Source organism: Paenibacillus sp. Marseille-Q4541 (assembly GCF_018310695.1).
Taxonomy (GTDB): Bacteria; Bacillota; Bacilli; order Paenibacillales; family Paenibacillaceae; genus Paenibacillus.
Window position 1 is genome coordinate 1 of sequence record NZ_JAGXCY010000036.1, and the last position, 44,601, is coordinate 44,601.

General features: G+C 43.9%; 32 protein-coding genes and 1 pseudogene. 7 read left to right on the forward strand and 26 right to left on the reverse strand.

Annotation, left to right across the window (positions count from 1 at the left end; genetic code table 11):
* Positions 1–328: 328 nt before the first annotated feature.
* The 16 genes from KFT32_RS22865 to KFT32_RS22940 all read right to left on the reverse strand — a co-directional run bounded on the left by KFT32_RS22865 (position 329) and on the right by KFT32_RS22940 (position 22,313).
* Positions 329–1,012, reverse strand: coding sequence for an MBL fold metallo-hydrolase (locus KFT32_RS22865; protein ID WP_211749752.1), 684 nt, complete (start codon positions 1,010–1,012; stop codon positions 329–331).
* Positions 1,009–1,650, reverse strand: a complete 642-nt coding sequence (locus tag KFT32_RS22870) for a TetR/AcrR family transcriptional regulator (RefSeq protein WP_211749753.1) — start codon at positions 1,648–1,650, stop codon at positions 1,009–1,011. The genes KFT32_RS22865 and KFT32_RS22870 overlap by 4 nt, the downstream gene beginning before the upstream one ends.
* A 335-nt stretch (positions 1,651–1,985) precedes the next feature.
* Positions 1,986–2,831, reverse strand: a complete 846-nt coding sequence (locus KFT32_RS22875; RefSeq protein WP_211749754.1) for a hypothetical protein — start codon at positions 2,829–2,831, stop codon at positions 1,986–1,988.
* Positions 2,832–2,926: 95 nt separating this feature from the next.
* A complete protein-coding gene (locus KFT32_RS22880) occupies positions 2,927–5,089 on the reverse strand; it encodes an alpha-amylase family glycosyl hydrolase (protein ID WP_211749755.1) in 2,163 nt (720 codons plus the stop codon).
* A 303-nt stretch (positions 5,090–5,392) separates the two neighbouring features.
* Complete coding sequence (gene lpdD, locus KFT32_RS22885; protein WP_211749756.1) at positions 5,393–5,767, reverse strand: prenylated flavin chaperone LpdD; 375 nt, start codon at positions 5,765–5,767, stop codon at positions 5,393–5,395.
* A 157-nt stretch (positions 5,768–5,924) separates the two neighbouring features.
* Positions 5,925–6,614: a nitroreductase family protein gene (locus KFT32_RS22890; RefSeq protein WP_349304941.1), complete on the reverse strand. Its 690-nt coding sequence runs from the start codon at positions 6,612–6,614 to the stop codon at positions 5,925–5,927.
* A 51-nt stretch (positions 6,615–6,665) separates the two neighbouring features.
* The gene (locus tag KFT32_RS22895) at positions 6,666–7,025 is read right to left on the reverse strand and encodes a 4Fe-4S dicluster domain-containing protein (RefSeq protein WP_211749757.1); all 360 of its coding nucleotides are present in this window, start codon (positions 7,023–7,025) and stop codon (positions 6,666–6,668) included.
* Positions 7,022–8,638 (reverse strand): FAD-dependent oxidoreductase, encoded by a 1,617-nt coding sequence (locus KFT32_RS22900; RefSeq protein ID WP_211749758.1) that lies wholly within the window; start codon positions 8,636–8,638, stop codon positions 7,022–7,024. Before KFT32_RS22900 ends, KFT32_RS22895 begins: the two co-directional genes overlap by 4 nt.
* A 48-nt stretch (positions 8,639–8,686) precedes the next feature.
* Positions 8,687–9,742 carry an ABC transporter substrate-binding protein gene (locus tag KFT32_RS22905; protein ID WP_249436081.1) on the reverse strand — a complete coding sequence of 352 codons (1,056 nt, stop codon included), beginning with the start codon at positions 9,740–9,742 and terminating at the stop codon, positions 8,687–8,689.
* Between the two features lie 80 nt (positions 9,743–9,822).
* Positions 9,823–10,701: an ABC transporter permease gene (locus KFT32_RS22910; protein ID WP_211749759.1), complete on the reverse strand. Its 879-nt coding sequence runs from the start codon at positions 10,699–10,701 to the stop codon at positions 9,823–9,825.
* A gap of 15 nt (positions 10,702–10,716) precedes the next feature.
* Positions 10,717–11,457: an ABC transporter permease gene (locus KFT32_RS22915; RefSeq protein ID WP_481856365.1), complete on the reverse strand. Its 741-nt coding sequence runs from the start codon at positions 11,455–11,457 to the stop codon at positions 10,717–10,719.
* A 338-nt stretch (positions 11,458–11,795) separates the two neighbouring features.
* Positions 11,796–14,996, reverse strand: a complete 3,201-nt coding sequence (locus tag KFT32_RS22920; protein ID WP_211749760.1) for an alpha-mannosidase — start codon at positions 14,994–14,996, stop codon at positions 11,796–11,798.
* A complete protein-coding gene (locus KFT32_RS22925; RefSeq protein ID WP_211749761.1) occupies positions 14,984–17,320 on the reverse strand; it encodes a glycoside hydrolase family 3 N-terminal domain-containing protein in 2,337 nt (778 codons plus the stop codon). The genes KFT32_RS22920 and KFT32_RS22925 overlap by 13 nt, the downstream gene beginning before the upstream one ends.
* Positions 17,321–17,548: 228 nt before the next feature.
* Complete coding sequence (locus KFT32_RS22930; protein WP_211749762.1) at positions 17,549–19,780, reverse strand: helix-turn-helix domain-containing protein; 2,232 nt, start codon at positions 19,778–19,780, stop codon at positions 17,549–17,551.
* Between the two features lie 228 nt (positions 19,781–20,008).
* On the reverse strand, positions 20,009–21,424 hold the full coding sequence (locus KFT32_RS22935) for an alpha-L-fucosidase (protein WP_211749763.1): 1,416 nt from the start codon (positions 21,422–21,424) through the stop codon (positions 20,009–20,011).
* Between the two features lie 283 nt (positions 21,425–21,707).
* The gene (locus KFT32_RS22940) at positions 21,708–22,313 is read right to left on the reverse strand and encodes a DJ-1/PfpI family protein (RefSeq protein ID WP_211749764.1); all 606 of its coding nucleotides are present in this window, start codon (positions 22,311–22,313) and stop codon (positions 21,708–21,710) included.
* A gap of 188 nt (positions 22,314–22,501) precedes the next feature.
* Between KFT32_RS22940 and KFT32_RS22945 the strand changes: the two genes are divergently transcribed.
* The 6 genes from KFT32_RS22945 (at position 22,502) to KFT32_RS22970 (ending at position 31,438) form a co-directional block, all read left to right on the forward strand.
* Positions 22,502–23,392, forward strand: a complete 891-nt coding sequence (locus KFT32_RS22945) for an NAD(P)-dependent oxidoreductase (RefSeq protein ID WP_211749765.1) — start codon at positions 22,502–22,504, stop codon at positions 23,390–23,392.
* 229 nt (positions 23,393–23,621) lie between these two features.
* Entirely contained in the window at positions 23,622–26,108 is a 2,487-nt protein-coding gene (locus KFT32_RS22950) for a GH39 family glycosyl hydrolase (RefSeq protein WP_249436083.1), read from the forward strand.
* Positions 26,109–26,271: 163 nt separating this feature from the next.
* Entirely contained in the window at positions 26,272–27,582 is a 1,311-nt protein-coding gene (locus tag KFT32_RS22955; RefSeq protein WP_211749766.1) for an MFS transporter, read from the forward strand.
* Between the two features lie 70 nt (positions 27,583–27,652).
* Positions 27,653–29,953 carry a glycoside hydrolase family 3 protein gene (locus KFT32_RS22960; protein WP_211749767.1) on the forward strand — a complete coding sequence of 767 codons (2,301 nt, stop codon included), beginning with the start codon at positions 27,653–27,655 and terminating at the stop codon, positions 29,951–29,953.
* A 223-nt stretch (positions 29,954–30,176) separates the two neighbouring features.
* Complete coding sequence (udk, locus tag KFT32_RS22965) at positions 30,177–30,818, forward strand: uridine kinase (protein ID WP_211749768.1); 642 nt, start codon at positions 30,177–30,179, stop codon at positions 30,816–30,818.
* 155 nt (positions 30,819–30,973) lie between these two features.
* Positions 30,974–31,438 carry a hypothetical protein gene (locus KFT32_RS22970; protein ID WP_211749769.1) on the forward strand — a complete coding sequence of 155 codons (465 nt, stop codon included), beginning with the start codon at positions 30,974–30,976 and terminating at the stop codon, positions 31,436–31,438.
* A gap of 96 nt (positions 31,439–31,534) precedes the next feature.
* Here KFT32_RS22970 and cstA read toward each other — a convergent pair.
* The 6 genes and pseudogenes from cstA to KFT32_RS23000 all read right to left on the reverse strand — a co-directional run bounded on the left by cstA (position 31,535) and on the right by KFT32_RS23000 (position 39,960).
* Positions 31,535–33,372 (reverse strand): annotated as a pseudogene (gene cstA, locus KFT32_RS22975) (carbon starvation protein CstA).
* 158 nt (positions 33,373–33,530) lie between these two features.
* Positions 33,531–34,265, reverse strand: coding sequence for a LytR/AlgR family response regulator transcription factor (locus KFT32_RS22980; RefSeq protein WP_211749770.1), 735 nt, complete (start codon positions 34,263–34,265; stop codon positions 33,531–33,533).
* The gene (locus KFT32_RS22985; protein ID WP_211749771.1) at positions 34,240–36,018 is read right to left on the reverse strand and encodes a sensor histidine kinase; all 1,779 of its coding nucleotides are present in this window, start codon (positions 36,016–36,018) and stop codon (positions 34,240–34,242) included. The genes KFT32_RS22980 and KFT32_RS22985 overlap by 26 nt, the downstream gene beginning before the upstream one ends.
* 163 nt (positions 36,019–36,181) lie before the next feature.
* Complete coding sequence (locus KFT32_RS22990; RefSeq protein WP_211749772.1) at positions 36,182–37,438, reverse strand: L-lactate MFS transporter; 1,257 nt, start codon at positions 37,436–37,438, stop codon at positions 36,182–36,184.
* 129 nt (positions 37,439–37,567) lie between these two features.
* Positions 37,568–38,296, reverse strand: a complete 729-nt coding sequence (locus KFT32_RS22995; RefSeq protein WP_211749773.1) for a LytR/AlgR family response regulator transcription factor — start codon at positions 38,294–38,296, stop codon at positions 37,568–37,570.
* A 2-nt stretch (positions 38,297–38,298) separates the two neighbouring features.
* Entirely contained in the window at positions 38,299–39,960 is a 1,662-nt protein-coding gene (locus KFT32_RS23000) for a sensor histidine kinase (RefSeq protein ID WP_211749774.1), read from the reverse strand.
* A gap of 372 nt (positions 39,961–40,332) precedes the next feature.
* On the opposite strand from KFT32_RS23000, the gene KFT32_RS23005 reads away from it, so the two are divergent.
* Positions 40,333–40,584 (forward strand): GlsB/YeaQ/YmgE family stress response membrane protein, encoded by a 252-nt coding sequence (locus KFT32_RS23005; RefSeq protein WP_211749775.1) that lies wholly within the window; start codon positions 40,333–40,335, stop codon positions 40,582–40,584.
* A 193-nt stretch (positions 40,585–40,777) separates the two neighbouring features.
* Here the strand turns inward: KFT32_RS23005 and pcp are convergent, their stop codons facing one another.
* The 4 genes from pcp to KFT32_RS23025 form a co-directional block, all read right to left on the reverse strand.
* Positions 40,778–41,425, reverse strand: coding sequence for a pyroglutamyl-peptidase I (gene pcp, locus KFT32_RS23010; protein ID WP_211749776.1), 648 nt, complete (start codon positions 41,423–41,425; stop codon positions 40,778–40,780).
* 23 nt (positions 41,426–41,448) lie between these two features.
* The gene (locus KFT32_RS23015) at positions 41,449–42,174 is read right to left on the reverse strand and encodes an ABC transporter permease (RefSeq protein WP_211749777.1); all 726 of its coding nucleotides are present in this window, start codon (positions 42,172–42,174) and stop codon (positions 41,449–41,451) included.
* Positions 42,171–43,019, reverse strand: coding sequence for an ABC transporter ATP-binding protein (locus KFT32_RS23020; protein WP_211749778.1), 849 nt, complete (start codon positions 43,017–43,019; stop codon positions 42,171–42,173). Before KFT32_RS23020 ends, KFT32_RS23015 begins: the two co-directional genes overlap by 4 nt.
* Positions 43,020–43,240: 221 nt before the next feature.
* Entirely contained in the window at positions 43,241–44,488 is a 1,248-nt protein-coding gene (locus KFT32_RS23025; protein WP_349304942.1) for a LytTR family transcriptional regulator DNA-binding domain-containing protein, read from the reverse strand.
* Between the last annotated feature and the right edge of the window lie 113 nt (positions 44,489–44,601).

Below are 44,601 nucleotides of genomic sequence, written 5' to 3' on the forward strand. Positions count from 1 at the left end.
TTCAGCGTGTTGCTTACTGGCTAACTTTCTTGGCCGGAATTAGAATATACCATGCCGATAAAAATTATGCAAGTACTTTTTTTAAAAATAATTAAGCACTCCATTTCAGTTATTGACTCACATTATGCCTAGATAAGATAAGTAATATCCTACATAAAAAGAATAAAGGGATATGTCTCTCATACACGTCCCCTTTCGTCCTCACTAAACGTATTCTTCTATATAACAATAAACTATTAGAATCCTATTACCTCTATTAAGTCATCTCTCACTCTATTACTCGCAAGGGATAAGCTAGCCTCCATTCCTGATGAGACCTCGGATCAATTTATTTATTATCATTAGACCATTTCTCTATATAAGAAGCGATCTGAATAGCAGGGTGATAGACCGGTCCACTATGACACACTTCTAGCCGTTCAGGTTTTAGCTTCTCAACGATACGGCTGCTACGGATTGCTTCTTGCATATCGGCTGTAAACATTGGCATAGGTCTCTTCAGTTTTCCTTTTTTGGATGTGAACAAGTCGCCTCCTAGCAATACACGATCCTGCTCATGAAAATACACAACATGCCCTGGGGAATGACCTGGTGCTGAATAAGCCTGAAGCGCTCCGAAAGAAGAAAGTTGACCTCCCTCTTCTATATGAAGGGGACTAACTACATTTTTAGGTAGGGTCTGTTCTGCCTTTTTTCTCCTTGGGTATGGTAAATCTCCTTCCATATAAGGAATCTCTGTTGGATGGACGTATACAGGAACCTTCGTATGCTCCAATATTTTAAGTACTGACCCAACATGATCAGAATGCCCATGCGTTAGCAGGATTTGCTGTATAGGGCCTTTTCCAAGTTGCTCTACAAAAGCGAGTATATCTTTAGCCATGCTACCTACCCCTGCATCTACTAAAGTAACCCCCTTACCATCTTGGTTCGCTACAACCCATACCCGAAACTCAAGCACCATCCAACTTTTTAATGTCCAAATGTGATCTGAAATTTGTTCAATTTTCATGATTCATTCGTCCCTTCTCTCAATTTCTCGGCAAACCCAAGTAGTAGCGTCTCAAATGCAACGTTAAAAGTAGCTTCCAAACGTCTATGTAGCTCTTCCATGCTTTCTTTAGAGTGAACATAAGTCCCTATGATCCCATGAAGCATGTAATAGTATATCCGGGTGAATGCGAGTACTCTTTCATCCTCTTCGTGTAAAGAAAAGTTTTGCTGAATTGCCTTTTGCAGTATCCGAAAAAGATCATTACGAAGCTCGGTCAGTGGAATCGCCGACTGTTCAATATCTACTCTTTCTGCATTCGCACCAAAAAAGAGAGTAAACATGTTCCGGTGCTGCAAGCAAAATGTAATGAACAAACTGCTCAACTGGATGACCTTCTCCTTAGGCAAAATAGCTTGATTGTTCAGTACATTTTTCATCGTAACTTGTAGTTCAGAGAGCGGAGGGATGGACAACTCGTGAAGTAAGGCTTCCTTGTCTTTGAAATAGATATAGATTGTGGTGTGAGAACAACCTGCCGTTTTGGCAATTTCACGCATCGTAACGGTCTCATAACCCCGTTCTGAAAATAGGGTGGCTGCTGCCGCTAAAATAGCCTGTTTCGTTTCCTCTGATCGTTTAGCCTGACTTCTTACCATATAGAATAGATAACTCCTCTCTATTTGTAACCACTGGTTAGTAACCGATGGTTATATTGTAACCAACGGTTACAAAATTGTAAATAGACTACAATACAAAAAACGAGCAGATTGAGTTTCCTAATCTGCTCGTTTTTTATTAGGTTTAGTTGTAGTTAAGCAATGAAAAACAAACGTTAGTTTGAGTAAAGAGAATGTATAAGAAGTTTTCTTGCTATGAATCTTCAAATGTATTAGACCCGGGTAATCGTCCCAAAAATAATCATTTTATTTCTCTTCGCTCGTGTGAACCACAGAAATAATAAGACTAAATTGCCAAGAAGACTCAGCTGGCTTCAGTAACTCGGCTGCTTCATCGCTCTTATCGCTTCATCATTGAATCCATGCTGCACTAGAAAACGTTCCATAATGAACCAGGATGGATTATCTGCATTCATTCCTATATTACGGGCCATAGCGAGAGTAGCAGGAATGCTTGCTCCTTCTAAAAAAATTTGAACTGCTGCTTCATCTTCACAATCAATCTGTTCTAATTGTCGTCTTTCTTCATCTAATGCATTACCGAACGAATCTGGTAAAACAACATGAATGGAGTCCCTTGTTGTAACAACAGCCTGATTTTTTCGCTCTTCCTGAAAAGCACGTATATATTCATAAGGGTGTTCAATATGCTGAAGCTCAAAAACTGCACTGATCATTGTTTTTACATCTTCTGTGTATTGTTTTTCTTCAGGTGTATCCCGATAGGGATTTGTTTCTTCTTCCCGCTTCCATTGAGCCACTTGATCCAAATAGGCAGCTTCACTCGCGAAATGATTAAAAAACAATGCACTGTCTTCTAACAGGATACTAAGGAAGTCACGGAAATTACGGGCAATGAGCTTGTTTGTATGTCCAAAATCCATCGGGCTGATACAAACTATCGGTGCTTCATCCAGTGTATCCACTGTACCGAAATCGGTTAGAAAACCATAATGTATACCGTCACAACCATTTGATCCAAACACAATCACATCACAGGGAGTACAGTAATATCGAAGTCCCCCAATTTCCGTAATAAATCCTATGATCATATCAAATCTCGTTTCGTGCTTACGATCCAGAGCGATAAAACGTCTCAGATCATCCGGAATGTCATATTTACCAAAATTGATCCGGATATCTTCATCCTGTTCCTTCATAATAAAGGTACCCTCCATTAATAGCTTTGTGTAATCAATACGGGAAGGGTACCTTGTTCTCCTGCTTCTTGCGTTACTCCTTGAAGCAACAAAGTTTACAGCTTATTTTTTTTACATTCTCTGAGGACAATGGCAGTAAGAGGTTCGAGCGTAATTTCGTTTTCGTTTAAATGCATACCTTTCGGGTTAATCAAGGTCTGTATACCGGATCTTGTCTGATCCACAATAACATCAAAACCAGAGTAATCTTGCGTTAGCCTCAGACTTCTGGACCGTTCATCTGCATTTATAAACACATGATAATATTGTGTGAGGTCACTAGAGGCACAAGTATATGCAATCACTAGATCTTTTTCCTTAATGTCAGGAGAAGAAATTAGAGTCACATTTTGATCCACTAGAGCTTGGTTTCCTAACCGAAATGCATCAGATGACTTGCGCAATTGGATAAGACCCTGCATATGCTCACGAGTTATGTTGTTTACAGGAAAACTTGTGCTAACCGTCGCTTTTGCCCAGTCAAAATGGTTAATTGCATCAGTGGAATCGTAAGAGTCATCAATAAAATAACCCAAAAGTTCCCCTTTTCTATTCGTAAGCTCGTGGAACTTATGCTCCGGCTGCTTCGCACCTTCCCATTGCTTCGTTCTCCCATACTCCTGACCTCCATGTAAAAATACAGTTCCCTGTGAGGTCAACAGTAGTACATTACCAATCCGGATTCGCTCATGAATTTCAACATCATTCTCCGCTATTGTAGGATCTTTATGAATAGAGATGGCGATAACGTCATAAAGGGTAAGATTATCGTGTGCCTCAATATACTGCACCACATCGCCAGGACTGTCCGCCGGAATATTGGAAGGCTGAGCCTTTATATTTTGAAAGATCAGGTTTACGTCTCTCGCCCCACCTGTAAGGAAACGTGGCTCTCCTTCCGATCCAAAACCTGACTTAAGTTCATTACGAATCTCATCTGAGAAAACACCTACATTATCGGTTTTGTCCATCCAGTCCTGATCTGCTGCGAGTCCTCTTAGAGACTCATCGTGTTTGTCTCCTGCAAACGTCCGCCATCCTTCTCCAATAAACAGCGGCTTTGGATGGATGCGGGCAGCTTCATCGAATGCTTTTTGTACAGCAGGATAAGTGGCATCGCCCATCATGTCCCAGCGTAATCCGTCAATCTTATATTCGCTGAACCAATATTTGACCGAATCTACCATCAGTTTCTCCGCCATAGTTCGGTCTGTAGCGAGGTTGTTGCCAAAACCACCGATGAATTCGCCATCCGCATCTTGCCAAGCATAGTAGCCAGGCACAATATCGTTAAGGAAATTGACGAGTGCCATATGCGTATAAACAACATCTAAAATCACTCCCATACCGGCTTGATGGATGGCGTGTATCAGTGATTTCAGTTCCTTAATGCGGAGAAGGGGATCCGCTGCATTTTCGGAATAAGCTCCGTCTGGTGAAAAATAATTATGCGGGTCGTATCCCCAGTTGTACTCGTTATCGATGGAAGAGTAATGAAGCTCCCTTTCTCCCATTCGTGTCTCATCACCAAAATACCAGGCCATAACGGGCAGCAGCTGTACATGTGTTACACCAAGAGATCGAATGTAATCTAGTTTGTTTTCAAAAGCCTTATATGTACCCCACCTCGCAGAAAGTTCACCTTCTATAGATGGATCAGAAGTGAAATCACGCACATGGATCTCCCAAATGATCGCATCTTCTCTTTTGTAATACCCTTCTATATGTGCAAAATCATACTTGTCAGGTGCTGTATTAGATAGATTCACTATAGCGGCTTTTCCAATCTTGTCCCCATCGCTACCTACATCTCCCTTCGTATCTACTCGGGAAGGAGCCATCGATTTGGCATAAGGATCCAGCACTTTACGGGCGATCCCTTCATTGGTTACCTCGTACTGATAGAAGTACCCACAAAGATCATCTGTATCTAGCTGAGATGGCTGAAGCCGAGCAACCCACACGCCACGATCTTCTCTCACAAGAGGGAACTGACCTATGAGCTTGGTGTCATCGTCTTTATCGTAAAAGAAAACAGTCACTGCATCAGCTAGCGGTGCCCATAATTTTAAAGTAACACTGCCTGAAATATAAGTAGCTCCCAAATCATCTTCGTTATAGGAGTACATCTGATCGAAAGCTTTCCAATCTATTGACTTAGGCGCTATAGCCGATTTTATTCCACCCTGATTTATGAAATTACCATCTTTCTTTGCCATTTGTATAAACCCCCGCTGTATGACTTTTGGATCTGCCCTCGTGCACGCCTCATATAGGTATTTCCTAAATCAACTTAAAAAGAACTTCAAATTTGAAAACGAATAATAAGACCGCTCACATCATATGATAAGTGCAATCGTTTGCGCAAATAGGTGTGGATTGCCATGATCTCTTTGTAACTAAGGAGCCCCAAGAAAATGTAGTTTGATTTTATCATCTTGGGATGAGCGAGCAAATCATTGTAAACGAATACATTCGTATCATACCGAAAGATACCAAGTCCATGCAAGAGAGAAATCCATTCAAGATAATTTATTTGAATATATTAGATTTGGGTTAAGCCGCAGTTGTTCTATCAGTTCATCGCCTAATTGGACGGCCAGTTCAGTGAGAAGTGGGATTTCTTCTTTTGTAATCTGATCTAGGTGGGCTCCACAACAAATAGCAAAGTTACCTTGAAATGATTTGCGCAATCGCATAGCAACCTCCTCCGTAATATAAAACTCCTTGTGCGTCTGAAGTTGTACGGTTTGAAGGGGTTCCAAACGCGCTCCCGCTGTTATTGTTCCAAGATGAGGACGATCGCCGCCTGTAATTAGCACGACTAGATCCTCGCCCATACCTAGAGCACGTAGCTGTAAATGGATGCGGCCGAGTTTTTTTTCGAGTTCAATCATGAGGTAACTACTCCTTTGCCCTTCTATCTTCATCATCTACTATCTTACTTATCTAAAATGAGCCTACCTGGTTCAACTTATGTATTCTGCTATAAAAATCACAAACAAAGGCAGCACCTCGGGATAAACCGAAGCCCTGCCTTCATTTATTAAATAATTATACCTCTGTTAACCCTGACTTTTTTCCTTGCTGGACTCTAATCTCAAGTATGCTTTCCCCTAAGCTTCGGCGACCATTTGGCTTCTCCTTATCTCGAAATTTCTCATCCAGTGCGTCAGGAGTCGCTCGGTAGCCGAGGGCAACGACCGCATGCGGCTCAATATATTCAGGCAGTCCCAGAATGTCCACTGCCTTTACTCGATCAAATCCACCAACAGCCCTTGTAGATAGGCCTAACAGATTGGCTTGTATGGCGAGGAAACCCCAGGCTGTCCCTGCATCAAATTTATGGGCCCCGTTGATATCTCCACTTTCATCTCGGCGTTTGTCTGATGCAATCAAAATAAGAACCGGAGCTTTGTCCGTCCATAGGCGATTTCCCGGCAAAATAAACTGCCGAAACAAGTCATGCTCTTCCTCTGTGTGTGCTATGACAAAACGCCAGGGCTGGAGATTATTTGATGAAGGCGCCCAGCGGGCTGCTTCCAACACCGTATATAATGTCTCCTTTGACACCGGTTTATCTGCGAAAGACCGAGATGACCAGCGATGGATAAACAGTGGATCTACTGGGTATTCTGCATTCCGATACAAGGAGATGCCTTCCAAAACTAACTCGCTAAGTTCTGTGTTTTGTTCTCTATGAATTTCTTCATTAGACTGTAATTTGGTTTCCTTAGTGCTCACTATAACCAACTCCTTAGATTAGATTCTTATTAATGATCCTTGCCGCTACGCTTATTCTTTTGTTCCTGGTATGATGCGGTATTGTTCCGTAAAAACTTCAAAAAAAGGAGTGGTATCCCGTTCGGCCATCGTTGAAAGAGCACCCTTGTTCCATCCAATCTCCGACCTCCAGCTGCCCAGGAGTCCCGATTCACGAAGTTCCCCCTCATTGACGACAATGGATACTTCGGCCTGAGGAGCTACATACAACGCATCGACTGGGCAATAGGCTTCACATATAAAGCACGTCTGGCAATCTTCCTGCCTTGCAATATAGGCTAGCGAATTGTTCATTTCAAACACATTTGTCGGGCATACCTTAACGCACATTTTGCAGCCTATGCAGCGATCTGTACTTACGAGTTCAATCAAGAGCTTTGCCACTCCTTTGCTGTCAACATTTCATGAGCATGAGGGACATGCTCTACACCCTGCCGGATGTCATCAATGCCGGATAGAATAATGCGGTGAGTTTGGCGCGGGTCCAATTCGGGGTATTCTTTCAGCGCTTGAAGTCCTCTTGTTTCTTTACGGACTAGCGCTGCTGTATATATCCATCTTGCAACAGCGAGCATCCCTGCTGCCTCTCTTGATTTAACCCTCTCTTGGACAGTGGAAGATTTCAATCGATTTAATGAAGGAAAAAGATGATTCAATCGGTCAAGTGACGCCTTAATGATCGGTTCACTTCGAAAGAAATTAATTTCAAGGGGTAAAATTTCTTGCTGAACGGACGATATGGTTTGCTGAATGGATAGCTCACTTCTCTGTTCAGTTGTTGTACTTGTTAGTCCATACCTGCCTGCTGAACGAAGTGTACGAGTGTCTGCTTGCCGAGACTCCGCAAGGGCATAGGCCGCGGCACCTTCACCAGCCCAAGTTCCGCTGCAAATGGCCCATGAGGCGTTATAAGAACCTCCTCCAGAAACAGCACCCATGACTTTTTCCCTCGATGCTGCATCTCCTGCAGCATACAGTCCAGCAACCGTCGTACTACATTCCTCCCCAGTTAAACGTATCCCTCCTGTACCTCTCATTGTCCCTTCATACCGCAGTGTCAAAGGAAACTTGTCGCGAAAAGGGTCGATGCCGGCTCGTTCCATTGGCATAAAGAAAATAGGGTGGGCATTCCGTAAAAACTGACGCTTCTCCTCTGTATCAGCGAGATCGATGGAAGCATATAACGGACCTTCAAGGAGCAGCTTTTGCATACTGCCGAAGGTACGATCACCTGATTGAAGGCGAACACTATTTTTATCATAGAGGCTGGACCAAGCAAGCATACGTCCTCTCGTTACACTTCCATCTGCAAAGCTAGGAGCATATTGCCTGCTAAATTCCATCCCCGATAGGTCGGCTCCCGTCTCGGCTGCCATTAAGAGACCTTCACCTGTGAGTACATTGCAACCAAGGCTTTTGCTGAGAAACGTGCATCCTCCTGTAGCAATGACAACAGCATTAGCCCGAACTTCATAGTTAGAGCCGGTTAACCGATTGACGCCCCGCGCTCCTCCAACACCGTGCTCGTCAATCAGTAGCTCCAGTGCGGGGGACTGATCTAAAATTGTAACGCCTGCTCTACGGACAATTTTCCTCATCAATTTCATGTACTCCGGTCCGTGCAAATGAGTTCTGAGCGACGTTCCATCCGAGTCCTTTGGAAAAGGGTAGCCCCACTCCTCAACAAGTTTTAGGTTATGTTCCACTTGTTCCAGTAGGCGATAAATCCAGTGTATTTCAGATAAATATCCCCCTGCCTTTAGCCGAGTTTGAACTGCCTTTTCTCTAAGTTCTGTAACAGGTGGAATGACAAGCAGTGTTGTCCCCCCTGGGGCCGTAGCTCCACTGGAACCGAGGTACCCTTTATCTGCAAGAACCACCTTTGCCCCTTTCGCGGCTGCACTCCAGGCTGCCCAGGCACCCGCTGGGCCACCGCCTAGCACAAGTACATCTGCGGTCAATTTCACTTCTTGCCGTTCCGACATGTGTGTCCCTTCCTTCATCAGAGCATGGAATACTTCCTGTCTTCGTTGTTACTTGAGTACCCAATCGTTCATTTCAAAGTTCTTTTTCGCCAGGTTTTCGTCTACTAGAAAGTTCTTAGTCCCATCGAGCAGTTTCAGTCCTTCATCTGTAAAAGGCTCTTTCTTAATCTCGCTAATCGGGTTAGTAATTTTCACTACATCCACCGATTGCCCTTGCAGCTTAGCAATGAACTCGTAGTATTCCTCTTCATGCTGCTTCAGGTCAGCCAGTGCTTTTTCACGGGCCTCATTCCATACCTTAGGAAAATCAGAGAAACTAGCAAGATACTCTTCCGAAGCTACGGTGGCGCTGCTTCCTCTCAAATCCGGATGTTTGGAAGCATCATCGAGATGGATGAATCCGTCCTCGATCTGTTCTAGCGCTCCCTGATTAGCATTGTTCGTCATTGCATCTACATCACCTCGGGCAAGTGCTGCCTTGGCATCGGGAATCAACATATGAACAAGTTTAACGTCAGTTACGCCAGCCTCATTCAGCAATCCCACCACATAACGATGCATGAATGACCCTTTTTGAATGGCAATTGTTTTTCCCTTTAGCTCCGAAAGAGACTGCGGCCCTCCCTTTTTACCAATCAGGTACCCAATGGAATTGGTGGAGCCCTGTGTAATAAGCCGGGTCTTAGCTCCCGATGCATAAGCAATAATGGCAGGCGTATCGCCCAGGCTTCCTAGATCAAGTCGACCGCTGATGAGAGACTCCGTCAAATCAGGTCCGTTAGGAAAACCGGTTAATTTTACTTCTGTAATGCCATGTTTCTTAAGCTCCTCCTGAATAATCCCCTTATGAAGTCCCCAGCCCTCGGCACCTCCTGGTAAGTTAAGATCATTCGTTCCAATATATCCGTAGTTGAGCACTGCCTTAACGTTCCCTTCAGCTCCTGTAAGCTCTGCTTTTGAGGTTGGCTGAGCTCCTGTCCCCTCTCCTCCTGCATTACTGCATGCTTGGAGTAGCAACAAACTAAAGAGAAATCCTACCAGAAATAACTTTCGGGATAACAAATTCTTTCTCTTTTTCTGATTTAAACTTTGATTCATTATCATGTGTCATGCCCCCTCTCAAATGCGAAAAAACAAATAAGAACTAAAGAACTTTACGTAAACTTTGGTGATTATTCTTAATTTCAGCCTTGATAGCTATCCCGATAATGTAGATATTTTTTCTCCACAAGACGCATCAAGGAATCAATAAGCTTACCGACGACTGCAAAAATGATAATGCCAACAAAAATGACCTCTGTATCCGAATTCTGCTTCGCTTGATTGATGAGGAAACCTACCCCTGATTTCGAACCAATCAGTTCTGCTACAACGAGCCCAATCCACGATACCGCCAGTGATAAACGGAAACCAAGCAGAATATTGGGTAAAGCTGCAGGGAGAATGAGCCTTGTCAGTTTGTTTTTCAGACTGAATTCAAGCACCCTTCCTACTTCATAGAGTTTGTTATCCACATTACGTATTCCCGTGAACGTATTGATATAAAGCGGAAAGAAAGCTCCACTTACAATGATGACCACTTTAGACACTTCTCCAAATCCAAACCAAAGAATAATAAGAGGCGCTATAGCAAGGTGCGGGACCAGCCGCAGGACTTGAATACTTGGGTCAAGCAGGTAAGCTGCTTTCCTCGAGAAACCTGTAAGCGTGCCAATCGATAGTCCGAGGATAGACCCTGCAAGAAATCCGATCAATGCACGATACATACTAATACCTAAATGATGAAAGAGTTCTCCTGTAGCAAAGAGACGCATGAATGCCTCCCCAATGGAAATCGGTGCGGGCAAAAACACGGAAGAAATATAGCCTTTTCCAGCTGCATATTGCCAAATTGTAATAACAAGCAACGGAATAAGCATTGCCGCGGCCAAATCAGTCCCTTTTTTGCTCTTGCGAGTATTCCTAGGTTGATGTTGTTTGAGGCGCTTTGCTGTGATTGTATTCCGTAACTTGTTCTGTTCCTCACCTCTTTGCTGCAGTATGGGATCTGCTCGCTCGCTCATCTTCATCGTTCCTTTCTATCCCTCATAAGTATCCTTCCAGCGCAGCATACGAGCTTCCACCCATCGGACGAGTCCATCTGTAACCAGCCCAGCACAAGCAAAAACAATAATGCCGACAAAAACGACTGGTGTGTCAGCAAACTGTCTAGCGTCAGACATCATATATCCAATCCCTGAAGTGGAGGCAATTAGCTCCGCTACGACAAGTCCCAGCCAGGAAAGACCGATAGACAACCTTACACCGAGCAGAATATTCGGTAGAGCGCCTGGAATAACAAGTCTTACGATCTGTTTCCATTTGCTGAAACCGAGTACCTTTGCTACCTCGAATAATTTGTTATCTCCTCCGCGAATCCCCATGAAGGTATTGATGTAGAGTGGGAAGAATGCACTCTTGGCAATGAGTAATACTTTTGACTCCTCTCCAATTCCAAACCAGAGAATAAAGAGGGGAACGACAGCGAGACTTGGAATCATTCGGATCATCTGAATCGATGGGTCAAGGAACCTTTCAGAAGGTTTAAACAGACCTACCATGAGCCCAAAAATAAATCCCAAACTTCCTCCGAGAAGAAAACCGGCTAAAGCCCGCATGGCACTGATTCTAAAATTCCCCCACAGTTCTCCAGAGACTGTAAGCTCAATCAGTGCCTTACCAATCGTCAAAGGGGTAGGAAATAAGAGTTCAGAGATCAAACCATAAAATCCAAGAATCTGCCATACACCAAGTACGGCTAAAGGAATAATAAGACCTATCCCAAGAAGACCCCATCTTCCAGGCTTCCGATCTAGTGTGTTCGCTGTAATGCTGCTACTCAACTCATTTCCCCCTCAAACCTAAAAAAACGGAAACATCTTGTCTCCCTATATGGGCAACAGGATGTCTCCGCAGGTACGGTCGACTTGTTTTTGAAGGCTATATTTCACTCAAAAAAAAAGAGGTATCGCAGCGTTATACACGTGCAATACCTCTGTTGTGAACAGTCGGCATAACTATTTCTTATTAATCCAATGGGTATTTAATACATTAAAATTATCACTATTTCCATTCTTTGTCAAACGCTATTTAATTGGACATGTGAAGAGTATCGTTTCTATCGATTCAATTTCACACTAACGATCTGATATGGTTTGAAGTCAAGCTGAATTACCCCATCCCGAGCTTCAAGTTCATACACCTCTTCTTCGAGCAGGTTAACGACAACTGCCCGGCTAATTCCTGATTTCATCGCTACTCGGATCGTTTCTCTGCTACCGGATGATTCATAGAATCTGAGTATGATTCCATCCCCATTTTCTGCAACCTTCACGGTATCAAGCACAACTTGCTTAGCATCAAGCTCGATAAACTGTTCTGGTGTAGTAGCTCCTGCATCTATTGGACTTTCTGCAACATCTACTAATATCGCCTGGACTGGCTGATTCAGTTCTGCAGCAGATCTTACAGTATGTGCAGTCCGCCAATCACCCTCATGAGGCAATAAGGAATACGTGAACTCATGCTCTCCTTGATCTGCTGTTTTGTCTGGCCATCTTGGGGCACGAAGCAAGGATAACCGAAGGGTCCCTTCCTTGATGTCATATCCGTATTTACAGTCATTCAACAAACTTACTCCATAGCCATGCTCCGATAAGTCGGCAAAACGATGCCCACATACTTCATATTGTGCTTGTTCCCAGCTTGTATTTGCATGTGTTACACGTTCTAATGCCCCGAACGGGATTTCATAAGTCGCTTTATCTGCTACCAGATCGACCGGGAACGCAACCTTGAGCAGTTTGTGTTCTTCTTTCCAGTCTACCCATGTTTTAAAATCAACCCGTTTCTCATGATGATAGAAAATGATGTCCTGTTTGAGGGTAGATTCATGTAGCTGCCATGTAAACCGCAGGATATCCGATGTGGCTCCTTGCAGTACAACTTCGGATTGCAACAGCACCGCAGGATCTGCTCGCTTCTGCTCATAATTAGGATCGATATCCCATGCATCCCACAGTAAAGGTTTGTCGCCGAATAACTGCCATTCGTTCATAACATGACCAGGTTTGACGATCTCCCGCTCTGCCGCTTTGTCATACCAACTAGTAATTTCTCCTGCTTCGTTAAACTCAAGGCGATAATAGGCAGTCTCCCAAAAATCAATGGCCGTAATTCCCTTAGTCACTGAATCTTCTATAGGTTGCGAAGAGTGTTCCATAGCGGGCCGCAGCCACACCGTAGTGTGACCAAATGCAGGTATTTCTCCAGTCGTAACAGAAAGAGTCCTTTTGCCTGAAGTGTACTTCTCGTCCACAGTCCAGTTACTCGCCAGAACATTACCTTCGTTATCATAGGCAGTCACGTCTCCCTCTGCCTGATCCAGTTCCAAATGAATCACTTCTCTACGGCTCCAGCCTAGGCTGTTAAAGACAAGATAAGGTTTGCCTATCTGTTGTTTATCTACATCTGCATGCTTAGTAAGAACAGTAAGTGCCTCCTCAAGCACCTCATATCCATATTGGAAAATATGCTCATATTCCGCTGCAGAAGTTACATAGCTTTCCGTGATTGCCGTTCCCGGGATAATATCGTGGAACTGGTTCAGCATGATCAACTTCCAGCCGTCTGCAAGTTTTACTTTAAGCTCTTGTTGCTTGGATACATCCAGGTAGGAAGAAGCGATGGTCATCCAAATTTCTGCCTCACGATAAAGTGCCTCTGCTTTCCGGTTACTTCTCTTGTTCCGAGCATGGGTTGTATACGTTCCCCTGTGTAATTCTAAATAGAGATCGCCGTGCCATGCCGGCAGCTCTTCTTCAACTTCGCGAACTTGATCAAAGAAGGCGGTGGCAGTACTGAACCTGCTCTCCGGAAGTCCGGTCATATAAGGAGCACGGCGGATATTTTCCACCATATCCCTTGTTACACCGCCCCCACCGTCACCGTGTCCGTACAGCAGCATCTGTTCATCCAGCTTATCTTTCTGCCGGTAAGAATCCCAGTGTTCCCTGATATCTTTCGGAACCGTGTCCTCATTCAATCCATGGTTCAGATAGGAGGTAACAGAGGTGCCATCAATACCTACCCACCGGAACAAATCATAAGGGAATACATTCGTATCATTCCAATTCAGCTTGGTCGTCATAAAAAATTCTACACCCGAAAGCTTCAGTAGCTGCGGTAAGGAAGCACAGTAACCAAATGTGTCAGGCAACCATTCAATATGCGATTTCTTGCCGAATTCCTCTTGATAAAATTGCTGTCCATACAAAATTTGTCTAACAAGCGACTCTCCACTTGGAATATTAAGATCCGGCTCTACCCACATTCCCCCAACTAATTCCCATCGTCCTTCTGCTACCCTCGCCTTGATCTGTTCGTATAGCTCCGGATAATGCTCTTTGGCGAAAGCATAGAGAAGCGGCTGGCTCTGGGAGTAGGTGAACTCGGGATATTCCCTCATCAAAGTATTCATTGTTGAGAAGGTTCGACTTACTTTCCGTACCGTTTCCCGGACAGGCCACAGCCAGGCGATATCAATATGAGATTGGCCTACCATATGCATCTTGCCACGGAGAGCTGCTGGTAGATCTGTCTGCTCTACTATCTCGAGCAGTTCCTGTTCCATTCGCTCTATCTGTTCTTTAAAGGACTGCTTAGTAGCATGAATATCCTCTGTTACTACCCTAGAAGTCTGTTCTTCCAGTAAAGATTCCACCTGATCCTTCAGCTGGTGAAGCGCTGCTACGATGCGAACTCGTCTTGCATCCTCCTCTGGCAGCTGAAAAGCAGACTGAGAAGCGACTCTAGCACTGAATAGCAGCTGCTGAATTGGCTCGTCTACGAGCACTAGTTTCAAACGGATATATGGAATAGGTGGAGCAATTGTCGCCTGCCCATTCAGCGGATCATGTGGCTCTGGAATAGGATCATACAGTTCAATCTCAATAAGCGGCTGGGTACCAATCTCAGCAAAGTGGAGCGGCACATAGCTGTGATTCTTGTCGATCCCATGATGCGGTGTGCCATTCACTCGCAGCATACCCTCACCACACCCACCTGCATCCACGATGAGCCCATAGCTATGACCTTCCCAATAAATAGGAATATCCAGCTCCTTTTTCATAAAGTAGGTCGTACCCTGCACACTATGTAGAGGATCGAGCTTGAACGCTTCAGGTTCCTGTTGATTCTCCCACTCATAATTTCCGGGTCCTATGTAATTGGCCTTCCTTACGTCCCAGCCCTCAAGCATCTGTTGTTCTTTCCATTGAAGAGCGGACAACTTACGTAAAAAACGGTTTATCGTGTGCATACAAGCACCTCTTCCTGCACTTCGAGCTCTGCGCTCAGCCACTCGTTTGCATTTTTGCCTACCTTGATGATGAACGTTCCATCCTCCAGCAAAGGCTGCATCGATGGACCGATGAACTCCAAATGTTCTCGTTTTACCGAGAAACTTACCGTTTTTGTTTCACCTGGAAGCAGGTGTACTTTACGAAATCCTTTTAGCTCTATACGCGGACGTGTGATGGAACTAATTTTATCTGTAATATAGAGCTGCACTACCTCAGATCCTGCTATTCTTCCAGTATTCATGATATCGATGTAAACCTGCGCCATCTCTTCATCTGACCCCAGCTTCTTCTCATCAGATAATTGAGGAGTGATTCGTAGATTGCTATATGAAAACTCGGTATAACTAAGACCATAACCAAACGGATACATCGGCTCTTTATCCATCTCTAGGTACCTTCTACCGCGAGTACGTTTTCCGTTGTAATAAACAGGTAGCTGACCCACATGTCTTGGAATGGAGATTGGAAGTCGGCCAGACGGATTCACTTCACCAAACAAGATGCTTGCTAGTGCATGTCCCCCTTCTTGCCCTGGATACCAAGCCTCTACAATGGCATCGGCATGTTCCTCAATCCATGGCTCTACGATGGGACGACCATTCATATAAACAATAACGAGCGGCTTGCCAAGCTTATGGACCTCCTGAACAAGCTCCAACTGAACGCCCATCAAGGTCAGATCTGCTCGGTCAATGCCTTCTCCACATTCCATATCGCTCCAAGAGTGGTCTGTAATGACGGAAGCTCCGGTGCGAAGATCAATCGTTCCGTCTCCAAAATCACGAGCACTAGATCCCCCTACGGCCATGATGACAACATCAGCTTGTTCCGCACATGCTAGCGCCTGCTCGAAACCTTCCCTTTCTTCTCCACGAATTCGGCAGCCTGGAGCATACATGATTGACTCTTCTGCCGCTTCTCCCAGTGTAGACACTAATCCATCTAGCAATGTGACAATCTGATCAGGTTCTTGCGGAGACGTATAGTCGCCAAGTTGATTGTATCTGTGGTTGGCATTCGGGCCAATGACAGCAATACGCTGAGTTCCTTTTTGTAAAGGAAGCATGTTTTGTTCATTTTTAAGTAGCACAATGCTCTCCTCTGCTACCTGTCTTGCCAGCTGAACATGCTCTGCCGATCCAATGACTTGCCCTGCATGTGCTGAATCAACATAAGGATCATCGAATAGCCCCAGCTCAAATTTAGCGGTAAGTACCCGGCTTACGGCCAAATCCAGCTTTTCTACAGCTAAATCTCCCTTAGTGAGCGCTGAGAGCAGATGCTTACCAAACATTTCACCTGACATCTCCATATCTATACCTGCCGTAAGGGCCATCACGGATGCCTGCTCTCCGTTTTCTGCCACGTCATGCCCCCAAGCGAGCATATTGATTGCTCCGCAATCGGTAATGACAAAACCATCAAATCCCCATTCCTTCCGTAGCACATCCTCGAGCAGATAAGAATTCGATGTACAAGGAACACCATCTATTTCGTTATAGGCGGTCATAATCGACTTAGCTCCAGCTTGTACTGCTTTACGAAAAGGCATCATATCTACTTCCGTAAGTTCCCTCAGCCCCATATGAACAGGACCGGCATTTTGTCCCCCTTCTGAGCTGCCGTAAGCTACAAAATGTTTGAGTGTCGCAATGACTGTGTTTTTCTTGTCCAGCCCATCACCCTGCAACCCTTTTACTGCGGCAACCGCCAGCTCACTTACGAGATGAGGGTCTTCAGAAAAACATTCCTCGGTTCGTCCCCATCTTGGATCACGCACGATATCAAGCACAGGGGAATAGGTTGCTGCCCCTCCTTGAGCTCTTGTCTCTGCTGCTATGGCCGCGCACATCTCTTCAAACAGTTCTACATTCCATGTACTCCCTACATTCAGTGGTACAGGAAATACGGTAGCACCTATTGCCATGTGACCATGAGAGCATTCTTCACCAAACAACATCGGGATGCCCAATCTTGCATTGTTCATGACATACTCCTGAATCATGTTCAAAGCCTCTGCTCCTTCTTCGGGAGAAAGGCCGTTTGCTAGAGTTACCTCTGTCCAAGGATCCGCACGCAGCACACCATATAAAGAACCGATGCCCCCATTCTTCACCTGCTCTTTAAACTCTTCCGTAAGTTCAATTCCGTTCTCTGTCTTGTTGTACACCTTCCAACCAAACGGTTGCAGCAGCTGGCCTACCTTTTCTTCGGCTGTCATCTGTTCAAGTAGTAGCTTCACTCTTTCTTGTACCGGCAAATTGCCATTCATATATGTCATGCATAATGCCTCCCTTGTTTTCAATGAATGTGGCTTTTATTGCATACTTTCAGAGGGCGTACCCAAGTTTTCCCTACCATCTTAAGATGGTGATTCCTATCCATCAATCCGTAAATTTCTTGATCATCTCTTTTTTCAACTCAGGGGGCCTACCAGGCGATTATCGATGATAAACAGATCAAAAACCCTTGCAGACTAGTTATATATGTCTACAAGGGCTTCTATGATTTACGTTATTTTAATAGGCAGAGTCGGCTGTTTACGAAAATCGCGAGGTGAGATTCCAACTACATTTTTAAAAGCACGATTAAAAGAATTATAGTTATAGTATCCGACTTCCTGACTAATGGCTTGCATCGATTTATCTGTCTCGGTCAGTAGACGTTTGGCCTCATTCATACGTAACCCGATAAGAAAATCCACAAAGTTTTCCCCGAATTCATCTTTGAACATTTTACTAAGATATTTGGCATTCATCTGAAAACGAGCACTCAAAAAATCGAGAGACAACTCTGCATTAGGGAAATTTTCTTCTATATAGGTTCTTACTTCAATCATAAGCGATTTGTTGCTATGGGAATCTTTTTTCACCTGCATCTTCTGAATCATGGCTTCAAAAATAGACTGACAGCCTTTCTTCAGCTCGTGTAGATCATCCCATTTTCGCCCTAGCTGTTCCAGCTGATCCTTAGCATTCTTCCATATGATGCGGTAGTCCTTGGACAACTCGAGCAATTCCCCTTCCAGATGATGAAGGAAAAACTGCATTAGATTCTCAATTTCCCTCCGAGGAAGAACCGCTCTCTCCATCTGATCCATCAAACGATCTAAATGATCTTGCCAATCAGATTCCGCAAGCCGTATGGACTGAGATAATTTATAGATCGTCTTAAAATATTCCTGCCCCGGGTCAGCCGGTTTAATAATATCTTGAATGCGAATTAAGCGGTTTTTACCAAGCACCGCCTTGTATTGCAAGCATTGTTTCGCTGTATCGTAAGAAGAAGCCAGCTGTTCCAGTGTGTCTCCTGTTTCTCCTAATCCCATCGTAATACGAGATTCGGCATGTTCCTCAATCCATTGCTGAATTTCAGGTACGACTTCATTAAGCAAGTTGTCAGATGACTTGACGCCTTCAGGCAGCCAGAGCAGTAACGCGATGCGCCTGTTACTAATCCATTCAGACCACGCTTCTATATGGTGTTTAGCTAGTAATCCATGCAAATATTCTGACATTTGTATTCGGAGTTGAGGATTTTCTTCATCCGAAGGTTCCTCTCCACCTTCCTGATTATCTAATTCAATAATAAGAGCTTGAGATAACTTTCCGGCGGCAGACAAGTTGTAATTCGCAAGCTCCAACTGCCACTCTTCTTCGGAGACGAGTGCATGCTCCTCAAATATTTGATAAAAGTAATACTTTTTATGCATTACTAGTTTTTCATGATACTGCTCACGATATTGCTTGCTCTCGGTCATAAGATGTTCAAGCGTATGCTGGATAAAGGTAAACTCACCTTCTTTATCGAAGTTGGTGGCGACCCCGTCTAACTTGGCGGAGGACATCTGAATCCAAGAAACCAATTGATTCACTGGTCTATAGTTTCGTTTGGTCACATAAATAACCCAGAGCACTCCAAGCAGCACAACGACAAGTGCTACAACTACCCACACTTTGTAGAGTCCAAGAATTAGAGAAAGACCGTTGACATCTTGTACCCCACTCCGAATTTCATAACCGGTATAAGGAGAATTAAATGTCGACAACACAGCGGTCTGCTGTGGAGACTTATCTTCATCCTGGAGCAGGTTATTCCCCAAACGATCTATGATCTCAATAGAACTGGTATCTGGGTTGTATAATTGTTTAATTTCACCACTTAATTTGTTTGCGCTTACATTTACGATGTAGTATCCTGATACCCCCTGACTACCATTACGAACGCCTCTGACCAGCGTAATAACGCGGCGAGGACTCGTATCTTCAAAAGGCTGGAACTCCCGCTGGCTTGTCCACGTTTCCTCAGGCATCTGAGCCTCGAACTGCTCTATGAATGCTTTGTCCGGAAATTCATTAAGGGTGTTTGAAGCATCGCCAAAAACAAATCCATCAGAAAAACGATATAGATATACAGAATCAATCATTGGGTGATTGAATTTCAGCTCATCAAGTGCCTTGATGGTGTCTATATTATTGACTACATTCACTTGTTGCTGCTTGAAAAATTGAGAGATCCGTTTATCTGTTAGAACGCCTTGTACAACTTCATAGTCAATCGCCTTAAGCGAACGATCAAGAGTCAACACGACCTGTTCAGCCAAATATTCATTAGCTTTTACGGCCTCTCGCCGATTCTGCTCATTTAGTGTCATAAAAAACAAGGCAAATAAAATCGTAATTACGATAAAAAAGACAGGCAGATAAGATAGTAACAACTTTCGAAACCACGTTTTATTCATCCTGTGCTTGACCTCCCTTTTCTCTATACACAAGGAACGAAGCATGCTTTGTGTACACGGAACCAGACACCAATACAATGTCCCATGTAAACTTTATGTCTATGATTTAAAAAAACTGACATCCTTAAAGGACGTCAGCATTTTAATTAACAATTGGTCTTTTATATTGTTAGTATAAGGGTAGAATAAAAGCCTGCCTAGCCCTTGTTTTCATTTAAGACTTGTATACTAGTACTCAAGCTTGAAAATATGCGCAGGTGGAGCCTGTTCTTCCGTAATTGATGATGGGATACGAACTAAAATTCCAGCGTCCTTTTGCTCATAAACTAATTCTTCACCAGTAGACAGCAAGGTCACACGATGGATCTGTTTGTCTGTATAAGGAATGAGTAGATCCGCGTGAATACTCACATTTTCATCTTCGTACAAATGCGCTGCGTAGACCGAGTTTCCTTTACAAGTGAAAGCAAACCCTGCTCCGAAATAAGGTGCACAGATTCTAGTTCCGTAGATTGCTTCACTGTAAGTCTCCATCCAGGTTCCTAGTTCTTTCAAAGTTTGAACAGCACCCTTAGGTAAACGACCATCTGGTTGCGGAGCTATATTGAGTGCCAGATTACCACCTTTTGCAACAATCTCAAGCAATATATGAACGACTTCCCTCAGAGATTTATAAGTATCCTCATACCGGAAAGAGAAGGCAGAACCCAGTGTAATACAGCTTTCCCAAGGGACATCCATTACTTTTTCCGGTATCGTCTGCTCCGGCGTAATATAGTTTTCATAGGCTCCTCCTACTGTTCGATCTGCCGATAACAGCCACGGCTGTGTCTCCCGCGCACGATCTACCAGTTCACCGAGACGAATATCCTGAGGTATTTTCCCTCCATCCCGTACCCAGCCTGCATCCAGCCACAAAATATCGATTCTTCCGTAATCCGTTAGAAGCTCCATCATTTGCTCATGAGTAAACTGAACGAATTTCTCCCACAGTTCTGGATGCTGTGCCGGATCGTAGGAAGGACCTCTTCTTGTATATTCGCTGCGCTCCATTCCCTCTGGCCAATAGTATGGGGTATGCCAGTCTGCTTTGGAGAAATAAGCTGCAATCGCAAGCCCTTTATCCCGAAAAGCATCAAATACATGCTTTGTAATATCAGCATATTTATGATCTTTGTACGGAGATTCCGGCCCAGTAACTCGGTAATCTGTCGTTTTGGTATCCCACATACAATATCCGTCATGATGTTTGGTCGTAAAAATCAAATATTTGAACCCGCTCTCCTTGGCGAGATCAGCCCACTGATCAGGCTGGAAACGAAGGGGATTAAACGATTTGTTCAGATCAAAGTATTGTTGTTTCAGTTCCGCACTAGAAACATCCCAATCCACTTCATTACGTGACCATTCTTCATCTTCATCAATGAGTGCCCATGATTCTACAAGACCGATTTGTGAATAGATGCCCCAGTGCATCATTAACCCCAGCTTCTGATCACGGAACCATTCCAGTTGTTCCAAGATCGCTGGATCTTCAGGTTTCGTCCATTTCTCATCGCTACTGAAATGATGTACGCCATCTGTTACTACTTCCGTTTGATCATCCTCAAGAATGCCGACCGGTTTTTGTTCTTGTTCACTCACTTATATCCATCCCCTTCGTCTCTTGATATCATCTTTTATATTTACATCTTTCCTAATCTTTCTATCCTCTTAATCCGGTTATAATATAAAGGGGAAATCTGTACAATGTTCATCTTTCTGAGACCTCTCTTTTTTCATGAGTAGGAGGCAGTGAGCAAAAAGTACACATCTTTCAAGAATGACACATAATTCTATTAACTAATACAAAAAGACGACTCCCTTCAGGTATAAGAAGAGAATCGCCTTTCACTTTTTGATTTTAAGCTATAAAAAAATCATTCTGTTACACCTTTGCTGACTCTGTAACAAAACCCATCAATCGCTTCACTTCGTTCGTATTCTCGGCAGAGGTAAGCTTCTCCAGTAGGATGAAAGCTACATCAAAAGCTGTAGAAGGGTTATACGAAGTAATAAGGTTACCATCAATCACAATCGGTTGGTCCGGGATCACGTGAGCACCCATCTCTGCAAGCTGTGACTGCCTTTTCCCATTATTCAGATTGTATGTCGTTGCCTTTCTCCCTTCGAGAACCCCACTTTTCCCAAGCACAAGCGCGGCTACACAGATCGTAGCAATGATCTTCCCTTGACGATCAAATTCACGTACCAGCTCCAGTACATCTTCTCTGAACGCATCCTCATAAAATCCTGCTTCTTCAAACCCACCTGGAATCGCTAATGCATCAAAATCATTCACGCTGATGTTTTCGATTAGCAACTCAGGCGTAACTTTGAAGTTCCATGTACATTGCAGTGTCTCCCTCGTTCCCACGGTTACAAGCTCCGTAGTCCCATCGCCCTCCAGCTGATTCCAACCAAGTACATCGGTAAATACACTAGCTTCCACCGCTTCAAAACCATTAGGCAACAACAAACATATTCTTTTCATTATCTTTGTCCCCCTCCTTCGGTTTGTTCTACATCTAGACTAACTATATGTACCTCAATATGTAGGGACTATCATAATGATCAAAGAGCAAATCTGTCAATTGCTTTCATAGAAGGTTAGCAAAAAAAGGGCTATACTGTGAATTAATAATGAGAGAAACGTATTCAACCTTAGGAGGTATGAAATAAATGATGCTTTCACCAGAACAAACGGCTGTAGGATTTATCGGCACAGGGGTCATGGGCAAAAGTATGGCAGGTCATCTGCAAAAAGCCGGATACGCTCTTCACATCTACACACGCACGGCTGCAAAAGCCGATGATTTGATTGCCCAAGGCGCAACTTGGCATGAATCTCCTGCAAGCCTTGCAGCTTCCAGTGATGTGATTATCACGATGGTCGGATATCCAAAAGATGTTGAAGAAATCTATCTTGGAGAGAATGGAATCATATCAAACGCCCCTTCCGGTGCTTACCTGATTGATATGACGACCTCCAGCCCACAACTCGCTGCACGGATACATGAGGAAGCTTCGAGAAGAGGACTGCATTCTCTTGATGCGCCAGTATCTGGCGGAGATATCGGGGCAAGGGATGCGAAACTGTCTATTATGGTCGGTGGTGACAAGGCTGATTTTGAAGCAGTAAAGCCAATTTTTGAGCTGATGGGTAAAAACATCGTACTTCAAGGTTCTGCTGGTGCTGGTCAGCACACCAAAATGTGCAATCAGATTGCGATCGCTTCGAATATGATCGGTGTCTCGGAAGCACTCGCTTATGCAAAAACTTCAGGACTGGATCCGGAAACGGTTCTGAAAAGTATTGAAACAGGCGCAGCCGGAAGCTGGTCCCTTAGCAATCTGGCCCCGCGGATGATCGCAGATGATTTTGAGCCTGGGTTTTTCGTAAAACATTTTATTAAAGATATGGGCATCGCTCTTTCTTCAGCTAAGGAAATGGGACTTCAAACGCCTGGTCTTGCTCTAGCTAAATCTTTGTATGAGCAATTATCAGAACATGGATATGATGAAAAAGGAACGCAAATTTTATATCAGTACTATGTCAACTCTGGCAAATAAGCAATCATTGGACAAACCACCCTACTGCATGCAGTAGTAGGGTGGTTTTTTTAAGATCGATATCATCTTCCACATATTTGAACTCAAAATCTGAAAATAATAAGATGTAGAAAATAAGATGCCTCAAATTTTTAAAAAAGGATGATAATGAAACGAGAGATCTGCGCATTTTAAGGGGGTCATGTAACTGACACATACCATATATGAACTGATTCAACCAGACCATTCCTTGCCATTTGATGTTGCATTACATCAGGTAAATTACGTACCGAATCACTGGCATAACAGTATTGAAATTATTTTTGTGCTTAGCGGGAAGCTAATGGTCACCATTGGTGGGAATAAACAGATGCTCGAAGACGGGGATATTCTGCTCATTAATCAATCACACGTGCATGAAGTGGTAGGTCTCACTTCCAATATCATTGCGACGTTTCTTATCCCGATGCACTATTTAAAGGACCATGTGCAAGGAATTGATCAGATTTACTTTAACTCCTTGAATGGACATGCCCCAAAGAGCGATGAAGCTTACGAATGGATTCGCAGACTCCTTGCGGAAATAGTTCAGTTGAAATATAAAAAAGGAACGGTTTATCAGCTCGACATGCAGGTACGCCTACTCTCAGTCTTTACCTTGCTGATGAAACGATTTACTGAAAAACCGGTCAGCGGAGCAATGAACGAAAAATACAAAGATCGGATGCTTCGCATCATTACCTATATTGATGATCATTACAAAGAGTCGATTACGCTTCAGGGCTTGGCAGATCTTGAATTTCTGTCCGTTCCTTATCTCTCGAAATTTTTCAGTGAAAATATCGGCCTGAATTTTCAGTCCTATTTGACGAGTATTCGGCTTAAGCATGCCGTTGAAGAGCTATTACGGGATGACTATTCTGCTATTGCTGATATTGCATTTGAACACGGTTTTCCGAATGCCAAATCTTTTTATGCAGCTTTCAAAAGTAAATATCATCTAACGCCAAATGAGTATCGTAAAGAATATGAACAGAATACAGCAAGGGAAAAACGGGACTTCTCCACCAGTTACACCGAGTTTAATCAATCCAGTGCACTCAGCATCATTGAAGAGTATGTTAAACAACCAGCGGGTTCAATTCCAAACAGTTCTATCCCTTCCATGGCGAGTTTAACAACCGTCAGTGGCACAGCCGACTTGCTGCGTCCAGGAAAGCCTATTCGTCATACTTGGAAAAACCTAATTACGATTGGTAAAGCCAAAGAAGGACTTCATGCTGATGTCCAGCAACATCTTCGCTATGTACAACTAGCCTGCCCATTTCGGTATGTCCGTTTCCACGGTATTTTTGATGATGACATGCGAGTTTATGACGAAGTGCTAGGTGAACCTAGATATCATTTCCGGCTCATTGATCAACTCTTTGATTTTCTGCTATCCATCGGATTGAAGCCATTTGTAGAACTCGGATTTATGCCTTCCCAGATGGCAGCGGATCCTGGGCAGACTGTTTTTTATGATGGAGGTTGTGTCAGCCCTCCTACGTCGAATGAACGTTGGTGCGAGCTAATTGGTCATTTTGTACGCCACTGCCTAGATCGATATGGTCTTCAAGAAGTATCACAGTGGAGATTCGAATTTTGGAATGAGCCTGAACTCGACTACTTCTGGCCAGGAACGGAAGAGCAATATATGGAGATGTATTTGGGGACATACCAGACCATTAAATCCATATCGGATCGATTGCAGGTAGGTGCGCCCGGCAGATTACTAACGGTTCCCTATGAAGGTTTCGCTGCGAGATTTTTTCAACGATGCAAGGAAAATAATGCGACACCTGACTTTATTCCAGTTCATTATTATCCCATCATTGCTAATCTTGGGCTGAAGCAAAAGAGAGAAACAGAGGAGCATGATGACATCCATATTAAATTTCAAGATTTCACCGCTATTTCGGGAGATCCGAATTACCTCAATAAATTATTGTTAGAAGAACGGGATCTTCTGAAGAAAAACGGCCTGCACCATCTACCTGTCCATATGACGGAGTGGAACTCTACTTCGGATCATCGCGAACTCACGAATGACACGCTTTATAAAGCAGCTTATCTTGCCAAAAATATAACGGAAAACCTGGACCTCATTGATAGCTTCGGTTACTGGGTACTCAGCGATAATATTGAGGAGCATTTTGCAGATAAGGACTTGTTCCATGGCGGGATGGGTCTTATTACGCAGTATGGAATTCCTAAAGCAGCGATGCGGGCCTATGAACTGCTGGCTAAGCTCGGTAATCTGCTTATGGAACAGAAGGAAGGGTATATTGTAACCTCCGGCAATGGAGAGTATCAGATGCTGACCTATAATTACTGTCATTTTGACGAGCTATTTACAGCCGGTGATCATTCCCTTCATCATCTAACAAGTCGGTATCATCGCTTTAAGGACGAGAAAACACTAAAGATTGAACTGGTTCTTACTGGGATGCCAAAAGGTAAATACCGTGTAACGAGAACGAAAATAACGAAGCAGCAAGGTAGTCCTTACGACGCTTGGGTGGAGATGGGCGCTCCGGAAGTGCTGCATCAGGAAGATCTCGAATACTTGAAAGCTCGTTCTACTCCAGAACGCTGTGTTGAGATAATAGAAGTAACCGAATCAACATTACTCACTTCGTTACTGGAACCTCATTCAGTGGAACTGATTGAATTAAAACCGGTATTTAAGAAATAGGTCTTAGGTCTTTTTTTAATGTGAGTTATCTTTAACTTAAAACAGTTACGACCAAAATGATAAAAAATGATACAAAAGTAACAAAACTAGCCGCCTGCCTTTGTGTAAGCGGTTTCTTTATAATGTAATTGTAAGCGCTTTAATAATAGGAGGTCGAACTGATATGGCTGAAGATACAGTAAAAGGTCAAGTCTATACATCACTAGGAAAATTGAAAGCCTCCGTGATATTTGGATACTGTTGCATGATGATCGCTCTTATGACGCCAGCAACCTTGCTTCTGACTTTTAAGATTCTTGAAATTACTTCTTCTCAAACCGCATCTACTGCAGCTTTTGGTCTGGTTACTGGGGTCGGTGCTTTCTTCGCACTTATCGGAAATCCCATTGGCGGTGCGCTCAGTGACCGCACGAATATTCGGTTCGGGCGTCGTAGAACCTGGATTATTCTTGGACCGCTCGTTGGATGTACCGCGCTAGTATTTATCGGATTTTCTTCAGAAGTATGGCAGGTCGTGGTTCTTTGGTCTGTAGTACAGTTATTTTTCAACTTCGGTATGGCAGCTTATACAGCACTTGTTCCAGATCAAGTACCTGTTGAGAAACAAGGTTCCGTCTCTGGGTTAATCGGAATTGCGATTCCTGTTGCGATAGCTATTGGCATGGTTCTCATGAATGTTCTGCCTGCTACGACAACAACACCTATGAAATGGATCATTATCTCATTCATCGGGATTATCGGCCCTATCATCAGTACCTTCTTTATTAAAGACGGAAAAGTGGACATTGTTCGCCACAAAGATAACACTCCGGTACGGGAAAAATTAAAAAATATCTACCCTAGCCCTCGTAAATATCCTGAGTTCACATGGGCTATGATTGGTAAATTCCTGCTCATGATGGGGTATTGTAGTAGCGTGTACTTCACTATGATGCTCGTACAACGTATGGGCATGACAGAAAGCCAAGCAACCGGAACAGTGGCTACCGTAAATATTATTACGATGGTTGCAGCTGCAATCATGAGTATATTCGGCGGTATTCTATCTGACAAAGTAGGAAAACAAAAACCATTCCTGTATGTATCAGGCGCAGTTATGGCATTAGGTGTTCTCACCTTTGCCTTCTTCGAAAATGTGAACATCTATATTATTGCTTCTGCTATTATCGGTCTTGGATTCGGCTGTTTCTCTGCTGTAGATACCGCGCTTGTTTCGAGAATTCTACCAAGTAAAGAAAATGCAGCTAAAGATCTTGGTTTTATGAATGTGGCAAATGCTTTGCCTCAATCGATCGTTCCAGCAGTTGCTCCGTTCTTGCTTGGAGTGGGAGGATGGGAAGGATTCTACATTACACTAGGTATTTGTGCACTCCTTGGTGTAGTAGCAATCAGACCTCTTCCAGAAAGAAAAAACAGCAAGAACATAACAAACCCAGCTACCGATGAGAAAGGTCCTTTCCACACTGTATCGTAATCTAATTTCCGCAAGCCATTCTATATTGTTCAAATACTATGACAATTTGCTACTTCAGGAGGTTGCACACATGACAGATCACAAAGTTCAAGACAATGAAATTCGCTATGTTACAAATGAAGCTGGGCCGACATTAGGGTATACCGTGGAATCAGGGGTACAGATCATAGAGCAAGATGGATATTTCTTCAAAGACCTTAGTAAAGACGGCAAATTAGATAAATATGAAGACTGGAGGCTTTCTCCGGAAATACGCGCCAAAGATCTAGCTTCTAAAATGACCGTGGAGCAGATTGCGGGTCTCATGCTCTACAGTAGACATCAGTCGATCCCTGCTGCAAGTACCGCTTGGTTCAGAGGAACTTACCTTGGCGGAAAATCCTATGAGGAAAGCGGCGTTAAGCCTTGGGAGCTGACTGATGAGCAGATCGAATTCCTTGCTAATGACCATCTGAGACATGTCCTTGTAACTACGGTAGAAAGTCCTGAAGTAGCCGCCCGCTGGAACAATAAAGTGCAGGCTTTTGCAGAGGGAACAGGACTTGGTATCCCTGCTAATAACAGTTCCGACCCTCGCCACGGTACGGATGCAAGCTCTGAGTTTAACGCTGGTTCAGGCGGTCATATTTCGATGTGGCCAGAAACTTTAGGACTCGCAGCGACCTTTAATCCAAGTATAACCAAACGTTTTGGTGAGATTGCTTCCAAAGAATATCGTGCATTGGGTCTAGCTACCGCGCTATCTCCACAAATTGATATTGCCACAGAGCCACGCTGGTTCCGTTACAATGGTACCTTTGGCGAAGATTCCATACTAACTACAGATATGGCGCGTGCTTATGTAGACGGGTTTCAATCCTCAGATGAAAGTCGTGAAATTCATGGTGGCTGGGGACATGACAGCGTAAATGCAATGGTAAAACACTGGCCTGGTGGTGGTTCAGGGGAAAGTGGACGTGATGCCCACTACTACTGTGGACAATATGCCGTTTATCCGGGTAATAATTTCGATGAACACCTGACACCTTTTGTGGATGGCGCGTTCAAGCTTGATGGCAAGACAGGTGAAGCTTCCGCCGTGATGCCTTATTACACCGTCTCCATGGATCAAGATAAGAAGAACGGAGAAAATGTAGGGAACTCCTACAGTTCTTATCTAATTACCGATCTTCTTCGTGAAAAATACGGCTATGATGGTGTGGTTTGCACCGACTGGCTGATTACAGGTGATGTTGCCGGTGCCAAAGATTCCTTCCTAAGCGGTAAACCTTGGGGCGTGGAAGATTTAAGTGTTGCGGAAAGACATTACAAACTACTCATGGCGGGTGTGGATCAATTTGGAGGAAACAACGAAGTAGGTCCTGTTATTGAGGCTTATGAGATGGGCGTGACAGAACATGGTGAAGAGTTCATGCGTGCCCGTTTTGAAAAATCAGCAGTGCGTCTACTTAAAAATATTTTCCGTCTTGGACTATTCGAAAATCCGTATCTCGATCCAGATCAGAGTGCTCAGATTGTTGGTAACCCTGATTTTATGCAAGAAGGGTATGAAGCACAGCTGAAATCGATCGTCATGTTAAAAAATAAAAACAACGTCCTTCCGATTCAAAAGAAAAGCAAGGTATATATTCCAAAACGCTATCTTGCTGCCAGCAAAGACTGGTTTGGTACGCCAATTCCAGAAAGCCTGGCGCATCCAGTGAGCTTAGATGTAGTGTCTAAATACTTTGAAGTAACCGATCGTCCAGAAGATGCTGACTTTGGTCTTGTCTTCATCAGTACGCCGAAATCCGGCACAGGATACAGTGAAGAAGATGAGCAGCATGGCGGGAACGGATACGTTCCGATCAGCTTGCAGTACGGTCCCTATACTGCAGAACACGCTCGGGAATCAAGCATTACCGGTCATGCCGAAGAAAAAGATCAGAACCGTTCTTACAAAGGAAAATCGGTAACGCCTCAGAACAGTAAGGATCTCGATATGGTACTCGAAACGAAGCAAAGACTAAATGGTAAGCCAGTCATCGTATCCATGCTTCTCTCCAACCCAACAATCGTCGAAGAATTCGAATCTGAAGTGGACGCAATTGTGGGGAACTTTGGGGTACAGGATCAAGCCATTATGGAGATTTTGACGGGTCAGATAGAGCCTTCAGGCCTTCTTCCCATGCAGATGCCAGCAAATATGCGTACGGTAGAAGAGCAATTTGAGGATGTGGCGCACGATATGGAGTGTCATGTAGACAGTGAAAACCATGTATATGATTTTGCTTTCGGTCTAAACTTTAGTGGTGTGATTGAAGATGAACGAACAGCCAAATATCGCAAAGAGCCTTCTCACTTGAATCGCCAGGAACTGGATGAAGCATAAGCAGGCTCCGAATAAAAAAGAAATAAACCGGCCTGCAGCGAATCGCTGCGGCGGGTTTATTTTGCCTTCTAAACGACATATTTCTCCCGTGATCCGGCAAAACTATAACCGTGCAATAACTGCCTAATCTTCCCTTGTTAGCGTAGTAGATGAAAAAAAGGACCTTCTGTGCTACAATACTGAAATTGCCCTGCAATTATTCTAGGGAGGTTTATGGAATCGCATGCTGATTATTGGGATTGCCGGGGGAACCGGTTCAGGTAAAACAACAGTGGCTCGCTCCGTTATTGAACGTCTGGGGTCGAGTAAAGTGACTTTTATATCTCAGGACAATTACTATAAGGATCAGGCTCATCTTAGTCTTGCTGAGCGTGAGCTCACCAACTATGATCATCCGTTTGCGTTTGACAATGAGCTTTTGATTCAGCATTTGAACGCTCTCAAAAGTGGACAAACAGCCTACGCTCCTGTATATGATTTCACGAAACATGCGCGTTCTACATCGGATACAGTGGAACTTACGGCAAACAACATTATCATGATTGAAGGACTACATGTCCTCTCTGATGAAAATTTACGCGAAATGCTGGACATCAAAGTATTCGTGGACTCCGATCCGGATGTACGGATTTTGCGTCGTGTTGTACGTGATATTGAGGAACGAGGACGTACGATTCAGTCTATCCATCAGCAGTATCTGGCTACAGTGAAGCCGATGCATGAGGCGTTTATCGAGCCTTCCAAAAAGTACGCTGACATCATCATTCCTGAGGGCGGACATAATGAAGTAGGTATTCAGCTTCTAACTGTTCTTACGGAACGATATCTGTCCGGCGACAAAAAATGGTCTGGTACCCGGTTGTAGACCCGGTTTCGTACTTCGACCAGTTAAAAAAGGAGATACTACTCACCCTGCAAACGGATGAGCAGTATCTCCTTTTTTAGATTTATTTTGCAACATCCTCCTGCCTTTCCATGTTTATAAGATATGGACTTATCGATTTCCCTATGGAGGATGATATGAAAATGACTACCTCGGAACGATGGGCTTTGTATCCTATGCATCTAATCTTCATGTTTCTGATTCATTTCAGCTTTGGCATAATGAATCTTCTCATGTCTGTCACATATGGAGAACACAGTATATGGTCTTATATCATCTTCATTCTCTTCCTGCAAACCTGGTACCTATATTCTTACTCCGTGAAGAAGCGCTGGGTCGATTTCATGATTATTAATTCGATCTACTGGCTTGGCGGATTAGCAATCCTATTTATTTCTTATGAAATAAATAGCAGCTCAAGTATCTCTTTTATTTTACTATTACCTTTCTACGGTACCCTTCTTGGATTTGGCCCTCTATTTGTGAATACGTCTTATGAAACCGCTGGCCTTTTGACCAGTAATCTACTGTGTTACGTGTTCATCATGCTCTGTACGCTATTTGTAGGCAAGCGATCGCAACAGCATAAAAATAGAATGTAATATCAAGGCGTGTTTTCACTTAAAAAGCCGTAAAGAAGCTCAAGCTGAGTTTCTTTACGGCTTTTTTGAAATAAAAGAATAGGATTCTTCAAGAAATTAAGAACTGTAGGTTGCTTGGTTGGCGGAATCTCTTTGTTCCTGCATGGCTTCTAGTCTGCGATCAGGGCTATTCCAGATCTCAAGCCATTTTTTGATCGCCGCAACCATAACAATGAGTCCAAGCACAAGCATAATAATGGATAGAATTCCGTTGAGTACGTTATAACCTTTGGCAGCTTCATTCAAATAGACATTTTTCACCATCCAGTATCCTGCATAGTTTACCGTGACATACAGGTAAGCAAGTGGAATAAGACAAGTCAGCATGTATCTGCGTTTGTCGGCGATTTTGAGAATGACGGTCGCACCTACAATCAAACCAATGGAGGCCATGAGTTGATTGGACACACCGAACAAAGCCCATACGGAGCTAATATCTCCTGAGTAGAGCAAGTATCCCCACAAGAGACACGCAAGGGCACTTGCAAAAATAGATCCGGGTAACCAGTCTACTTTCTTCAGTGGTTTGTAAAACTCTCCAAAGAAATCTTGAATGAGGTAACGAGATACACGGGTACCTGCATCAATAGCGGTCAAGATGAACACTGCTTCAAACAGAATAACGAACTGGAAGAAGAATGCGGCCAGATTTTTAAACCAAGGAAGTTCGGTGAAAATATAAGTCATTCCTACCGCAAGTGTAACCGCTCCTCCTGTACGCCCTTCTAAGTTGAGTCCCACTTCGTCACTCAGTTCTGCGAGATGAACAGGCTGCATACCAAGCGTACTATACACTTCTGGTGAGGAATTAATGGCAAAATAGTCTGCCGGCTGCAAGGCAATTGCTGCGATCAGTGCCATAATGGCTACCAAACATTCGACCAGCATCGCACCGAAGCCTACGGGCTTGATATCGCTCCAGCGGTTAAGCATTTTGGGTGTAGTACCAGAGCCGACAAAAGCATGGAAACCGGAGATCGCACCGCACGCAATGGTGATCGAAATAAAGGGCCACACCGGACCAGCAATGACAGGACCTCCTCCGTTCACAAACTCCGTAAATGCAGGAAATGAGATACTTGGATTAACGATAAATACACCAATAATCAAGGCGATAAATACACCAATCTTCATAAAACTGCTGAGATAATCACGCGGGGCAAGGAGCAGCCAAACCGGCAGTGCCGCCGCAAAGAAAGCGTATACAGGAAGTGCGATGGCAAGGGTTTTGGTATCTAACGTAAGCCATTGTCCCACCAAAGTGTCCTGAATATAAGGACCCGCAAATACCCCTACCATAATTAATGCAAATCCGATAATAGAGGGCCATTTCAAATTCCCCGTCTTTTTGTAGGCAATCCCAACAGCCATTGCAATGGGAATCGTAATTGCTACAGCAAAAGTTCCCCATGGGTTATGTTCCAATGCATGAAGCACAACCATCGATAAGCCTGCCATTGTGATGGTAATGATGAACAACATCGCAAGCCCGGCACAGAAACCAGCGACTGGTCCAAGCTCTTCCTTAGCTACCTCAGACAAAGACTTCCCTTTTTTCTCATTGAAGCAAATAACACGACCGCATCGTGAACAGCACCCCCGACGACAGCTCCAATTAGGAGCCACAATAGTCCAGGTAGGTAACCAAACTGGGCTGCGAGGATTGGCCCGACAAGTGGACCGGCTGCAGCGATCGCAGCAAAATGATGACCAAAGGAAACCCATTTATTCGTTGGAACATAGTCTTTTCCATCTTCCAGCGTATGAGCTGGCGTTTCTTTCATTTCGTCCATCTGCTGAAGTTTTAGCACCTTTGCAGCCATAAATGTACCATATAGGCGGTAAGCAATCATTAGAATACAGATCGATGCGATCATTATCGTAATTGCACTCATGGTTATCCCCCTTGTCTTCTTTGCTAAGATGGCTATATTTTAGCAAATGAAAGCGCAAACATTAGGTTTTCAGGGTGAGTGGCAAGGATCTGGCCTTGAGTTGCAGGGAGATGGTCGTGAGTTACATGGATTAGCTTCTACATAGTTGAAAGATATCATCAAAAACCGAGGACTAACTTCAATTCTTTCACATACGTCCGGCTTACGGGTACCTTGGAACCATCACTCATAATCATGTAATATGTCGAGTTGAACCACGGCTGTACTTCCGCAATCTGATGGGCATTCACCATAAAAGCACGATGCACGCGAATAAAAGAACTAGATGACAATTTCCCTTCCAATCGGGCTAATGGTTCAGCAGTACGATACTCCTTATCTGTTGTCTTGATCAACGTCTTTCCTTCATCTGTACTGAGGAAAACAATCTGTGCTGTGTCCACCATAGCAATTCTGTCATCTGTAGTTATGGCTATCTTTCCTGTTGCAGGCAAACGACTCGGAAGAAGGCCAGGCGGGACCGCACCCTCCTGCTGAAATCTACCTATTTTCTCAAGTGTTTGAAGAATACGACGGTCATCAAAGGGCTTTAGGATATAGTCCAAAGCGTCCAGATCAAACGCCTGAAGTGCGTATTCATCAAAAGCCGTCGCAAATACAACAATCGGTGGTTTGGTGAGCTCCATCAGGTTACGTGCTAACTGCAGTCCGCTGTCTTCCGCAAGCTCTATATCCAGAAATACGACATCAGGCTCCTCAGTTGCAATTGCCTGCAAAGCATCCCTCATACAATCCGCCTCACCGATGACATCCACTTTTCTACTTCGCTTTAAAATATAGATGAGTTCGTCTCTCGCTAGCGGCTCGTCATCCACTACAAACGCTTTCAACATGATCCACATTCTCCTTCCCCTGCAAAGGTAAACTGACCTCAATATACGTTCCCTTCCCCACTTCACTCTTTATCGAAAACTGAGCACGATGTCTGTATATTCCTTGCAGTCGTTCCCTGATGTTAAAAAGCGCTGTCCCCGTTCCTTCCCCGGAAGATACAGGACGCTGACCAAGTTCATCAAGCACAGAAGGTGAAACTCCTTTTCCGTTATCTTCTACCGTAATATATAAGCAATCGTTTTGTATCCATGCTTTGACCTCAATCTTGCCTTTGCTTCTTATATGGGTATATCCGTGTCTTATTGCATTCTCTACCAGTGGCTGGATTAAGAACGGTGGAATTTGCAGCTCTCTGGCTACAGGATCAATTTCAAAATTCACATCGTATCTGCCAGGAAATCTAGCTTGCTCCAGTGACAAGTAGGCGAGCACATACTCAAGCTCCTTATCCAGGGAAATAAGCATATGCTGTGCTCCCTGCAAATTGCTGCGAAAGAAGATGCCCAGCTCCACTAGTAAACGCCTTGCCTTATCTGGGTCGGTACGGCACAAAGCAGAGATCGTATTAATCGCATTAAACAAAAAATGAGGGTGCACCTGTGCCTGAAGTGCCTTGATTTTGGCATCCTTTAGCAGATCACTTTGAGCTTCGGCATCCGCCAGTTCCAACTGAGTCGAGAACAATCTCGCCAATCCTTCAGCCAGTTCCTGCTCCACCTGTCCAAGCATACCCGCATTCTCAAAATAGAGCTTCAGTGTACCTACGGTTCTTCCATGCACGAGCAAAGGCAGCACAACAGCAGCCCGCAAGCTGCAATGTTCCTGGAAACACTGGATTTCGGCAGCGGACTTGGCTGTCTTGATCTTGCCCTCCTCAAGCACTTGCCGGGTAAGCTCTGTAGCTAATGTCTGGCCAGCGATGTGATGATCGGATGCCGCTCCTACATGAGCGAGCACCTGCCTGTGATCCGTAATTGCTACTGCATTTGCTTCCGTGAGTTCTAGTAAGATCTCGGCTACTTTTCTACAGGATTCTGGTCCAAGCCCCTGTCTGAAGAAGGGCAAAGTCTGGTCAGCGATATAAAAGGCCTTGTGGGTCTGGAACGCACGAAGCCTCTCTTTCTCGTGCATTATTGTACGAATAATGATCATGAATAATAACGTCCCAAAGCCATTAATAAGGATCATTGGCAGTCCGATCGTTTCCACGAGTTCATAGGCCGCATCTTTCGGGCGCGCTGTAAGAATAATAATGAGCATTTGAACCGCTTCCATAAACATGCCGACCACTGCTGCAAACCAAGGAGAAATAAGCCCTTTTCTCCGGCGGCTTTTCCCAAGGTAGCCAGCGGCAACCCCTGCAAGTACGGAAGACAGTGCACATGCAACCGCCGTAAACCCCCCAAGCGTCAGCCGATGTAGCCCAGCAAGTAGCCCTACGCCGAGTCCCACCAGCGGCCCACCCAGAAGCCCTCCGATTCCCACACCCATAATACGGGTGTTCGCAATTGCGTTGTCTTCCGATACTTCCATGAGCCAGTGCTGTGACACCACATAACCTTCATGTATTTCAATCCCGGTATAGTTACTGATCATACCAAAAATCCCAAACACAGCGACGAGCATCATTTTCCCAACAAATCCTTTTTCACTATGAAGGACCTGACGGAATATTCTCATTCGAGATAAAAGAAAGGCAACGATCACCAGAATTCCAACACGTTCTACCATTAGCGGCAAAAGATCAATCATATTGGCACCCCTTACCTATATTTGAGGATTACCCTTATCATACAAATAGCCCACGTCTTAGCAAACAAAAAGTTTTATCCCATCTTCAAAATAATGAAAAACAAAAAAATCCCCGATGCTCACACACCGGGAATCCTTTATCATTCATTCTTTTTATTACTCATTATGCTGTTCGTTTGTAAGCCTTAAACGGAACGTCCTTCTCTACCTTTTGACTCATTGGAGGACGTAACGTCAAGGCGATCAGTACGGAGAGAATACAAAGCCCTGCGATGACGATAAAGGTTGGCTTAAAGCCGCCCATCATTGCAGCGATGAACGAACCGGACAGGGCGCCAATACCGAAACCTTGGTAGATCACGCCATAGTTTTTCGTTTGATTTTTCAGCCCGAAGAAATCACTAACAATGGCAGGAAATACAGTGATGTTGCCGCCAAAACAGAACGCTATGGCTGCTACACAAACAAAGAATAGACCGTAGTTTAGCGGTACAACGCTGAGTATAAGTGCTGACGTAGCCGTTACTGCCAGTGTACAGCTTACCAGTTTCAGACGGCTGACTTTATCAGACAAAGCGCCGAGAATAAGTCGGCCTGCTGTATTAAAGATAGCAACAAGCGCTACCGCGTTGGCAGCAGTGGCCGCGTTAAGGTCTGCCAGCTGCATTCCGATATCTTTTACGATTCCGATCAAATACAGTCCACTCATACAGGCGGTAAAGAAGACTACAAATAGCAGATACGCTTGTTTCGTGCGAAGCATTTCACTTACCGTGTAATTTTTCTGTACAGGAACAGCTGCTTTGGACGCTAGCGTCCGTTCTTTATTATTAGCCGAAACCTTTTCTGACTCAATTGGTGCTTCTCTTACAAGCGTAGAACCAACCAGAATCATGGCCATAACAATCAATCCCCAGTACAGAAACGCTTGGGAAATTCCAACGGAGTTAATAAGACTACCGTTAATATATTTGAAAACGAGACTTCCTGTACCATACGCCCCTACAGAGATTCCTGAAATCAGTCCTTTACGGTCAGGGAACCATTTCATCAGGTTGGATAAGGAAGTAATATATGCCGTCCCGTCGGCAAAACCGACAATAACACCGGCTAGAATATAGAAGGAAGCAAGCGAACTTGCTTGCGAACTAAGTATGAGTCCAATGCCTAGCAAAACTCCAGCGGCTGCCGTCAGTTTGCGAAGACCAATTTTCTCTTGTATTTTCCCTGCAAAGAGGGTGGAAAAAGCCAGCGCAAAGCTGGTTATCGAAAATGTAATCGAGACAGAACTAAGGTCCCATCCAAATTTCTCAACAAGCGGTGAATTAAATAAACTCCATGTATAGATTGTTCCGAGTCCCATCTGCATAATAACGGTGCCAAGAACAATAAGAAGGCGGTTTGCAGGTTTTCCATTCATGTTCGTTCCTTCTTTCTATCGTTGAATGTAAGTGTACTTGAGCTCTTAACACACCCTCATTGTAACGCTTACATTATAGTTAGAAGGGGGTTTAGGAATGAAATAACCCCAATTTGGAATGAAATGCATCTACAGGCGCATAAGCTGCCTAAATTCTTTGGCTTTACTGCGGCTTACAGGAATTTCAGCATCCAGATTGTTTAGCCGAAGCAGATAGGTATTGTTAAACCATGGAACAATCTCCTTGATTTTTTCAGTGTTAACGAGATACGAACGATGGCTGCGAAAGAAGGTTTCTTTTGGGAGACGCTCATAAAAATCGCTAATACTTAGATTCATGATGTACTTCTCATTTTTTGTGACCACCTCGGTTGTCTTTTCCTGAGCGACCGCGTAATAAATATCATCTGCATCCACGACGATGATCTTTTCATTTTTCCATAAGTTGACCTTGGTAATAGAAGGAGCATACGGCTCCCGGATCTCTCTATGCCGATCGGCATATGACGTTTCGAGCTTTATCAGCATGGAAGCAATCCGGGGTTCACTATAAGGTTTCAAGATATAGTCAAAGGCCTCCACCTCAAAGGCTTCCACGGCATGTTCCTTATAAGCGGTAATAAACACGATGTAAGGCTTTACTGTAAATTTACTAATATTTTGTGCGAGCAGTACCCCGTCAATAGACGGAATATTGATATCTAGAAACAGGACATCTACTTCCTGATTCTGTAGAAACTTCAGTGCATCAAGACCATCTTCAAATTCGGCTTCCACCTTGATCTGGCTATGTGTCTCTATTAAATAACGCAGCTCTTGCCGAGCCAATACTTCATCCTCCACGATGATTGCTCTCATCACTAGACACCTCTTTTTCTTACATCAAAATCAATGCTTGTCCCCTGTTCCCTTCGGTGAATCTGGAGTCCTTCTCCATAGATCAGCTTGACGCGCTGGTGAACGTTATAAAGTCCGATTTTGTTATCTGGCATATTGTCGCTATACACGTTCTCAATGACCTCCTGCGCTATCCCTGCTCCCGTATCCGAAATACTGATCCTAACGGTTTCTCCGTGATCCTTGACTGCGATTGTCACTTTACCAGGGCCCTTCACTTTCAAAATGCCATGCATAATTGCATTCTCTACAAGCGGCTGAATAATCAGACTCGGGATGCGAATCTCTACTTCATCGATATCATATTCCACTTCCAGCCGATCACCGAATCTAGCCTTCTCAATCTCTACGTAGTGTCTTACTTGCTGAAGCTCTTTACGAATATCAATCATTTCGTCACTAAGCTCCAGGTTATAACGCATATAGCCGGACAAATTTACGATCAACTCCCTCGCCTTATCCGGATGAATACGAATGGATGAAGCGATCGCATTCAGTGCATTGAATAAAAAATGCGGATTAATTTTGGTCTGAAGTGCCTTCAGCTCCGCTTTGTTCGCCATTTCTTTAATTCCTTCCACCCGCGAAACTTCCATTAGGGTAGAGATCATCTGCGATAAACCCACTGCCAGGGCCTGTAAGGAATCTGTAATTTTGTGTGCCTTTGCATAGTAAATCTTAAGGGCACCAGTCACTTCTCCTTTTTCTTTCAGTGGAATGATGATAAGTGATTTAATAAATGGGTTCGTGTGCGCGGTATCATTATTTCGAATCATGATTTCACCGCTTTTGAGCGTATTTTTGGTCTCCTCACTGATGATTTCGTGCCGCTCTTCATAATGTTCTTCCCCTACACCAACATAAGCCAAGATCTGTTTGGTATCGGTTATAGCAACCGCATCGGCACCAATATCATCCTTGATAATACGGCAGATGGTATGAAGAGAATCCTGGGTGATACTGCGAAAATAAGGAAGTGTCTTATTGGCGATATCAAGTGACAGCTTAGCCTGCCTGGCAGCAACAAGTTCTTTTTCACCCTCTACACTCTGTACGAGCATCACAATCAGGCCTACGCTGACTTGACTCACAATCATAGGAAAGCCAATTCGGGATACGATCTCCACCCCAAGCGAAGTAGGCTCGGCCATTACAATAATCAAGATCATCGTTAATGCTTCACACGCCATACCTGCTACAATTCCGACCTTCCATCTGCGTTCGCCGGATGTTATCCGGTAAATATATCCTGATACAAGTCCTGCTGTAATACTTGTAATAAGACAAGGTACTGAAGTGACACCGCCTATATCAATCAGAAATCGGTGAATTCCAGAAATAATCCCGGTTGCGAGTCCAACCCAAGGTCCAAACAAAATCCCGCCAGATATAATAGCGATAATGCGCACATTCACAAGTGATCCTTCTACGTTGATTCCGCTATAGGTACCAAATAAGGCAAAACCGCTAAAGATCACTGTGGCAAGCAGCAGTTCACGCCATGTTTTGTCCCTTTGCTCAAAAAAGGCTCTAAATCCCGGAATCCGTGTCAGCACAAATAAACACATCAGCAAGAGCGCTGCGCGTTCTAGGAGTTGGAGTAACATCAGCAAAGAATTCTGCATTATTCTCCCCCACTCCCTATATTCCAGTAAGCTTGCAATTTTTTATCCATAAGGAATCCTCCTTTTACCACTCCATTAGGCCAAATGTAATCTATATTTTATTGTACCACAGGTTCGAATCAGCTTAATTTGGGCCCTTTCTCTAACAAATGAATCAGAAATCCTATGTAGGATTCCTAAGATCAGACTTATACATCACAAAGCGAATATTCACACAGCAATGAGGAGAATAATAAGAAAAGAGAGCTGTCACCTTGGCAGCATTCACAAGCTGAAATAAAGTTTATTTTCCCTTTTATGATTAGAACCTTGTTTATGAGGTTATAAAATTCAAAGCGAAACGAAAAAACGAATCGAAAGGTAGTGTAAATTATGGGTTGGTTATGGGCTCTAATTATTGGTGGTATTATTGGTTGGTTAGCAGGTATGATCGTCGGCAAGGATGTTCCGTTCGGTATTGTTGGTAACATTATTGCTGGTTTTGTAGGAGCTTGGCTGGGTGGCCTTCTGCTCGGAGAATGGGGACCTGAAACAGGTGGATTCTTTATCCTGCCAGCATTGATTGGTGCGATCATTCTGGTTGCTATTCTCAGTCTTATTCTTCGCAGCACAAGAAAAGCGTAAGAAAGACCCTTTTTATCTGAATTGATTAAGATACTCCGTGTGATGTATCACAAAGTGAGCAGATAAGAAAGCTCCACAAAAAAGAAACCCGAGATCTCTGTATAGAGATTTCGGGTTTCTTTTTGTTATTTATTACTACAGATTACATCCTCTATCTTGAGCATCTAGCAAGACATCTATAACACACATCTTATTAGTGCAGTGAGCCTCCAATGATCTTCCTTTCCGGCGTGTCGTTCGCTGAGGCCACTGCTGCAACGAGAAGACCTTGAGTGATGGTATCAAGCCCTAAACTTGGAGCAGTCTTATGTAACACCTGCTGGGGAAGGTAAGGGATATGGATGAAACCTCCGCGGAGATGAGAAGCTTCCGTATGTATATAATGCATTAAGCCGTAGAACAAATGGTTACACACAAAGGTGCCGGCAGAATGAGACACGGCTGCCGGAATACCGGCTGCTATGCACTCCTGAACCATACTTTTAACAGGCAGATTCGAAAAATAAGCGGCGGGGCCATTTACATCAATCGGCTCATCCACAGGCTGCTGGTTTTGGTTATCCGGTATCCGTGCATCATTTAAGTTAATGGCAACAAGCTCTGGGGTGAGCTGAGCTCTCCCGCCTGCCTGCCCTACGCAAATGACGATATCGGGCTCTTCTTTTTGAATAACCTTGGTCAACACCGATATAGATTCATGAAATACAGTGGGGATTTCATAGCTCACCATGAAGATTCCTTCCGCTATGCGTCCGTTTAGCTGCTTCACTGCCTCTAGTGATGGATTCATGCTTTCCCCACCAAAGGGATCAAACCCAGTAAGTAGCACCTTTTTACTCATTTCTGTACCCCTCCTGCTGATTTCTACTTGTCGAAACGTCTGCGACTGTACATCAGTGCTGCGGCTGCAATAGAAGCAATCATCCATACGATAGAAATAATAAGGTCTCCCATCGATTCGCCCAAGCCCTGTCCTAATGCCATGCCATTCAGCATATCCATAAACTTCTGTGTAGGAAGGATGCTTACCACCTGTACCAGCATCTCATTATTCAGCATAGGAGCAAACATCGGTGCCATAACAAAGATCAGCAGTACCGGCAAACCTATAATAGAAGACTCCTGTACAGTCCGAGAGAGCAGCCCGATAATAAGTCCAAATGCCAAAAACATAATGAGGTTAATGAGTATAAACAGGGCAAGAACAGTTAGATTTACATTTGGAAGTTCACTCGCCATGATGGAGAAAACAATAGCAATGACCGTAAGTACGCCTGTTAGAAAGCTTTTACCAAGCAATATTTCGAGCGTACTCGCTGGGGATAACATAAGCGCACGCAAAGTATGTTTTTCTTTTTCCTCAGCGATCATCATGGCTAGAACAAAGGCACCCGTCATAGATAATGCCATAAGGATCGGGAAACTGAGCATTAAAACATTTTCGCTGGCTGTCCGGTCAGTACCCATTCTTGCAAACAAGAAAGCAAACACAATAGGAAAGGCTGTCATCGTTAAAACTTGCGGATTTCGAATGCTGTCTTTCCATTCCTTTTGAATAATCGCCTGAAATCTTTTCATTGAAAATGTCATTGTAGTTCCCTCCCGGTCATTTGTACGAAAATATCACCTAATGTTGGTTCATTGGAATGAATCGATAACAACTTGCCTGCTTGAATCCACCTTGCGATCCGTCCGGCGGACTCTTCATTTTGCTGAAGTACCATTTTACCTTCATCCTTAACCGTAACTGTCATCGAATCATCAGAATGCTGCAGACGAAGCTGCTGTGGTGTATCCATGGCCTTAATGACCCCCTCATGTATAAAAGCAATCCGATCACACAGGCTCTCTGCTTCAGCCATGTTATGTGTTGTTAGGAAGATCGTTGTTCCCTCCTGGTTCAGCTTGCGAAGTCCCTCATGGATATGAAGTGTATTCACAGGGTCGAGCGCAGAAGTCGGTTCATCCAGAAATAGCAGATCAGGTTTATGTAAAATGGCTCTTGCGAGCATAACGCGTTGTTTCATCCCTTTGGATAATTTCTTCACTAACGTATTACGGTCGTTCGCAAGATTCACTTCCTCTAGTACCTCGGCAATTCGTTTTTTGTCTACATCATATAAGTTGCAGAACAGCTCTAAGTTATCCTGAATAGTAAGCCTCTCATAGAGAGCACTGTTATCCGTCAAAATGCCAATCCGGCGTTTGTGGTCTGCATCATTCATCTTTCTGATTTCCTGTCCGAACACATTCACCGTTCCTCCCGTTGCCAGCAGCTGAGAGGTGAGAACTTTCACCGTCGTTGTTTTTCCCGATCCGCTTGGTCCGAGGAACCCGAAGATTTCACCTGTTTTAATTGTAAAATTGATATTGTCGAGCGCTCGTTTATTACTGAATACTTTGACCAGCCCGTTCACTTCGATAATCGTTTCCACTTGTCATCATCCCTTTCGTTTGGCGTATCGCTTTGATATCCTCATGTTACGAGAACCCGCGCCACACCGCATTATATAAGGGATGAAAGGAGGATACACAGGGGTGAAACCTGCATATGAAGACCTGAATGGAGCATAACATCTAGCTCCATATTAGCTATTTTGGGCTGAATGGAGTAATAGCAGAGCTGAGTGGAACATGACTCTATTGCCGCTATAGATCATATTCCTAAAATTTGTTTCAGCTCATCGTATTTTCCTTTGGATAAAGGAATCGAGCTTTTCTGAGCATCCTCCAAAATAAGACTGTAGCTGTTTCGGGTCCAAGTAATCACTTCCCGCACCTTCTGTAAATTGACCAGATAAGACCGATGGCAACGAAAGAAGCCGAACGGCTTGAGCTTTTCCTCCAGTACAGCAAGAGAGAAAGAGCACGGGTAGGTCCCTTGTAGAACATGTAGGTTGGCCACCCCTTCTTGGCTTTCGATATAATCAACTTCTGTCGGATCAAATAGAATGAGCTTATCCCCTACTTTGGCCGGTATTTTCTCCAAACGAACGGGTTGAACGAAGACTTCAGCTTGAGCTTGTTCCTCGGCTTTCGTATTTTTCTTCGCTGATAGCCCTTCTGCTTCTACTTCTTCCATTGTATTTTTTTCTATTATTTTATAATCTGGATTGGCTTCTTCTCCTGAATCCACCGTATCTTTATTCTCGGTTACAACTTCACTTGCTGTTATGTATGTATCGACATCGACTTGCTCTGCAGTGGTAAGGATAAGTTCATCTACTATAGCAGGGGCTGGGACTTCTATTTCCGGAACTTCAGGAGACGTATCCAACTTTTTAAACCCGGAATGACTATATAGATATACCTCACTCGTCATAGATACTGCCTGCTCTAACACCATGGTCGTGATAAGTATGGACTTCCCTTCTTCAATCAGTACCGGAATCAGATTATGCAAAATATAGCTGGTTTCGAGGTCTATATTTTGTTCCGGATCTTCCAGTAGCAACAGCTTCGGATCATGGACCAGTGCTTTAGCAATAAGGAGCCTTCTCCTCTCCGACGAAGATAACTTACTAATCAGGGTGTTTTCCTTTTCGGATAGCCCCAATCTTCGCAGCAGGGTGTAGATGTCCGCCTTCACCTCGTAAAGCTTAGCGTGAAACCGAAGAAACTCTCCTATTTTAAGCCGGTCGTAGACTCCTTCCGTAAGTAGCTGTATCCCGATCCTTTTTCTAATCGTTTCTTGCGAAGTTGTACTGACGTTTTGTCCATCGATCAGAATGATACCATCCGATACTGAAGTTCGGCCCATGATGGCCTCTAAAAGTTGTCCACCTAACTCATGATTACACTGAATAGCAATACACTGACCTTTTACAACCTCAAGATCAATATAGGGAATAAGCACGCTGCTGCCTGCATTTTTTCGAACTTGCCTAATCTGTAACAAACCCACTATGTATCTCCCCCTGAAATATATATAAAAACATGATTATTCTACATTTTTAACTTTATTTTACTATAACTTGGAATTGTTATTTTGTTTTTTAGCTATTTCCCGAGAAATAA

Coding starts and splice junctions, on each gene's coding strand:
- KFT32_RS22865 (WP_211749752.1), bottom strand. CDS start 1,012: ATGAAAATTGAACAAATTTCAGATCACATTTGGACATTAAAAAGTTGG.
- KFT32_RS22870 (WP_211749753.1), bottom strand. CDS start 1,650: ATGGTAAGAAGTCAGGCTAAACGATCAGAGGAAACGAAACAGGCTATT.
- KFT32_RS22875 (WP_211749754.1), bottom strand. CDS start 2,831: ATGAAGGAACAGGATGAAGATATCCGGATCAATTTTGGTAAATATGAC.
- KFT32_RS22880 (WP_211749755.1), bottom strand. CDS start 5,089: ATGGCAAAGAAAGATGGTAATTTCATAAATCAGGGTGGAATAAAATCG.
- lpdD (WP_211749756.1), bottom strand. CDS start 5,767: ATGATTGAACTCGAAAAAAAACTCGGCCGCATCCATTTACAGCTACGT.
- KFT32_RS22900 (WP_211749758.1), bottom strand. CDS start 8,638: ATGTCGGAACGGCAAGAAGTGAAATTGACCGCAGATGTACTTGTGCTA.
- KFT32_RS22905 (WP_249436081.1), bottom strand. CDS start 9,742: ATGATAATGAATCAAAGTTTAAATCAGAAAAAGAGAAAGAATTTGTTA.
- KFT32_RS22910 (WP_211749759.1), bottom strand. CDS start 10,701: ATGAGCGAGCGAGCAGATCCCATACTGCAGCAAAGAGGTGAGGAACAG.
- KFT32_RS22920 (WP_211749760.1), bottom strand. CDS start 14,996: ATGCACACGATAAACCGTTTTTTACGTAAGTTGTCCGCTCTTCAATGG.
- KFT32_RS22925 (WP_211749761.1), bottom strand. CDS start 17,320: ATGACATATATGAATGGCAATTTGCCGGTACAAGAAAGAGTGAAGCTA.
- KFT32_RS22930 (WP_211749762.1), bottom strand. CDS start 19,780: ATGAATAAAACGTGGTTTCGAAAGTTGTTACTATCTTATCTGCCTGTC.
- KFT32_RS22940 (WP_211749764.1), bottom strand. CDS start 22,313: ATGAAAAGAATATGTTTGTTGTTGCCTAATGGTTTTGAAGCGGTGGAA.
- KFT32_RS22945 (WP_211749765.1), top strand. CDS start 22,502: ATGATGCTTTCACCAGAACAAACGGCTGTAGGATTTATCGGCACAGGG.
- KFT32_RS22955 (WP_211749766.1), top strand. CDS start 26,272: ATGGCTGAAGATACAGTAAAAGGTCAAGTCTATACATCACTAGGAAAA.
- KFT32_RS22960 (WP_211749767.1), top strand. CDS start 27,653: ATGACAGATCACAAAGTTCAAGACAATGAAATTCGCTATGTTACAAAT.
- udk (WP_211749768.1), top strand. CDS start 30,177: ATGCTGATTATTGGGATTGCCGGGGGAACCGGTTCAGGTAAAACAACA.
- KFT32_RS22970 (WP_211749769.1), top strand. CDS start 30,974: ATGAAAATGACTACCTCGGAACGATGGGCTTTGTATCCTATGCATCTA.
- KFT32_RS22980 (WP_211749770.1), bottom strand. CDS start 34,265: ATGTTGAAAGCGTTTGTAGTGGATGACGAGCCGCTAGCGAGAGACGAA.
- KFT32_RS22985 (WP_211749771.1), bottom strand. CDS start 36,018: ATGATTGATCTTTTGCCGCTAATGGTAGAACGTGTTGGAATTCTGGTG.
- KFT32_RS22990 (WP_211749772.1), bottom strand. CDS start 37,438: ATGAATGGAAAACCTGCAAACCGCCTTCTTATTGTTCTTGGCACCGTT.
- KFT32_RS22995 (WP_211749773.1), bottom strand. CDS start 38,296: ATGAGAGCAATCATCGTGGAGGATGAAGTATTGGCTCGGCAAGAGCTG.
- KFT32_RS23000 (WP_211749774.1), bottom strand. CDS start 39,960: ATGCAGAATTCTTTGCTGATGTTACTCCAACTCCTAGAACGCGCAGCG.
- KFT32_RS23005 (WP_211749775.1), top strand. CDS start 40,333: ATGGGTTGGTTATGGGCTCTAATTATTGGTGGTATTATTGGTTGGTTA.
- pcp (WP_211749776.1), bottom strand. CDS start 41,425: ATGAGTAAAAAGGTGCTACTTACTGGGTTTGATCCCTTTGGTGGGGAA.
- KFT32_RS23015 (WP_211749777.1), bottom strand. CDS start 42,174: ATGACATTTTCAATGAAAAGATTTCAGGCGATTATTCAAAAGGAATGG.